General features: G+C 46.5%; 53 protein-coding genes, 1 tRNA gene, 1 rRNA gene and 1 pseudogene (1 of these 56 running past the window's edge). 37 read left to right on the top strand and 19 right to left on the bottom strand.

Going from position 1 to position 57,671, the window contains the following annotated elements; translation table 11 throughout:
• Positions 1–286: the 5' portion of a 2,3-bisphosphoglycerate-independent phosphoglycerate mutase gene (gene gpmM, locus ACTS60_RS02830; protein ID WP_440887048.1), read on the bottom strand. 1,247 nt of this gene lie to the left of the window's left edge; only the first 286 of its 1,533 coding nucleotides appear in the window; its start codon is at positions 284–286; its stop codon lies off the left edge, out of view.
• Between the two features lie 486 nt (positions 287–772).
• On the opposite strand from gpmM, the gene ACTS60_RS02825 reads away from it, so the two are divergent.
• The 5 genes from ACTS60_RS02825 to ACTS60_RS02805 all read left to right on the top strand — a co-directional run bounded on the left by ACTS60_RS02825 (position 773) and on the right by ACTS60_RS02805 (position 5,192).
• Complete coding sequence (locus ACTS60_RS02825; protein WP_010444044.1) at positions 773–1,207, top strand: rhodanese-like domain-containing protein; 435 nt, start codon at positions 773–775, stop codon at positions 1,205–1,207.
• A 181-nt stretch (positions 1,208–1,388) separates the two neighbouring features.
• Positions 1,389–1,859 (top strand): protein-export chaperone SecB, encoded by a 471-nt coding sequence (gene secB / locus ACTS60_RS02820; protein ID WP_010444047.1) that lies wholly within the window; start codon positions 1,389–1,391, stop codon positions 1,857–1,859.
• A gap of 203 nt (positions 1,860–2,062) precedes the next feature.
• Positions 2,063–3,100: an NAD(P)H-dependent glycerol-3-phosphate dehydrogenase gene (gene gpsA / locus ACTS60_RS02815; RefSeq protein WP_440887047.1), complete on the top strand. Its 1,038-nt coding sequence runs from the start codon at positions 2,063–2,065 to the stop codon at positions 3,098–3,100.
• A gap of 92 nt (positions 3,101–3,192) precedes the next feature.
• Positions 3,193–4,014 carry a serine O-acetyltransferase gene (cysE, locus tag ACTS60_RS02810; RefSeq protein ID WP_038884095.1) on the top strand — a complete coding sequence of 274 codons (822 nt, stop codon included), beginning with the start codon at positions 3,193–3,195 and terminating at the stop codon, positions 4,012–4,014.
• Between the two features lie 29 nt (positions 4,015–4,043).
• Positions 4,044–5,192, top strand: a complete 1,149-nt coding sequence (locus tag ACTS60_RS02805) for a murein hydrolase activator EnvC family protein (protein WP_440887046.1) — start codon at positions 4,044–4,046, stop codon at positions 5,190–5,192.
• An 88-nt stretch (positions 5,193–5,280) separates the two neighbouring features.
• Here ACTS60_RS02805 and ACTS60_RS02800 read toward each other — a convergent pair whose 3' ends face one another.
• The 4 genes from ACTS60_RS02800 to epmA form a co-directional block, all read right to left on the bottom strand.
• On the bottom strand, positions 5,281–6,237 hold the full coding sequence (locus ACTS60_RS02800) for a DHH family phosphoesterase (protein ID WP_440887045.1): 957 nt from the start codon (positions 6,235–6,237) through the stop codon (positions 5,281–5,283).
• Between the two features lie 186 nt (positions 6,238–6,423).
• Positions 6,424–7,059 carry a TetR/AcrR family transcriptional regulator gene (locus ACTS60_RS02795; protein ID WP_440887044.1) on the bottom strand — a complete coding sequence of 212 codons (636 nt, stop codon included), beginning with the start codon at positions 7,057–7,059 and terminating at the stop codon, positions 6,424–6,426.
• Between the two features lie 21 nt (positions 7,060–7,080).
• Positions 7,081–7,455, bottom strand: coding sequence for a VanZ family protein (locus ACTS60_RS02790; protein WP_440887043.1), 375 nt, complete (start codon positions 7,453–7,455; stop codon positions 7,081–7,083).
• Between the two features lie 8 nt (positions 7,456–7,463).
• Positions 7,464–8,435, bottom strand: a complete 972-nt coding sequence (epmA, locus tag ACTS60_RS02785; RefSeq protein WP_440887042.1) for an elongation factor P--(R)-beta-lysine ligase — start codon at positions 8,433–8,435, stop codon at positions 7,464–7,466.
• 449 nt (positions 8,436–8,884) lie between these two features.
• On the opposite strand from epmA, the gene frdA reads away from it, so the two are divergent.
• Genes frdA through frdD form a run of 4 tightly spaced genes read left to right on the top strand, consistent with a single transcriptional unit; the run spans position 8,885 to position 12,239 of the window.
• A complete protein-coding gene (gene frdA / locus ACTS60_RS02780; RefSeq protein ID WP_440887041.1) occupies positions 8,885–10,705 on the top strand; it encodes a fumarate reductase (quinol) flavoprotein subunit in 1,821 nt (606 codons plus the stop codon).
• On the top strand, positions 10,705–11,463 hold the full coding sequence (locus tag ACTS60_RS02775; RefSeq protein ID WP_010444063.1) for a succinate dehydrogenase/fumarate reductase iron-sulfur subunit: 759 nt from the start codon (positions 10,705–10,707) through the stop codon (positions 11,461–11,463). Before frdA ends, ACTS60_RS02775 begins: the two co-directional genes overlap by 1 nt.
• A gap of 2 nt (positions 11,464–11,465) precedes the next feature.
• Complete coding sequence (frdC, locus tag ACTS60_RS02770) at positions 11,466–11,849, top strand: fumarate reductase subunit FrdC (protein WP_038871007.1); 384 nt, start codon at positions 11,466–11,468, stop codon at positions 11,847–11,849.
• A gap of 12 nt (positions 11,850–11,861) precedes the next feature.
• Positions 11,862–12,239: a fumarate reductase subunit FrdD gene (frdD, locus tag ACTS60_RS02765; RefSeq protein ID WP_440887040.1), complete on the top strand. Its 378-nt coding sequence runs from the start codon at positions 11,862–11,864 to the stop codon at positions 12,237–12,239.
• A gap of 79 nt (positions 12,240–12,318) precedes the next feature.
• On the opposite strand, the gene ACTS60_RS02760 is transcribed toward frdD, so the two are convergent.
• Positions 12,319–13,002, bottom strand: coding sequence for a nitroreductase family protein (locus ACTS60_RS02760; RefSeq protein ID WP_440887039.1), 684 nt, complete (start codon positions 13,000–13,002; stop codon positions 12,319–12,321).
• 200 nt (positions 13,003–13,202) lie between these two features.
• Entirely contained in the window at positions 13,203–13,769 is a 567-nt protein-coding gene (efp, locus tag ACTS60_RS02755) for an elongation factor P (protein ID WP_440887038.1), read from the bottom strand.
• A gap of 32 nt (positions 13,770–13,801) precedes the next feature.
• On the opposite strand from efp, the gene epmB reads away from it, so the two are divergent.
• Entirely contained in the window at positions 13,802–14,824 is a 1,023-nt protein-coding gene (gene epmB, locus ACTS60_RS02750; protein ID WP_440887037.1) for an EF-P beta-lysylation protein EpmB, read from the top strand.
• A gap of 96 nt (positions 14,825–14,920) precedes the next feature.
• Positions 14,921–15,418: an MgtC/SapB family protein gene (locus tag ACTS60_RS02745; RefSeq protein WP_440887036.1), complete on the top strand. Its 498-nt coding sequence runs from the start codon at positions 14,921–14,923 to the stop codon at positions 15,416–15,418.
• 77 nt (positions 15,419–15,495) lie between these two features.
• Here the strand turns inward: ACTS60_RS02745 and ACTS60_RS02740 are convergent, their stop codons facing one another.
• From ACTS60_RS02740 to ACTS60_RS02730, 3 genes are all read right to left on the bottom strand, one after another.
• Complete coding sequence (locus ACTS60_RS02740; protein WP_005425048.1) at positions 15,496–16,059, bottom strand: VC2662 family protein; 564 nt, start codon at positions 16,057–16,059, stop codon at positions 15,496–15,498.
• 476 nt (positions 16,060–16,535) lie between these two features.
• On the bottom strand, positions 16,536–18,182 hold the full coding sequence (gene groL / locus ACTS60_RS02735) for a chaperonin GroEL (protein WP_005425042.1): 1,647 nt from the start codon (positions 18,180–18,182) through the stop codon (positions 16,536–16,538).
• Positions 18,183–18,259: 77 nt separating this feature from the next.
• Entirely contained in the window at positions 18,260–18,550 is a 291-nt protein-coding gene (locus ACTS60_RS02730; RefSeq protein WP_005381516.1) for a co-chaperone GroES, read from the bottom strand.
• Positions 18,551–18,778: 228 nt separating this feature from the next.
• On the opposite strand from ACTS60_RS02730, the gene ACTS60_RS02725 reads away from it, so the two are divergent.
• Complete coding sequence (locus ACTS60_RS02725; protein WP_440887035.1) at positions 18,779–20,158, top strand: MATE family efflux transporter; 1,380 nt, start codon at positions 18,779–18,781, stop codon at positions 20,156–20,158.
• 114 nt (positions 20,159–20,272) lie between these two features.
• On the opposite strand, the gene pfkA is transcribed toward ACTS60_RS02725, so the two are convergent.
• The 3 genes from pfkA to ACTS60_RS02710 form a co-directional block, all read right to left on the bottom strand.
• Complete coding sequence (gene pfkA / locus ACTS60_RS02720; protein ID WP_010444110.1) at positions 20,273–21,235, bottom strand: 6-phosphofructokinase; 963 nt, start codon at positions 21,233–21,235, stop codon at positions 20,273–20,275.
• A 285-nt stretch (positions 21,236–21,520) separates the two neighbouring features.
• Positions 21,521–22,429, bottom strand: coding sequence for a CDF family cation-efflux transporter FieF (gene fieF / locus ACTS60_RS02715; RefSeq protein WP_440887034.1), 909 nt, complete (start codon positions 22,427–22,429; stop codon positions 21,521–21,523).
• A gap of 123 nt (positions 22,430–22,552) precedes the next feature.
• The gene (locus ACTS60_RS02710) at positions 22,553–23,062 is read right to left on the bottom strand and encodes a CpxP family protein (RefSeq protein ID WP_045391460.1); all 510 of its coding nucleotides are present in this window, start codon (positions 23,060–23,062) and stop codon (positions 22,553–22,555) included.
• 191 nt (positions 23,063–23,253) lie between these two features.
• On the opposite strand from ACTS60_RS02710, the gene ACTS60_RS02705 reads away from it, so the two are divergent.
• From ACTS60_RS02705 to trmL, 4 genes are all read left to right on the top strand, one after another.
• Positions 23,254–23,943 carry a response regulator gene (locus ACTS60_RS02705; RefSeq protein WP_440887033.1) on the top strand — a complete coding sequence of 230 codons (690 nt, stop codon included), beginning with the start codon at positions 23,254–23,256 and terminating at the stop codon, positions 23,941–23,943.
• Positions 23,943–25,346: an envelope stress sensor histidine kinase CpxA gene (cpxA, locus tag ACTS60_RS02700; RefSeq protein WP_440887032.1), complete on the top strand. Its 1,404-nt coding sequence runs from the start codon at positions 23,943–23,945 to the stop codon at positions 25,344–25,346. The genes ACTS60_RS02705 and cpxA overlap by 1 nt, the downstream gene beginning before the upstream one ends.
• A 72-nt stretch (positions 25,347–25,418) precedes the next feature.
• Positions 25,419–26,027: a superoxide dismutase gene (locus ACTS60_RS02695; RefSeq protein WP_440887031.1), complete on the top strand. Its 609-nt coding sequence runs from the start codon at positions 25,419–25,421 to the stop codon at positions 26,025–26,027.
• A gap of 130 nt (positions 26,028–26,157) precedes the next feature.
• Positions 26,158–26,637 (top strand): tRNA (uridine(34)/cytosine(34)/5-carboxymethylaminomethyluridine(34)-2'-O)-methyltransferase TrmL, encoded by a 480-nt coding sequence (gene trmL, locus ACTS60_RS02690; protein WP_440887030.1) that lies wholly within the window; start codon positions 26,158–26,160, stop codon positions 26,635–26,637.
• 65 nt (positions 26,638–26,702) lie between these two features.
• Here the strand turns inward: trmL and ACTS60_RS02685 are convergent, their stop codons facing one another.
• Positions 26,703–27,221: an FxsA family protein gene (locus tag ACTS60_RS02685; protein ID WP_440887029.1), complete on the bottom strand. Its 519-nt coding sequence runs from the start codon at positions 27,219–27,221 to the stop codon at positions 26,703–26,705.
• A 424-nt stretch (positions 27,222–27,645) separates the two neighbouring features.
• Here ACTS60_RS02685 and aspA point away from each other — a divergent pair, with 424 nt between their 5' ends.
• The 10 genes from aspA (at position 27,646) to ACTS60_RS02635 (ending at position 39,261) form a co-directional block, all read left to right on the top strand.
• Positions 27,646–29,097 carry an aspartate ammonia-lyase gene (aspA, locus tag ACTS60_RS02680; protein ID WP_005428778.1) on the top strand — a complete coding sequence of 484 codons (1,452 nt, stop codon included), beginning with the start codon at positions 27,646–27,648 and terminating at the stop codon, positions 29,095–29,097.
• Positions 29,098–29,275: 178 nt separating this feature from the next.
• On the top strand, positions 29,276–30,583 hold the full coding sequence (locus ACTS60_RS02675; RefSeq protein WP_010444131.1) for an anaerobic C4-dicarboxylate transporter: 1,308 nt from the start codon (positions 29,276–29,278) through the stop codon (positions 30,581–30,583).
• Positions 30,584–30,744: 161 nt separating this feature from the next.
• Entirely contained in the window at positions 30,745–32,565 is a 1,821-nt protein-coding gene (locus ACTS60_RS02670) for a protein-disulfide reductase DsbD (RefSeq protein WP_440887028.1), read from the top strand.
• Positions 32,566–32,760: 195 nt separating this feature from the next.
• Positions 32,761–33,396, top strand: coding sequence for a response regulator transcription factor (locus tag ACTS60_RS02665; protein ID WP_440887027.1), 636 nt, complete (start codon positions 32,761–32,763; stop codon positions 33,394–33,396).
• 291 nt (positions 33,397–33,687) lie between these two features.
• Positions 33,688–34,314 (top strand): MarC family protein, encoded by a 627-nt coding sequence (locus ACTS60_RS02660; protein ID WP_005428797.1) that lies wholly within the window; start codon positions 33,688–33,690, stop codon positions 34,312–34,314.
• 200 nt (positions 34,315–34,514) lie between these two features.
• Complete coding sequence (locus ACTS60_RS02655) at positions 34,515–34,778, top strand: DUF4212 domain-containing protein (protein WP_005448273.1); 264 nt, start codon at positions 34,515–34,517, stop codon at positions 34,776–34,778.
• Positions 34,779–34,790: 12 nt separating this feature from the next.
• Positions 34,791–36,518 (top strand): sodium:solute symporter family protein, encoded by a 1,728-nt coding sequence (locus tag ACTS60_RS02650; RefSeq protein WP_010444138.1) that lies wholly within the window; start codon positions 34,791–34,793, stop codon positions 36,516–36,518.
• A 260-nt stretch (positions 36,519–36,778) separates the two neighbouring features.
• Complete coding sequence (locus ACTS60_RS02645) at positions 36,779–37,264, top strand: hypothetical protein (protein WP_440887026.1); 486 nt, start codon at positions 36,779–36,781, stop codon at positions 37,262–37,264.
• A 214-nt stretch (positions 37,265–37,478) separates the two neighbouring features.
• Positions 37,479–37,859, top strand: a complete 381-nt coding sequence (locus ACTS60_RS02640) for a hypothetical protein (RefSeq protein WP_440887025.1) — start codon at positions 37,479–37,481, stop codon at positions 37,857–37,859.
• Positions 37,860–37,875: 16 nt separating this feature from the next.
• Complete coding sequence (locus ACTS60_RS02635; protein ID WP_440887024.1) at positions 37,876–39,261, top strand: class II fumarate hydratase; 1,386 nt, start codon at positions 37,876–37,878, stop codon at positions 39,259–39,261.
• A gap of 57 nt (positions 39,262–39,318) precedes the next feature.
• On the opposite strand, the gene ACTS60_RS02630 is transcribed toward ACTS60_RS02635, so the two are convergent.
• Positions 39,319–42,750 carry a hybrid sensor histidine kinase/response regulator gene (locus ACTS60_RS02630; protein WP_440887023.1) on the bottom strand — a complete coding sequence of 1,144 codons (3,432 nt, stop codon included), beginning with the start codon at positions 42,748–42,750 and terminating at the stop codon, positions 39,319–39,321.
• 135 nt (positions 42,751–42,885) lie between these two features.
• Positions 42,886–44,076, bottom strand: coding sequence for a 3-phenylpropionate MFS transporter (locus ACTS60_RS02625; RefSeq protein ID WP_010444143.1), 1,191 nt, complete (start codon positions 44,074–44,076; stop codon positions 42,886–42,888).
• Between the two features lie 239 nt (positions 44,077–44,315).
• On the opposite strand from ACTS60_RS02625, the gene ACTS60_RS02620 reads away from it, so the two are divergent.
• From ACTS60_RS02620 to ACTS60_RS02570, 11 genes are all read left to right on the top strand, one after another.
• Complete coding sequence (locus ACTS60_RS02620; protein WP_440887022.1) at positions 44,316–46,142, top strand: DUF294 nucleotidyltransferase-like domain-containing protein; 1,827 nt, start codon at positions 44,316–44,318, stop codon at positions 46,140–46,142.
• A 35-nt stretch (positions 46,143–46,177) separates the two neighbouring features.
• Positions 46,178–46,807: a 3'-5' exonuclease gene (locus ACTS60_RS02615; RefSeq protein ID WP_138941630.1), complete on the top strand. Its 630-nt coding sequence runs from the start codon at positions 46,178–46,180 to the stop codon at positions 46,805–46,807.
• Positions 46,808–47,027: 220 nt separating this feature from the next.
• A complete protein-coding gene (gene acs / locus ACTS60_RS02610; protein WP_440887021.1) occupies positions 47,028–48,980 on the top strand; it encodes an acetate--CoA ligase in 1,953 nt (650 codons plus the stop codon).
• A gap of 307 nt (positions 48,981–49,287) precedes the next feature.
• Positions 49,288–49,737, top strand: coding sequence for a type II 3-dehydroquinate dehydratase (aroQ, locus tag ACTS60_RS02605; protein WP_440887020.1), 450 nt, complete (start codon positions 49,288–49,290; stop codon positions 49,735–49,737).
• A gap of 59 nt (positions 49,738–49,796) precedes the next feature.
• The gene (gene accB, locus ACTS60_RS02600) at positions 49,797–50,264 is read left to right on the top strand and encodes an acetyl-CoA carboxylase biotin carboxyl carrier protein (RefSeq protein ID WP_440887019.1); all 468 of its coding nucleotides are present in this window, start codon (positions 49,797–49,799) and stop codon (positions 50,262–50,264) included.
• 14 nt (positions 50,265–50,278) lie between these two features.
• Positions 50,279–51,622: an acetyl-CoA carboxylase biotin carboxylase subunit gene (accC, locus tag ACTS60_RS02595; RefSeq protein WP_440887018.1), complete on the top strand. Its 1,344-nt coding sequence runs from the start codon at positions 50,279–50,281 to the stop codon at positions 51,620–51,622.
• A gap of 130 nt (positions 51,623–51,752) precedes the next feature.
• On the top strand, positions 51,753–52,640 hold the full coding sequence (gene prmA, locus ACTS60_RS02590; protein ID WP_440887017.1) for a 50S ribosomal protein L11 methyltransferase: 888 nt from the start codon (positions 51,753–51,755) through the stop codon (positions 52,638–52,640).
• Between the two features lie 139 nt (positions 52,641–52,779).
• The gene (dusB, locus tag ACTS60_RS02585; RefSeq protein WP_440887016.1) at positions 52,780–53,748 is read left to right on the top strand and encodes a tRNA dihydrouridine synthase DusB; all 969 of its coding nucleotides are present in this window, start codon (positions 52,780–52,782) and stop codon (positions 53,746–53,748) included.
• 23 nt (positions 53,749–53,771) lie between these two features.
• Complete coding sequence (gene fis / locus ACTS60_RS02580) at positions 53,772–54,068, top strand: DNA-binding transcriptional regulator Fis (protein WP_000462885.1); 297 nt, start codon at positions 53,772–53,774, stop codon at positions 54,066–54,068.
• 220 nt (positions 54,069–54,288) lie between these two features.
• Positions 54,289–55,278, top strand: coding sequence for a diguanylate cyclase (locus tag ACTS60_RS02575; RefSeq protein WP_440887015.1), 990 nt, complete (start codon positions 54,289–54,291; stop codon positions 55,276–55,278).
• Positions 55,279–55,624: 346 nt separating this feature from the next.
• Entirely contained in the window at positions 55,625–55,777 is a 153-nt protein-coding gene (locus tag ACTS60_RS02570; protein WP_440887014.1) for a hypothetical protein, read from the top strand.
• A gap of 491 nt (positions 55,778–56,268) precedes the next feature.
• Here the strand turns inward: ACTS60_RS02570 and ACTS60_RS02565 are convergent.
• The 3 genes and pseudogenes from ACTS60_RS02565 to rrf form a co-directional block, all read right to left on the bottom strand.
• Positions 56,269–57,147: pseudogene (locus tag ACTS60_RS02565) on the bottom strand (IS110 family transposase); the annotation flags it as partial.
• 242 nt (positions 57,148–57,389) lie between these two features.
• Positions 57,390–57,466 (bottom strand) — tRNA-Asp (locus ACTS60_RS02560).
• Positions 57,467–57,498: 32 nt separating this feature from the next.
• Positions 57,499–57,615: ribosomal RNA gene (gene rrf / locus ACTS60_RS02555) — 5S ribosomal RNA — on the bottom strand.
• Positions 57,616–57,671: the final 56 nt, after the last annotated feature.

The raw sequence follows: 57,671 nt of genomic DNA, 5'->3' as shown, positions 1-57,671 counted from the left end.
CTGTCTCAGCAAACTCACCGTCAGCGATAGACTTAGTGATACGAGTTAGATCTTGGTATACAACGCGACCTGCACCGATGTTGGTGTGACCAACTTCTGAGTTACCCATTTGGCCATCAGGCAGACCAACGTCCATGCCTGAAGCAGAGATTAGAGTGTTAGGGTTGTTCGCAATCAGTGCATCCATTACTGGTGTTTTAGCATTTGCAATTGCGTTACTTGCTGTGTCTTCACGGTAACCGTAACCGTCAAGGATAACTAGAGCCAATGGCTTCTTAGCAGACATAGTGATGACCTCATCAAATTTAAGTAACTTTCGGCGTAGAGCTTCGCTGCTCCATCTAACCTTGAAACAAAACTAGCGTAATTTTACTACACTTTTTAACCAAAACTGTAGGTTAAGATCAAATAATGTTTGCGATTTATTGTTGCTATCTTACAAGTTAGCAAGCGACCCGACCTCGTCAGCAAACGTGTCCCACAAGCATAGTCACTTTCAAGACGCTTTGTATAACCACCGAAATACTTTGGTGAAAAACTTTTTGTTGTGACCTATTGTGCGCCTTTTCGACCCGAAGTGAAGTCAATTACGCCGATTGAATTGATAGGAGGAAGTGATAATAAGATTGCATGAATGTCACGCTCGAACGGGCTTAGTGGGAGCGCTTAGATCTCAATTATTCGTTAGAAAATTTTAACCCTCTCGCCTAAGACGACTATCCCCGCTATACTCCTGCTTTATTTTTCCGCCAACAGTGCAAGAGCTCAAGACATGCAAGAGTACATTGATTTTTTCCAACAGAACATGATTCTATCTTTGGTTTGGGTAGGTCTTCTTGTCGCATTCATCATGAACATCGTGAAATCAGCGACGGCCGCATACAAAGAAGTAAACGTAAACCAACTGACTCACCTAATGAACCGTGAAAACGGTGTTGTGGTCGATATCCGCTCTAAAGATGAATTCAAACAGGGTCATATCACCGACGCACTTCACATTTTACCGTCAGACATCAAAGCAGGTAACTTCGGTAGCCTTGAAAACCGCAAATCTGACCCAATCATTGTAGTATGCAAAACGGGTCAAACCGCTCAAGAAAGCGCAAACCTACTAGCGAAAGCTGGCTTTGAAAATGTAAGCCTACTGAAAAATGGCCTGATTGCGTGGAGTGAAGCAAACCTCCCCCTAGTACGCGGTAAGAAATAATCTTCAAGCCCTGACAGGTATAAACTGAGTAAATAGAAAGCACTTGAAGCACTAAGTTGTGATGCCTTGCACGTAATACGCGCTTCACCTAGTCATATTAGATTTGCTCAGTTAGTCTCAAGACATATTTACGGGCTTAGAGATATCTAGGCCTAATAAACGATTATTTAAGGATTTAAAAATGGCTGAAGCAGCACCACAAGAAGCACAACAAAACTTCGCAATTCAACGTATCTTCCTAAAAGACGTTTCTTTCGAAGCTCCTAACTCACCAGTTATCTTCCAAAAAGAGTGGAACCCAGACGTTAAACTGGATCTAGACACTCAAAGCCGTGAACTAGGTGAAGGCGTTTACGAAGTAATCCTACGTCTAACAGTAACAGTGAAGAACGAAGAAGAAACAGCATTCCTATGTGAAGTTCAACAAGGTGGTATCTTCACTGCAGACAAGATGGAAGCAGGTCAACTGGCTCATTGCCTAGGTGCATTCTGCCCTAACATTCTATTCCCTTACGCTCGTGAAACTATCTCAAGCCTAGTTGTAAAAGGTACGTTCCCTCAACTGAACCTAGCGCCAGTTAACTTCGATGCGCTATTCATGAACTACCTACAGCAGCAAGCTCAGCAAGGCGAAGGCGAAGCTCAAGCGTAATTTAAGTAGTTCTTGACACACGACGGCAACGTGGTGTGAAACAATGTAAAAGCGAAATCAAAATGCACAACGCGTCCATCAGAAAGATGCATTGTGCATTTTTTGTTTCTGCCTTGTAATTAGGTACGCATAGGCGTCATTTACAGGTGGTAATTACTTGATTTGGTATTATCATTCAGAAAAAACAACGATCAGGCGGTAGCATGACACAAGCAAATACGAACAATGCCTACGGTAAAGACATTGCGATGACAGTAATTGGCGCTGGCTCTTACGGTACATCTCTAGCGATCTCTCTCGCTCGTAACGGTGCAAATGTGATCCTTTGGGGTCATGAGCAAGAGCATATGGCTCGTCTTGAAGCAGACCGCGCTAACCATGAGTTCTTACCAGGTATCGATTTTCCTGAAAGCTTGATTGTTGAGTCCAATCTAGAGAAAGCGGTTCAAGCAAGCCGTGACCTACTCGTTGTTGTGCCAAGTCATGTCTTTGGGATTGTACTAAACAGCCTTAAACCATTCCTACGTGAAGACTCGCGAATCTGCTGGGCAACCAAAGGCCTTGAGCCGGAAACCGGCCGCCTTCTAAAAGAAGTCGCATTTGATGTAATTGGTGAAAACTACTCTCTAGCCGTTTTATCGGGACCTACCTTTGCAAAAGAACTCGCCATGGGTATGCCAACAGCGATCTCAGTGGCTTCTCCCGACGCAGGCTTTGTTGCCGATCTGCAAGAAAAAATCCATTGCAGCAAAACTTTCCGCGTGTACGCAAACAATGATTTTATCGGCATGCAACTTGGCGGCGCGGTGAAAAACGTTATCGCGATTGGCGCAGGCATGTCTGACGGAATTGGCTTTGGTGCCAACGCTCGTACTGCATTGATCACCCGTGGCTTAGCAGAAATGAGTCGCCTTGGCGCGGCGCTTGGCGCTCAACCAGAAACCTTTATGGGCATGGCAGGACTTGGCGATCTAGTCTTAACTTGTACAGATAACCAATCACGCAACCGTCGCTTTGGTTTAGCTCTAGGGCAAGGTAAAGATGTCGACACCGCCCAGAAAGAAATCGGTCAAGTTGTGGAAGGCTACCGTAATACGAAAGAAGTATGGATGCTTTCCCAACGTATGGGTGTTGAGATGCCAATTGTTGACCAAATTTATCAAGTATTGTATCAAGGAAAGGATGCACACCTGGCAGCACAAGATTTACTTGCGCGTGACAAAAAATCAGAAGGAAAGTAGCACTCTAGCTCTCCTTTTTCCTCAGGAGAGGAAAGATACTAAAGTCGTAATAAAACTGTCGGGACAAGGAAGAACCACTCAGGATATTGAGAATGAAGCACTGCGAAAAACAAAAAGTTTGGAATAAGATCGTATCTGAAGCCCGTGAGATGTCAGAACAAGAGCCAATGTTGGCCAGTTTCTACCACGCGACCATCATCAAACATGACAGTTTGTGTGCGGCATTAAGTTACATCTTAGCCAACAAGTTGAACACCGCATCCATGCCAGCAATGGCGGTTCGAGAAGTGGTGGAAGAAGCATTTGCTGCAGACCCAACCATTACTGATGGTGCCGCTTGCGATATCTGTGCAACAGTCAATCGTGATCCAGCAGTCTCTATGTACTCGATGCCACTACTTTATCTTAAAGGTTACCACGCCCTACAAGGTTATCGTGTTGCCAACTGGTTATGGAAGCAAGGGCGTCATGCTCTTGCTACTTACCTACAAAACCAAATTTCTGTTGCCTGCCAGGTTGATATCCATCCTGCAGCACGCATCGGTAGTGGCATCATGCTCGACCACGCAACTGGAATCGTCATCGGTGAAACCGCAGTTGTTGAAAACGACGTATCGATTCTCCAAGACGTAACCTTAGGTGGTACCGGTAAAGAATGCGGTGACCGTCATCCAAAAATTCGCGAAGGCGTTATGATTGGTGCTGGTGCCAAAATTCTCGGCAATATCGAAGTGGGTGAAGGGGCGAAAATCGGTTCTTGTTCTGTTGTGCTGCAGCCCGTACCTCCGCATACGACGGTAGCGGGTGTTCCCGCAAAAATTGTCGGTCGTCCAAAAACGGACAAACCTTCCTTAGACATGGATCAGGGCTTCAATGGTAAATCGCAGAGCTTTATTCATGGAGACGGTATTTAAACACCTCTCGACTTTTTCTCAATGTTAGTGTGGTAGGTCGTAATCAAGTGAAAAAACGTAATTCTGTTGTCACCCGCTCTGCGGTCATTTTAGCTTGCGCATTATCTGCCACATTCTCCAGCTCAACTTTTGCAGTCAGCCAACAAGAACTAAAGGGCGTAAAGAGCGAAATTAATCGCCAACAACAGTCCCTCACATCTCAAGAAAAAAAACTGAACGACTTACAAAAGTCGCTAAAAGATCAAGAGCTTGGCATATCTAAGCTCGAACGAGACATTAAACAAACGAAATCTGAACTCGCACAAGCAGATCAAAATATCAATAAATTAGAAGAGAAAATTGCTCTTCAAGAAGCGCAACGCCAAGCCCAAGAAGAACAACTTAAACAGTTGATTCAAACCTATTATGTGACTGAGCGCGCCAAAGCCAATGGCCACCTTTTGAATGAAGGGATTGAAGAAGACCGCATTAGTCAGTACTTCCAACATCTTGCGAAAGCTCGCTCAGAAGTCATTGATGCGATAAGCAAAATTACAGAAGAGTTGGCACACAATAAAAACCAGCTTGAGCTTGAAAAAGCGCAAATTGAGAGCTTGTTGAAGCAACAATCTCAAAAACGCACTTCATTAGCATCAACGCAATCCAACCGAAAAAAAACGTTGGGGAAAATTCAAAAGAACATCAAAGACGACAAACGTTACTTAGCCGAACTGCAGCGCAACGAAACCCGCTTAAAAGCAGAAATAGCAAAAGCAGCTAAACGTAATGCCGTGCCTATGGACGGTATTGCCAAGCAGCGAGGAAAGCTACCGTGGCCTATCAAAGGGCGTGTATTACACAACTTCGGTACCAAGCAAACTGGCCAAGTAAACTGGAAAGGCATGGTGTTATCGGCCAATTACGGCCAACAAGTGAAAGCGGTCTATTCCGGTACCGTGGTATTTGCCGAATACCTACGTGGTTATGGCTTAGTGGTACTACTTGACCACGGTAAAGGCGACATGACCCTTTACGGCTACAACCAAGCGTTAACTAAGAAGGAAGGCGATAAGGTCACCGCAGGTGAAGTGATTGCCCTTGCGGGGGATACCGGTGGTCAAGACCGCGCCTCACTCTACTTCGAGATTCGCCGCAACAGTGAAGCGCAAAACCCGAAATCTTGGTTAAAGCGTTTATAACTACCGTTCGTCATCGCAGCTTATAAGCAGATAACTAAAAACAAAGGAGCCATTCGGCTCCTTTGTTGTATTCGGATTTAGAAAAACGCTAGGCGTAATACGTCTCTACTGCGTCGATGAAAGCACTGACATCGTCTTTGCTTAGTGCATTGATGCCCGCGGCGGCTTCTCGACCACCGCCCGTTGGAAACTGCCCACACACCGCCACGGCACCTTGCTTGTTATTCAACGGGGCACGAAGAGAAACTGTGTAAGTACCATCGGCATTTTCCGTTAACACCGCATGCGCAGAGTCTGGGTTTTGGTTTGCAAGCCAGTTGCCATAAACACCACTGATTCGGCGTGATGCCGCATTATTTGGCAGTTCGAACAACTTGAGTTTGGTGCTTTCGTGAGTTGCAGGAACCGCCTGCGCCGCATCCATATCTTGCTGATAAGCCGATTGTAATTGGTAGTATGGCGACGCTTTATCTGCAATCGCATCGAATGGTGACACGTACTGCTTCAACGCTCGGTACAAGTCGGCAGGATGAAAGTGGAGGTCATCCACTTTAGAGCCGTAGCCGTTGTAGTTAATCAATGTACCCAGCTCTTTTAACTGCGCTTTTTGCTCTTCACTGAGTCCGGCTTTATCTGCCAGTGCATCTGCTTTAGCAATTAAGTTGTCACCGTACGCAGCAGTAATCGCCCACGTATGGAAACGTCCTTCCAGCAACTGATCGACAATCAAAGCGGTACATATGTTGGCGTCGAGATCGATGTGTGCATCCAAATTACCATGCTGAGGTATCTCTTCCGCTTTGTGGTGATCAGCATAAAACACGTGTGCGCCTTGAGCTAAAGCTTGCTCCAGACCTACCATGTTCTTTTCCATTGAAATGTCCAACACTGTCAGCTCATCGCCTGCTTGCATTTCCACTTTTTCCACTAGCTTGATGTCGCGCTTAACGCCCGTCACCAACTCAGCATCGATGGGATCGGCTAAACGCAATTGCAGTAATGCGATGATGCCGTCAGCATCGCCATTAAAAATGTCGTAATTCATTGAACGGTAAATCCTTTATCGAGAGTCATATCCTAACGGGTGATTTAGGAGTGCATGAATCCTATTGTGCGAAATGAGTACAGCAAGTCAACTCAAGGAGGGTGTTGAAAATGAGAGCTGCGCTCTAAACTCTAGGTATTGCACCATGCTCTCATATTCTTAATTTAAGAAGGAGGGAAAATAGTATTAACTGTGCAGTCGACTCACCGCCTCTTCAAGCAGCAGCAATTGTTCCATACCCTGCTCGGTTGCCACTGGCTTAACCACGTTGAGCATTTGCAGCATGCCTTGTTTCACCATTTGCTCAGTGATTTCGGTCTTTGGAGACATCGCCGATTGATACGCCAACCAACTACATGCGATAAGGTGCAAGGTGCATACCAGTGATTTCAACTGTTCTTGATCGATATTCAGCAGCTTTAACGATACAAACTCTTGCATGATCGCAATCAGGTTGGCTTGCAACTTCTCTTGAACATCCATGTATTCGTCATGCAATTGCTCATCTCGAGAAAGGATCTCTGGCAAATTTGCGTAGAAAAAACGGTACTTCCACATCAAGGTAAAAATCGAGTCGAGATAGCTTTTCAGCATGGTTAGACTTTCTTGAGAGCCTTGGATTGGAGTAAATCGCTCTAATAGTTCCGCAGAATAAAGCGCAAAGATCTCACGTACGATTTCTTGTTTATTGCGAAAATGGTAGTAGAGATTACCTGGGCTAATTTCAATATGATCAGCAATGTGATTGGTCGTGATATTGCGCTCACCATGTTGATTAAACAACTCCAGTGCGGCATAGACGATTTTGTCGCGCGTTTTCATGGTTATCGTATTCCCTCTTCATTAACCTTTCGAGTATAGCGACTTCACTATGGTAGGTCGATAGAGGGCAAAAATACAGCAACATAGCAGACCAGTGAGAATGCCGCTGGCGTTAGCAATCAAGTCATACCAAGAGGGTTGTCTGCCCACATACCCCTGTAGGATTTCAATCACACCGCTAAATAGTAATATACCCATCGCAATGGCCCAACGCTGACGCCACTGCGATACACAAAAACAGCCTAAGAAAGCAAAACCACTGTAGGCCATGGCATGCTGCACCTTATCTAAGTAAGCAATATTGCCCCAATCTTGCAAATCGCCAGAACTCAAAGACAAGTAAGCGATCAATGCTCCAAAACTCAATAGAATAATACGGGCAGCGGCCAGATTCATGGTAGTTCCTATGCGATTGGGAACGGGAAAGCGGTCACTTGGTCGATGTGATCACAACCCAGTGCCAACATGATCAAGCGGTCAACACCTAGAGCCACACCAGCGCAATCTGGCAAGCCAGCTTCTAATGCACCAATCAGATGGTAATCAATAGGTTGTGGCTTCAAGCCCATTTCTAGGCGCTTAGCGTTATCTTGTTCAAATCGCGCTAGTTGCTCTTTCGGGTTGTCCAGCTCGTGGAAACCGTTCGCCAACTCAATGCCTTTGAAATACACCTCGAAGCGATCCGCAACTCGGTTATCTTGCGGATTGATCTTTGCCAGTGCCGCTTGCGATGCAGGGAAGTCATAAACAAATGCCGGTACTTGCTGACCAATCTTGGCTTCCACACCAATGCTGAACAACAATTGCAGCAAAGTATCACGATCTTCTTCAGGCTCAGCAATATCACTCAGCCCTAGTTTAGCCGCAACCACTTTTAGCTCTTGCATTGAGCCTTCTAGTGGGCACACACCTAGCACATCAATAAAGGCTTGCTGGTAAGTCATGCGTTCTGCGGCACTACTTTTCAAAACAAGTTGCAACAGTTCATCCATTTCATCCATCAATGCATGGTGATCAAAGCCAATACGGTACCACTCCAACATGGTGAACTCAGGATTGTGATGACGCCCATTCTCTTCATTCCGAAACGCTTTGTTGATTTGATAAATACAACCACTGCCTGCCGCAAGTAGACGTTTCATATGGAATTCAGGACTGGTCATGAAAAATAACTTACTGCCATCTGCATAACCAGGGCCGACAAATTCAGTCTGAAAGGTATGCAAATGAATATCCGTTACCGTAGCATGGCTCATGGCTGGCGTGTCCACTTCCATCACCTGTCGCTCGGCAAAGAATTGACGAATAGAGGTGATCAACGCAGCACGTTGACGAAGTTGTTCCATAGACGCAGTAGGCTGCCAGTTGGTTTGCATAACAAAACTCTCAGTACATTAATGAGCGGGAAAAATAGCAATTTTGGCATGCTTTGCCTAGTTCATCGAGGGGGGAAATTGCTCAAATGTGATTGAGTAAATACGAATAACAATCGATTAAAATTGAAGCAAGTATTCCACGTCCTACAGTACAGAAAACATTCACAACTAAGCCTATTATCAATGATACTAATGTCGTGCAACAGAAGTGCAACATTGATAGAAATTACGTTTGTATGTCATATGTTTCGTGCCGTGATAGCAGTCACATAACCTAGAATTTCTATGCTCTCGTGTGCATTACTGGAGAAAAAACCCAAATACATCAATTTTTCTGCCACAAGCCTCCCCTACACTAACCCTACTACTTTTGAGGGATAGCCCAAAAGCCCTTCCCTCACACCCACAATAACAAGCGGATTTCCGCAATCACACACTGGAGGATAACTGTGCAAATTATCACCACAGATATCGCAGTCATCGGCGCAGGCGGCGCTGGTCTTCGTACTGCTATTGCAGCGGCTGAAGCAAACCCGGACTTAGAAGTAGCACTTATTTCTAAAGTTTACCCAATGCGCTCCCATACGGTTGCTGCAGAAGGTGGCTCAGCAGCAGTTATCAAGGATGAAGATAGTCTAGACAATCACTTCAACGATACCGTTGGCGGTGGTGACTGGCTATGTGAACAGGACGTTGTTGAATACTTTGTAGAGAACGCGACTCGCGAAATGATCCAAATGGAGCAATGGGGTTGCCCATGGAGTCGTAAAGAGAACGGTGAAGTCAACGTACGCCGCTTTGGTGGTATGAAGGTTGAACGTACTTGGTTCGCTGCAGATAAAACTGGCTTCCACATGCTTCACACGCTATTCCAGACGTCGATGAAGTACGACAACATCAAACGCTTTGATGAGTACTTTGTTGTCGATTTGCTTGTTGATGAAGGTGAAGTACAAGGTCTGATTGCAATCCACATGTCTGAAGGTGAACTAGTTACGATTAAAGCGAAGTCTGTCGTACTAGCAACAGGTGGCGCAGGTCGCGTTTACCACTGTAACACCAACGGCGGTATCGTAACGGGCGACGGTATGGCGATGGCTTACCGCCACGGCGTTCCTCTACGTGATATGGAATTCGTTCAGTACCACCCAACAGGTCTTCCTGGTACGGGTATCTTGATGACCGAAGGTTGTCGTGGTGAAGGCGGTATCATCGTTAACAAAGACGGCTACCGTTACCTACAAGATTACGGCATGGGCCCAGAGACTCCTGTGGGCGAGCCGAAAAACAAATACATGGAACTTGGTCCTCGTGACAAAGTTTCTCAAGCGTTCTGGCACGAACAACAGAAAGGCAACACCATCAAGCACCCTCTAGGTGACGTGGTGCATCTAGATCTTCGCCACCTGGGTGAAGAGTATCTACAAGAGCGTCTGCCATTCATCTGTGAACTAGCAAAAGCTTACGTGAACGTTGACCCAGCAAAAGAGCCAATTCCAATTCGTCCAACCGTTCACTACACCATGGGTGGTATTGAGACTAACGGCGAATGTGAAACTCGCATTAAAGGTCTGTTCGCAGTGGGCGAATGTGCGTCTGTTGGTCTTCATGGCGCAAACCGCCTAGGTTCTAACTCATTGGCTGAGTTCGTAGTATTCGGTCGCGTTGCGGGTGAACAAGCCGTGAAACGTGCTGCCGAATTCAAAGGCTGGAACGAAGAATCTATCGCGGCTCAAGTGAAAGCGGTTGAAGCACGTATCGAAGCACTGATGAACCAAGAAGGCGAAGAAAACTGGGCAGATATCCGTACTGAAATGGGTCACACCATGGAAGCGGGTTGTGGTATCTACCGCCAAGAAGATTTGATGCAAGCAACGATTGATAAGATCACTGAACTTAAAGCTCGTTACAAACAGATCAGCATCAAAGATAAAGGCAAAGTGTTCAACACTGACCTTCTATACGCTATCGAAGTGGGTTACGGCCTAGAAGTAGCAGAAGCGATGGTTCACTCAGCAATCCTACGTAAAGAATCTCGTGGTGCGCACCAACGTCTAGACGACGGTTGCACTGAGCGTGACGATGAGAACTTCCTGAAACACTCACTCGCTTTCTTCCAAGAAGATGCAGCACCAAGCATCGACTACAGCAACGTGAAGATCACTAAATCTCAGCCAAAAGCACGTCTATACGGTGAAGCGGCAGAGAAAGCAGCAGCAGCAGAAAAAGCCGCTGAAGCAGAAGCGAAGAGCGCAGAGGAGCAAGCATAATGTCAGCAAACCGCATTCAAAAAGTAGACATTCTGCGTTACGACCCTGAGAAGGACGCGGAGCCATACAAACAAACATTCGAAGTTCCTTTTGATGAAACCATGTCTGTGCTTGATGCACTTGGTTACATCAAAGATCACCTAGATAAAGATCTGTCTTACCGCTGGTCTTGTCGTATGGCGATCTGTGGTTCTTGCGGCATCATGGTAAACAACGTGCCTAAACTAGCTTGTAAGAGCTTCCTACGTGATTACCCAAATGGCGTGACTATCGAGCCACTGGCAAACTTCCCAATCGAGAAAGATTTGATCGTCGACATGACACCGTTCATCGAGCGTCTAGAAGCCATCAAGCCTTACATCATTGGTAACGACCGCAAACCAGAAGACGGCACTAACCTACAAACGCCAGAGCAAATGGCGAAGTACAAGCAATTTGCTGGCTGTATCAACTGTGGCCTTTGCTACGCGGCATGTCCTCAGTTTGGTTTGAACCCTGAGTTCATCGGCCCTGCAGCACTGACTCTGGCACACCGCTACAACCTAGACAGCCGTGACAATGGTAAAGCTGAGCGTATGAAGCTGATCAACGGCGAAAACGGCGCTTGGGGCTGTACTTTTGTAGGCTACTGTTCTGAAGTTTGTCCGAAAAGCGTGGATCCTGCAGCGGCAGTAAACCAAGGCAAAGTGGAGTCTTCTATGGACTTCGTGATTGCGATGTTGAAACCTGATGGTTCACCAAAGAAAGTGGAGGCATAAGGATGAGCAACCGTAAACCTTACGTTCGTGAAATAAAACGCACATGGTGGAAGAACCATCCTTTCTACCGCTTCTACATGGTACGTGAAGCAACGGTGCTTCCTCTGATCCTATTCACTATCTTCCTGACTTTTGGTCTGGGTTCATTAGTGAAAGGCCCAGAAGCTTGGCAAGGTTGGTTGGAGTTCATGGCAAACCCTATCGTAGTCGCAATTAACATCGTTGCGCTACTTGGCAGCCTATTCCACGCACAAACCTTCTTCAGCATGATGCCACAAGTAATGCCTATTCGCCTGAAAGGCAAACCAGTGGATAAGAAAATCATCGTTCTGACTCAGTGGGCGGCAGTAGCGTTCATCTCACTGATCGTTCTCATCGTGGTGTAAGGAGCTTTAGTAATGAAACCGAATTATAGCGTTAACACAGCACCAAAGCGTTCTGATGAACCAATCTGGTGGGGTCTATTTGGTGCCGGCGGTACTTGGTTTGCAATGATCACACCAATCACAGTACTGGTACTGGGTATCTTGGTACCACTAGGCGTGATTGATGCAGAAGCAATGAGTTACGAGCGTGTATCTACATTCGCAACCAGCATCATCGGCGCACTGTTCATCATCGGTACACTAGCATTGCCAATGTGGCATGCAATGCACCGTCTACATCACGGCATGCACGACCTTAAATTCCACACTGGTGTGGTAGGTAAAATCGCATGTTACGCGTTTGCAGGTCTTATCTCTGCACTAGCAGTTGTCTTTATCTTCATGATTTAAGAAACTGACTTAAATGAAAAAAAGCTGGCACCTCGCCAGCTTTTTTATTGCCTGCTATCTCGAACCTTCCCACTAGTTGCTACTCAATAAAGGTGGCGATTTCATCCAGAGATTTCTTGTTCATTGCATGCTCTGGAATCGTTGCATCCTCTTCCGGATAGCCGGTCACAATCAACATATACGGACGATCGACATCGTTGTCTCGCCCACAAATCTTACTCAAGAAACTCATCGGCTTTGGCGTATGAGTCAGCATACCTAAGCCTGCGTTATGCAGTGCTTGAAGTAAAAAGCCCGTGGCAATCCCTACCGACTCATGCACATAGTAATTGGTCTGTTCACCATCGTTATTCACACCACCTTTCTTCTGCGAAAACACCGCAATCAACCATGGCGCTTTTTCTAAATACGGTTTACTGGCATTGGTACCAAGCGGTTTCAGTGCATCTAGCCATTCTTGCCCTGCTCGTCCTTCATAGAAAGAACGTTCTAACTCTTCAGCGGCTTGGCGGATCTGCCCTTTGACATCCGCACTGTTTATCGCAACAAAATGCCAAGGCTGATGGTTGGCACCACTCGGAGCTGTACCAGCAGCTCGAATGCAGTGCTCAATCACTTCTTTCGCCACTGGACGATCAGAGAAGCTACGAATCGAATGACGGCGCTGAAGTTGCTCAAAATTATGTACAGCTCTTGCGGCCATTTCTTGCGGAGAGTATTCAATAAAGTCGGTTAGCGGGTGATGTTGCTCTTGTATCGACATAGTGCTTCCTTGCGCTTATTAGATGTAGCTTCACTATAGCCACAATTCTCACGTTCGCCCTTTTATCTTCATAAAATCAATGTGGTATTGAGATGGTGTGCAAATATTCATCGGCAAATAACAGACAAACTAAGGAAGAATTACAGGTAATAAAAAAGGCCGCCGAAGCGACCTTTTTTATCTGATACGTTTGGGTGAAATTACTTCACACGGCCTACGTATTCACCAGTACGAGTGTCAACTTTGATCACTTCGCCGATTGCGATGAATAGTGGAACACGAACAACAGCGCCAGTTGCTAGTGTAGCTGGTTTACCACCAGTGCCTTGCGTATCACCTTTCAGACCTGGATCGGTATCTGTAACTTCTAGCTCAACGAAGTTTGGTGGAGTAACTGTAATTGGGTTACCGTTCCAAAGCGTGATCATACAAGTGTTGTTTTCTACCAACCACTTAGCGTTTTCGCCAACCGCTTTCACGTCTGCCGCGATCTGCTCGAAAGTTTCGTTGTTCATAAAGTGGTAGAATTCGCCGTCTGAATATAGATAATCTAGATCGATATCCATTACGTCTGCCACTTCACAAGTGTCACCAGACTTGAATGTTTTCTCTAGCACTTTACCAGAAAGAAGTTTACGAATTTTAACGCGGTTGAACGCTTGGCCTTTACCTGGTTTAACGTATTCGTTTTCCAGGATTACACAAGGCTCGTTATCAAGCATTAACTTAAGGCCGCCTTTAAATTCATTGGTGCTAACTGTAGCCATTTTGTCCTCTTACATTCTTAGAGCTAAATTCAATGCCGCACATAATAACCCGAAAAGTCGAATCTGTTGAGCAAAACTGGCTCAAACAGTTAGCGAATGGGATCTCTGATCCTGCAAAACTGCTAGAAATGTTGGAAATTGATCCATCGCCATGGCAAGACGGGTTTGCTGCGCGCAAGCTGTTTGCACAGCGTGTACCGCAAAGTTTTGTCGATAGGATGGAAAAAGGCAATCCTTACGATCCACTTTTACGCCAAGTATTACCTTTGAGTGCTGAGTTTGAGGTACATGACGGTTATTCCAATGACCCATTGGACGAGCAAGATAACGACATCCCCGGGCTATTACATAAATACCACAATCGCGCCTTGATGATCGTGAAAGGTGGCTGCGCGGTCAACTGCCGATATTGCTTCCGTCGCCACTTCCCTTATCAAGAAAATAAAAGTGGTAAACAAGCGTGGAGCAAATGCCTAGAATACATGGCGCAACGACCTGAGTTAAACGAAGTGATCTTCTCCGGCGGCGATCCGCTAATGGCCAAAGACGATGAGATCCACTGGTTACTGGAACACATCGCACAAATCCCGCATATCAAACGTCTGCGTATTCACAGCCGTTTGCCTGTGGTCATTCCCGCTCGCATCACTGACGAGTTGTGCCACCTTCTACGTGCGTCTCACTTACAAATTATTTTGGTCACTCACATCAACCACGCCAACGAAATCAACTCTGAACTTACTGCTCAAATGGCCAAGTTAAAACAAGCTGGTGTGACTTTGCTTAACCAAGGTGTACTGCTGAAAGGCGTGAATGACAGCGTAGACGCGCAAGTTGACCTCAATGAGGCCTTGTTTGATGCGGGTATTTTGCCTTATTACCTGCATGTTTTGGATAAAGTCCAAGGAGCGGCACATTTCTTTGTCTCTGATGAAGAAGCAAAAGAAATCATGCGCGGCGTTATTACTCGGGTTTCTGGCTATCTGGTACCTAAACTGGCCCGAGAAATAGGCGGTCGTCCAAGTAAGACCCCTCTGGATCTGCACTTAGAGTAGCGCGTTGCTCGTATAAGATTTTGTCGTAACAAATAAAAGCTTTTGTTCGATAAGACGGTCTTATCTATGCATACTCCGACAATCTTGGAGGTTAAGATGCAAGCAACTTTTGAACAATTATTCGATCTTGGCCCATTCAGCTGGCCTGCGTTAGCCTGTTGCGCCATCAACGGTTTAATGATCGGTATAGAGCGCCAAACTCGTGGTAAGCCTGTTGGTATCCGAACTGCCATTCTCGTTATCTCTGGTACCTATTTGTTTATGTCGATGGCGGTTTCGTTGTCGCCAAATACCCTCGACCAAGCTCGTGTGCTTGGTCAGATCATTACTGGCGTCGGCTTCTTAGGCGCAGGGGTGATGATGACACAAGACGGAAAAATCCATGGTGTAACATCCGCTGCTGTGATTTGGGTATTAGCTGGGTTAGGTTTGATGATAGGTTTAGGCTATTTAACCCAATCGGTCGTGATTACCGTTTTAGCACTGACTGTATTGCTTGGTGTGGATAGAGCAGAGAACCGTGTCAAAGCTCTGCGCCGTGGCGTACACCAGAAAATGCAGCAACGAAAAACGTCTACGCGTTTAATAAAATAAACCGCTCAATAAAAAAGACCCCAACATTATATTGGGGTCTTTTGCTATCTGGAATTTATCGTGGAAGGTCGCTTAACTTATTTTGCGAAGTTCACGATTGGAAAACACTTGAAGAAGCCGTTGTCCGCACAGTTTAGAAGACCGATTTGAACACCATCGATTTGGTCAGTCATGTTGAAGAAACCTAGCTGGAAGTTAGACTTTTTAGAGATACTTGCCAAGCCGATATCAGCCATTGTGTAACCTTCAGAGTAGTTCACCGCACTCCAGTTTAGACCTTCAACGTTGTTAGTTACGTTTACTGCACCTAGGTTAAGACCTGTAGTTTGGCCTTGGTTCCAGTTGAATAGACCTAGCGAAACACCTTTCATTTCTTGGTTTACTTTAGATGCACCAAAGAAAAGGCCAAAGTTAACACCAGTAGTACGGTCTGTTTCAGACATACCTAGTAGAGAGAAGTCGACACCTTTCACTTCGTTCACTTGACCGTGAAGAACCGCAAGACGAACACCACCAACAGAAGAGTTAGAAGGCGCGTTGGTGTTGTCGATAGTAGAGAACATAACTGGCGTGCTATCAGCAAGAGCAACAGGTGAAGCAATAGCGGCTGCAACAGCCAATGACGTCATAAGCTTTTTCATTTTCATCTCCATGGGGGAATAATCACTTTACAACATAGTGTAATGTACAAATTTTGCTCCATTTTAACTCAATAAATGTTAGCTGGAAGTCATATTTAACTCTCTGACAAATAAAGCAATTAATTCATCATAATTATTTATCTGCATGTTCCCTGACGATATACGCACAATGCCCGCACAATTGCGTGCTTTTACATCAATTTCACCAACTCAATTGCGCAGAACAAATTAAGAAATTCAATGCCATATTTGGAAGCAAAAGCGAAAATTAACCACCTCAAACGCCCGCTTTTTCTCACGCCAATAACAGCAGATACAAAAAAGCCGAGGCATCCGCTTCGGCTTAATAGTTTGGTTTGGTCGGTTGTCTTTAAGCTATAACACCTTAGAGCAAAGAGAAAGCGCGGAGTTTACGCACGTAAATGAGCACTTTCGATGCCGCTATAAGGGGTTAAAGCGACAAGACAAGCAGCAAATTACATCATGCCGCCCATACCACCCATACCGCCCATACCACCCATGTCTGGCATACCAGCGCCATCTTTCTGTGGTAGGTCAGTCACCATAGCTTCAGTTGTGATCATTAGACCTGCTACTGATGCTGCGAATTGTAGTGCGCTACGAGTTACTTTAGTTGGATCTAGGATACCCATCTCTAGCATGTCACCGTATTCGCCTGTTGCTGCGTTGTAGCCATAAGAACCTTCACCCGCTTTCACGTTGTTCGCTACTACTGACTCTTCGTCACCTGCATTCTTTGTGATTTGACGGATGGGCGCTTCCATTGCACGTAGTGCAACGCGGATACCAACGTTTTGCTCTTCGTTGTCACCTTCTAGGTCAACAATCTTAGATGCCGCACGGATTAGTGCTACACCACCACCAGCAACAACGCCTTCTTCAACCGCTGCGCGAGTCGCGTGTAGCGCGTCTTCTACGCGGTCTTTCTTCTCTTTCATCTCAACTTCAGTTGCTGCACCAACTTTGATTACTGCAACACCGCCTGCTAGCTTAGCAACGCGCTCTTGTAGTTTCTCTTTGTCGTAGTCTGAAGTTGCATCTTCGATTTGCTGACGGATTTGAGCAACACGACCTTGGATCATTGCTTCTTCACCCATGCCATCGATGATGGTTGTGTTTTCTTTTGTGATTGCAACGCGCTTCGCTTGACCTAGGTCTTCTAGTGCTACTTTTTCTAGCTCTAGACCAACTTCTTCAGAAATCACGATACCGCCCGTTAGGATAGCGATGTCTTGTAGCATTGCTTTACGACGGTCACCGAAACCAGGCGCTTTCACAGCAGCAACTTTCACGATGCCGCGCATGTTGTTCACAACAAGTGTTGCTAGTGCTTCACCTTCTACGTCTTCAGCGATGATCAGTAGTGGGCGAGATGCTTTTGCTACTGCTTCTAGTGCTGGAAGAAGTTCACGGATGTTCGATACTTTCTTATCGATCAGAAGGATGAATGGGTTTTCTAGCTCAACGCTGCCTGCTTCTTGGTTGTTGATGAAGTAAGGAGATAGGTAACCGCGGTCGAACTGCATACCTTCTACTACGTCTAGCTCGTCTTGTAGCGCTTGACCTTCTTCAACAGTGATAACACCGTCGCGACCAACTTTTTCCATTGCTTCAGCAATGATGTTACCTACGCTTGAGTCAGAGTTCGCAGAGATAGTACCAACCTGTGCGATAGCTTTGGTGTCGTTACACTCAACAGATAGCTCTTTTAGTTGCTCAACCGCTGCGATTACCGCTTTGTCGATACCGCGCTTAAGATCCATTGGGTTCATACCCGCTGCTACTGCTTTTAGACCTTCGTTTACGATTGCTTGCGCTAGTACAGTTGCTGTTGTTGTACCGTCACCCGCTGCGTCGTTTGCTTTAGACGCAACTTCTTTAACCATTTGTGCGCCCATGTTCTGGAACTTGTCTTCCAGCTCAATTTCACGCGCTACTGATACACCATCTTTAGTGATTGTTGGTGCACCAAAAGATTTGTCTAGAACTACGTTACGACCTTTAGGACCCAGTGTTACTTTTACTGCGTCCGCTAGAACGTTTACACCTTCTAGCATTTTAACTCGTGCGTCATTACCAAATTTAACGTCTTTAGCAGCCATCTTTAGTTTCCTTTTCTAAATTCTTAAATTTTGATTAGCATTTGAATCTGAGCAAAAAAATTACTCAATGATTGCTATTACTCAACGATCGCCATGATGTCGTTTTCAGACATTACTAGCACTTCTTTACCGTCGATTTTTTCAGTCTTAGTGCCGTAGCCTTCAGCGAAGATAACGGTATCACCAACTTTAACGTCCAATGGCAGCACTGTGCCGTTTTCTAGGATGCGGCCTTTACCTACAGCTAGAACAACACCACGTGTTGATTTTTCCGCAGCAGAACCAGTTAGAACGATGCCACCCGCTGACTTTGATTCAACTTCTTTACGTTCTACGATAACTCGGTCATGTAATGGACGAATGTTCATCGGTCGTCTCTCCTGAAAGTTTCCATGTTTATTTGATAATTGCCCGCGTAGGGCACGTGATCACTATATAAGGGGCAAACCCAACGATCCCAAGGGGTAGACGTGATTTTTTTGTGACTTAGTTAAAATAACCAGCAGCCAGGCAACGGTTTGCGCGCGAAATGCTCACTCGCCGAGGCAACGGCTTTCTTGTATCCTTGCTCTTCCCTCACCAGATAGACGTCAAAAATGCTGGAAAAGAACAAGCCGGACAATCAGGCCCAAGACAAACATGGTTTGTTGACCGCGCCCATTCCCGACACATTACGCAAAATGACCATCCCGATGACCATGGGTATGATCGCGATTTTGATGTTTAACTTAGTCGATACCTTTTTCATTTCGCTGTTGGGAACAGAGGCCCTAGCGGCAATCAGTTATACCTTCCCAGTGACCTTTGCGGTGAACTGCATCACCATGGGCATTGGTATGGGGCTATCGACCAATATCGGCCGTTTACTTGGCCAAGGGCAGTCTTCCCAAGCCGCACGTTTCACCAGCCATGGCTTACTGCTTGCTGTAGGTCTGGTGACTATCGCTTCGACATTGGGCTTCTTTACTATTGAGCCTTTATTTAGCTTCCTAGGCGCCAAAGAAGACTCCATACCACTGATTGAGCAGTATATGCAGGTCTGGTATCTGACCATTCCTCTATTGGTTATTCCCATGGCGGGCAACAGTGCCATTCGCGCAACTGGCGATACTAAAACCCCCGCCAAGATCATGATGCTCGCAGGGCTTATCAACGGCATTCTCGATCCTCTGCTGATCTTTGGTTACGGCCCTTTCCCTGAGCTTGGTATTCAAGGAGCAGCAATCGCCAGTGCACTGAGTTGGTTAGGTGCATTGATTGGCTCTTTCTATGTATTGATCAAACGCGAAAAGCTGCTTGCTGCACCACAGTGGCAGTGCATCAAACAAGATTGGCAACAAACGCTAAAAATCGGCACCCCCGCAGCACTGTCCAATGCGATGACGCCACTATCTGGTGCGATTCTGATGATGCTGCTATCTAACCACGGTACCGCAGCGGTGGCGGCTTATGGCGCAGCACAGCGTATTGAGTCGATTTTGATTTTGGTGTTGATGTCACTGACCTCTGCACTCACCCCATTTATGGCGCAAAACTTTGGGGCGAATAACCCTGCACGAGCATTCGCAGGCTGGTTCTTGAGTATGCGCTTTGCTGTGGTGTTCCAAGGTTTTATCTTCTTGATGATGGTACCTCTTAGCATTCCTCTTGCCGCTTTATTCTCTCAAGAAGCGGCAGTAAAAGATTTGCTGTGGCATTACCTCTTAGTGGTGCCATTTAGTTACGGCTTCCAAGGTATTGTGATGATGTTGGTGAGTGGCTATAACGCAATGCACAAACCACTGCGCGCTTTCCAATGGAGCTTTATGCGCTTATTTGTTTTCACTCTGCCCGCTGCGTGGATTGGCAGTCAGCTGTACAGCATCGAAGGGTTATTTATTGGCATTGCGCTGGGTAACACATTAGGTGGATTGCTAGGCTATCTCTTTGCCCTACGCGAGCGTCGCCTGACGTTAGCAGAGCACTCGAGCTCTTAATTCCACATAAAGCCTTGTCTCTATCTCAGACAAACTTCAGCTCAAACAAGTTTCAGATAATAAAAAACCGCGGATAACCGCGGTTTTTTTAGATTTTGACTTTATCAAGCAAACTTAGAATAGCTCTTCAGCAACTTGGTATAGGTCGTTGCGTACAGGACGCTTCATGTTCTCGATAGCATCGATGATGTCGTGGTGAACCAGTTGCTCTTTCACGATACCAACACAACGACCGCCGTGGCCTTCCATTAGTAGGTGAACAGCATAGTTACCCATGCGAGATGCAAGAACACGGTCGAATGCAGTTGGACGACCACCACGTTGGATGTGACCAAGAACCGTTGCACGAGTTTCACGACCAGTCGCCGCTTCGATCTCTTTCGCTAGTTCGTTCGCATCCATCATCAGCTCAGTTAGTGCGATGATTGCGTGCTTCTTACCTTTAGAGATTCCGTCTTGGATGTTACCAATCAGCTTCTCTTTATCTAGGCCAGTTTCCGGTGTGATGATGTACTCACAGCCACCTGCGATTGCAGACATCAGAGTCAGGTCACCACAGTGACGACCCATGATTTCTACGATAGAAATACGCTGGTGAGAAGAAGACGTGTCACGTAGACGGTCGATAGCATCGATAACTGTGTTTAGTGCTGTTAGGTAACCGATTGTGTAATCTGTACCTGCGATGTCGTTATCGATTGTGCCCGGTAGACCGATACATGGGTAGCCCATTTCAGTCAGTTTCTTAGCACCCATGTAAGAACCGTCACCACCGATAACAACTAGTGCATCGATACCGTGCTTTTTAAGGTTCTCAATCGCTTGTTCGCGTACTGCCACTTCCTTGAATTCAGGGAAACGTGCAGAGCCTAAGAATGTACCACCCTTGTTGATCACATCAGAAACGCTAGAACGATCTAGCTTTTCAATGCGGTCTTCGTATAGACCTAGGTAGCCATCGTAAACACCGTAAACTTCCAATCCCTCAGATAGTGCTGTACGAACTACGCCGCGTACTGCAGCGTTCATACCAGGTGCGTCACCGCCACTTGTTAAAACACCGATCTTCTTAATCATGCTCACCCTCGATCTTTGGCAATCAATTTATTTAATTTTCTTCTAGGCCCCTTGTTACCAAGCAACCTGCATAATCCAGAACTGTGTGTTATGTTACATTTCCTCTACAGGAATACCAATGAAAACACACTTTTTTATGTAACTTTTCTACTTATGTAAGAGTATTACAGTTTATCTTTGTAACTTCGTTGATTCACATCAGGATCACTATTCTTAATAAGTAGTGATGGAAAGATAGTCAATAAGTGCTTGTTTGTCGTCAAACTTAGCCCGATTTTTCGACCGTTACCAATCTTGCGCTTTTTGTTCTTTCTCTGGCCCAAACATTACCGACAATGGATCTTGGTGGATCAATACATCCGCTTCAGGAAACAGTTTCAGCAAATTATCTTCAACTTTATCAGCAATGTGGTGGGCTTCAATCAGGCGTAAGTTATCATCCAGTTCTAAGTGCAATTGAATAAATCGCGTTGGACCAGACATACGTGTACGTAACTGATGTACCCCTAAAACGCCTTCCACCTTCAAGCATTCTTGACGAATTTGCTCTAGCTCTTCATCAGGCAGTTTTCTATCCAGTAAGGTCTGAATCGCCTCGCTAACCATCTTGAAGGCGCTGTATAAAATAAAGATACCAATACCAACCGCAAATACTGCATCGGCTTGGGTGACACCAAAGTAACTCAAACCTAATGCCACCATAATGGCACCGTTCATGTATAAGTCAGTTTGGTAGTGCAGAGAATCTGCTGCAATCGCCTGACTGCCAGTAACGCGTACCACGTGCTTTTGGAACATCACAAGCCCAAAGGTCACCACCATGGCAAATAAAGAAACATAGACACCTAACTCTGGTGCATTCAGTTCATGCGGGCGGAAGAAGCGTTCAATACCATTCAGAATCAAGAACACTGCTGAACCCGAGATAAACATCGCCTGTGCCAGCGCAGCTAAAGATTCAGCTTTACCGTGACCAAAAGTATGTTCTCTATCCGCTGGTTGAAGCGAGTAACGCACCACAATAAGGTTGACCACCGATGCGGCGATATCCAACATCGAGTCAATTAAAGAGGCAAGTAAACTGACCGACCCCGTCACCCACCAAGTGATGACTTTGACAATCAAAAGAAGTGTCGCGACGATAGTGGCCGTCCAAGCAGCCGTCGTGACTAAGCGTGCATATTGCTGTTTCATAATCAAAGAGTTAACTCATACCGTATTTTGAGTATACCTTGAGAATCATGTAATGAGTATGAAATCACCAAGATCAAAAAGAGGTAGCACTCTGGCTACCTCTTTCATTTAATCTATCAGCAATTAGCTTTCGTGATGCTTTTTCATGCGTTTTTGCATCTTCTCACCACACTCTTGTTGGCGCTCTTTCTGTAGCTCAACGTATTTTGTTTTTTGCTCAGGAGTCAGAACACTCAGCATTTGATGTTTCTTCTCTAGCATCTTAACGCGACGCTCAGTCTGCTTCTCAACCATCTCTTTTGCTAGATCGTTTGCCGCAGCTTCATCGAAGTTATCAGCCAGTAGTAGTGCTTGTACTTTGTCGTGGTGAGCTTGACGCTCTGCCATGCGAGCTTCGTGACCGTCAGCAAATTTTGCTTTCATTTCTGCTTTGTTTGCTTCACGCATTTCTTTTAATTGGTCTTTTTGTGCATCCGTCAGGTCTAGTTGACGCATGATGCCACGGTCCATACCCATGCCGCACTCACCGCGATGACCTTTGTGATCTTTACCGCCAAATGCGAATGCACTCGCTGTACCTAGAGTTAGAGGTAGAACAACAGCCGCTAGTACTAATTTCTTTGCAGTTTTCATAATACGATTCCTTACACAGGTTAGTGATTCTTCTGAGCTGTTCTCACAGCGCTTGAGTGTAGAATACGACCTGCTAGGTAAAGCGACGTATAGAGACCGTAAAGAATCGTAAAGAGTGATTTTTACACTCATTGTTGCTCATCATTACCATGTAATATTAAAGCGACCACGAATGATAAATAGGTACTCAAATGGCAAACATTCTTTTGATTGATGACGATACCGAGCTAACCAGCCTACTTAAGGAAGTGCTGAGCTTCGAAGGTTTTAATGTCAGCGAAGCCAACGATGGAGAAGCAGGACTCGCCGCTGTTCATGATGAAATCGACCTTATCTTACTCGATGTCATGATGCCAAAACTCAATGGAATGGAAACCTTAAAGCGCCTGCGTGAAAACTGGGAAACGCCTGTGCTAATGCTGACGGCTAAAGGCGAAGAAATCGATCGCGTGATCGGCCTTGAACTGGGTGCGGATGATTACCTGCCAAAACCATTTAGCGACCGCGAACTACTGGCACGTATCCGCGCGATTTTACGCCGTACCAGCAGTACTCAAAAAAACGGTAAAAACGGCGACTGCATTGAGTATCAAGAAATCAAACTCTACCCAGGTAAACAAGAAGCCTATTGTGAAGAGGTTCTGCTGGATTTAACCACCACAGAATTTGCCTTGCTGACTCACTTTGTACAGAACCCAGGACAAGTACTCACTAAAGAAACCCTGAGTCTTGACGTACTTGGCAAGCGCCTCGCGGCCTTTGATCGCGCGATCGATATGCACGTGTCCAATCTACGTAAAAAACTGCCAGATCAAAGCAACGGTAAGCCACGCATTAAAACCCTACGTGGGCGCGGCTACATGTTGATTGAGGAGGATTAATGCGAGCACCACGCTTCAAACTGCCGAAGATAAACAGCTTGTATGGACGCATCTTTGCCATCTTTTGGTTCACGATGTTTTTGGTTTTGATGGCTGTGCTGTCATTACCTCACCTGGATCCACGTAAAGCGCGCGATATTCCCAAAGAGCATTATCAACGCATGCTTGAAATACGTGATGGTGTTGAAAAAAAGTACCGTGACCAAGACAACCTCGGCAAAATCCTGTTTAGCCTTGAAGGTCAACGACGCAGTAGGCACGATCCACGTCCAAGGATCTTCTTTTCAGACCACGAAGGGAATGTACTGAGTACTTCGAATCACAAAGATTTCAAACTGCGTGCACTGCAAAACTTTGTCACCAGTATCGAAGATCAATCACAGCCAAAACAAAAATTGTATGGCCGCTACATGATTGCGGGCCCTGTGCCGATCAAAATCGCCAATTCAGACCTACTGATGTATGTCGGTTTTAAGTGGAACGAGCCGCCACCGATCATGCTGCGTCTGTTTGACCACCCACTGCAATTGCTTCTCGCCGTCATGTTGGTGAGTACACCGTTATTGCTATGGCTAGCCTGGGCATTGAGCCAACCAGCTCGACGCTTGGAAACCGCAGCACAGCGAGTTGCCAAAGGTGAGTTTGTTATTGACCCAAATCTGGAAAAAGGCACCACCGAATTTCGCCAAGCAGGTACCAGTTTCAATCAAATGGTCGAGGCAGTGAATCAGATGATTTCTGGTCAACAGCGCTTGCTCTCGGATATTTCTCACGAACTGCGATCACCACTCACTCGTCTGCGTATGGCAAGTGCGCTAGCAACTCGTAAGCAAGGTGAAAGCCCTGAGCTAACTCGTATTGATACCGAAGCCCAGCGCTTAGAGCAGATGATTGCCGAACTGCTTGAGCTATCACGTATGCAAGTGAACAGTCACATGACACGTGAGACTCAGCCAATTGCTAGCTTATGGGAAGAGATCATCAAAGACGCGCAGTTCGAAGCCGAACAGATGGGTAAAAGCCTCAGCTACTCTGCCTTACCTGATCGCAGTATCTCGGGTAACCCTAAATTGTTGATGAGCGCAGTAGAGAACATCATCCGCAATGCGATTTACTACGGTAAAGACGAAGTGAAGATCGACATTCAGGATTCATTCGATACCCTCAGCATTGTGGTCGATGACAATGGTGAAGGCGTGCCAGACGAAGAACTGGAAGCAATTTTCCGCCCGTTCTATCGGGTATCGACCGCGCGCGATCGCCATTCGGGAGGCACTGGCTTAGGCTTAACCATTACCGAAAGTGCTATCCGCCAGCACAGTGGCGTAATTATCGCGAGTCGCAGTCCGCTCGGTGGTTTACGAGTCACCATCACCCTGCCATTGATCAGCGCGGGTAAATAACCCCACAAAGATCAAGATTGATAATGATTTTTATTAGCATTAAAGTAAATCCTCCATAAAGGAGGATTTACAATGTCGCACATTTTCCCAGAGCTTCCGTACGAATACGATGCGTTAGAACCGTATATCGATGCGAAAACCATGGAAGTTCACTACAGCAAACATCATAAAACTTATTACGATAAATTTATGGCTGCCGCAACAGGCAGCGCTCTCGAGACCCAAAGCCTCGATGACATCTTCGCTTGCATCTCTCAACACAGCCCAGCAATTCGCAACAACGGTGGCGGCTATTACAACCACATCATTTACTGGAACTGCATGTCACCAGATGGTGGCGGTGAACCTCAAGGTGCCCTAGCACAAGCCATCAACGACAAGTTTGGCAGCCTCGAGACATTCAAAGACGAGTTCGCACAAGCAGCTATCAATACTTTTGGCTCTGGCTTCGCTTGGCTAATCGTAAAGGATGGGGAGATTCACATTACCTCCACCAGCAACCAAGACAACCCATTAATGGACGTTGCTGCACAACAAGGTGAGCCTATCCTAGCACTTGATGTATGGGAGCACGCTTACTACATCAGCTACCAAAACCGTCGCCCTGAATACATCGACGCATGGTGGAATGTAGTGAACTGGCGCGCGGTAGAAGAAAACTATGCTCGCGCCCTGAGTTAATCGGTCTCAATTAGGGCGACATGCTGAAGCGGTTACTCTCATCTATACCTAGTCATAGTGTTGAATCTCGCTTCTCATGGTGACTTGGGTATATACTGCTCGCCTGTTTTGACCAATCTAATTCAATACCATGTTTGATATCGCTCTATACGAACCAGAAATCGCGCCGAACACCGGCAACATCATTCGCCTGTGTGCTAACTGTGGTGCGAATCTCCACCTGATTGAACCGCTAGGTTTTGATCTTGAAGAGAAGAAAGTCCGCCGCGCAGGTTTGGATTACCACGATTTGGCTCGCGTAACGCGTCATAAAGATTATCAAGCATTCTTGGAATACTTAGAGAAAGAGAAGCAAGGCAACTTCCGCCTGTTTGCTTGTACCACTAAGACCACAGGCCATCACGTTGACCCGCAATACCAAGAAGGTGACGTATTGATGTTTGGTCCAGAAACTCGCGGCTTACCAGCAGAAGTGATTGAAAGCCTACCAATGGAGCAACGTATCCGTATTCCAATGATGCCGGATGCACGTAGCCTGAACCTATCAAACGCGGTCGCTATCATTGCGTTTGAAGCATGGCGTCAGATGGGTTTTGAAGGTGCACTCTAAACACACCATATTTCAGATATAAAAAGGGCGCTTGATGCGCCCTTTTGTTTTTCTTACTGAGTTAATCAGCTGAGCTTGTTACGATCATCGTCGTCTTTACGCTCGTACTCACCTTCGAAGGTGTTGCCGTTATCCGATTGAGAATCAAATGGGTCACGACGGAACGGGTCTTGCTCAAATGGACCTTGGTTTGAGTAATTGGCATGGAAGCCGCCACCATTCATGGTCTTCACCACCATCTTACTCATTAAGTATTTTGCAATCGCTGCTCGTGGTGCTGGCAACAACACTAACATACCTAATGCGTCTGTCATGAAGCCCGGCGTTAATAGCAGCACACCAGCAACCGCCAGCATCACGCCTTCAAAAATCTGTTGAGCCGGAAGCTCACCTTGCTCTAAGCGACCTTGTACCGACATCAGCGTTTGAATGCCTTGGCTACGCACCAAAGACGCGCCAACAAAAGCAGTAATTAACACTAAAGCAATCGTAGGCCAGAGACCTAAAAAGCCTCCCACCTGAATAAATAGACCGATTTCGATGATCGGGACGAAAATAAACGCCAATAATAAGATAGGAAACACATGCCCTCCTTTGTTGTTTGCAGTGTAAAGGGAAAATACTGCTAAGCTCAAACGAATCGTTGTAAAAAAGCGTGTTAATACTCAAGAGAATGCACTGTACAAAATCACCGCAATGTACAAAGCGGCATATACAAAAAAGTGCATCTGAATAGTGCTAATTTCGAACTCTTAAAAACCAACTTTGTCCAGCAAATTAGCCTACCTATAAAGGGTTATTAATAACTCGTTCATACTTTGCAAAATATTGACGCATCAAAAGCGAAAAAGGTGATCTAGTTACTATTTTTATGCGCTAGGTACAGTATTATGTGCCACATAAGTCAGGATGGATTTTCCAGCCAAAAATTCTGATGAATGGATTCTAGATTGCAGAAATGGCTAATAAATAACTTTATTATCAGAATTATCATCTAAGGATCCTGTTATGGCTACTCTATCTGATGCTCCAAAAACAGCAAACCAAGCCACTCGTATTGAAGAAGATCTATTAGGTCAACGTCATGTTCCTGCTGATGCTTACTACGGCATCCACACCCTTCGCGCTATCGAAAACTTCAACATTTCAAGCACTACCATCTCTGACGTACCGGAGTTTGTACGCGGTATGGTAATGACGAAGAAAGCTGCTGCATTAGCAAACAAAGAGCTAGGCGCTATTCCAAAAGACGTTGCTAACTACATCCTAGAAGCGTGTGATTTGATCCTTGAAACAGGTAAGTGCATGGATCAGTTCCCTTCAGACGTATTCCAAGGCGGTGCGGGCACGTCAGTGAACATGAACACTAACGAAGTTATCGCGAACGTTGCACTTGAACTGATGGGCAAGGAAAAAGGCCAATATGAGTTCATCAACCCGAACGATCACGTTAACAAGAGCCAATCAACAAACTGTGCGTACCCAACGGGCTTCCGTATCGCGGTTTACAACAGCGTTCATCAGTTGATGGAAGCGATCGAATACCTAAAAGGTGCATTCGAGCTTAAAGCACAAGAATTCAAAGATGTGTTGAAGATGGGTCGTACTCAGCTTCAAGACGCAGTTCCTATGACTGTAGGTCAAGAGTTCCACGCATGGGCAGTAACGTTAAACGAAGAAATTCGTGCACTAGACTACACATCTAAGCTACTACTAGAAATCAACCTAGGTGCAACGGCAATCGGTACTGGTCTAAACGCACCTACTGGTTACCAAGCACTAGCAGTAAAACACCTAGCAGAAGTAACTGGTGTTGAAGTTGTTGCAGCTGAAGACTTAATCGAAGCAACCTCTGACTGTGGCGCGTACGTAATGACGCACGGTGCACTAAAACGTCTAGCAGTGAAACTATCGAAGATCTGTAACGACCTTCGTCTACTTTCTTCTGGTCCACGTGCAGGTCTAAACGAACTGAACCTACCAGAAATGCAAGCAGGCTCTTCAATCATGCCAGCCAAAGTAAACCCAGTTATCCCAGAAGTAGTAAACCAAGTTTGCTTCAAAGTTCTAGGTAACGACAACACGGTTTCTTTCGCAGCAGAAGGCGGTCAGCTACAACTTAACGTAATGGAACCAGTTATCGCGCAAAGCGTATTTGAGTCTATCTCTCTACTACACAACGCGTGTGTGAACCTACGTGATAAATGTATCGATGGCATTACTGTGAACAAAGAAGTTTGTGAGAACTACGTTTACAACTCTATCGGTATCGTAACTTACCTAAACCCATACATCGGTCACCATGAGGGCGATATTGTTGGTAAGATCTGTGCTGAAACAGGTAAGAGTGTACGTGATGTGGTTCTAGAACGCGGTTTATTAACTGCTGAAGAGCTAGATGACATCTTATCAGTTGAAAACTTCATGCATCCGACTTATAAAGCGAAACGCTACGAGTAATCGCATGTTTAAGGGGTCCCAAACGGGGCCCTTTTTTAGGCTTTTATACGGTTAACCACTCTTTTTTTAAGCTTTTTATTACCGTAAGCCAAGCAGGTTCTGATTCTCTGAACATTTACTCCTGTTCCTGAGTGTTCAAAAAATCAGAATCAATAAAAAACTACAAAGAGGTATCAATATGGTAATGGTCGAACTATTCGTGGTTCTGCTCTTCATTTATTTGGGGGCTAGAATTGGCGGTATCGGCATTGGTTTTGCTGGTGGTGCCGGGGTAATTGCGTTGTCGCTAATCCTGGGCGTTCCAACAAGCCAAGCTTACATACCTGTCGACGTAATCCTAATCATCATGTCTGTAATCACCGCTATCGCAGCAATGCAGGTTGCGGGTGGTTTGGACTGGATGGTACAGGTTGCGGAAGACTTTTTACGTAAACATCCCGAACGCATCACTTTTTACGCGCCTATCGTGACATTCCTAATGACACTGATGGCGGGGACAGGTCACACCGCGTTCTCTACCCTGCCTGTAATTGCAGAAGTAGCGAAAGGTCAAGGCGTTCGTCCTTCTCGTCCACTTTCTATCGCGGTAGTGGCATCGCAAATCGCTATCACAGCATCACCAATTTCAGCGGCGGTTGTGGCATTCGCGGCAATGCTTCACCCATTCGGCGTAGACTACCTAACACTACTAGCGGTATGTATCCCAACAACCTTCATCGCTTGTATGATCGGTGCCTTCGTAGCTAACTTCATGGGCTGTGAACTAAAAGACGATCCTGAATACCAACATCGTCTAGAGAACGGGCTAATCAAGCTAAGCACAGAATCTAAGCGTGAGATCCTACCAACAGCGAAGAAAGCAACGTTCATCTTCCTTGGCGCGATCGCATTTGTTGTGTGCTACGCAGCGGCAATTTCTGGCTCTGTCGGTCTTATCGAGAACCCAGCGCTAGGTCGTAACGAAGCAATCATGACAGTAATGCTAGCAGCAGCTGCTGCTATCGTAATGAGCTGTAAAATTGATGCTGGTAAAATCCCAGCAGCGGCAACATTCCGTTCTGGTATGACAGCATGTGTGTGTGTACTAGGTGTGGCATGGCTAGGTTCTACGTTCGTTAACGCGCACGTTGATGGCATCAAGGAAGTCGCAGGTGCACTACTGTCTGACTACCCATGGATGCTAGCACTTGTTCTATTCTTCGCTTCAATGCTGCTTTACTCGCAAGGTGCAACGACTGTTGCGCTGATGCCAGCAGCACTAGCAATCGGTGTAGCACCACTTACCGCGGTTGCGTCTTTCGCAGCAGTAAGTGCGCTATTCGTACTACCAACTTACCCAACGCTACTTGCTGCGGTTGAGATGGACGACACGGGCTCGACTCGCATCGGTAAGTACGTATTCAACCACCCGTTCTTCGTACCAGGTGTAGCAACTATCGCTTCAGCGGTAGCACTTGGCTTTGCATTCGGTGGTCTACTGATCTAGTAGAAACAGAGTCTTACTCGGGGAGCTTCGGCTCCCTTTTTTATTGCCTGAGACTCACGTTTTTGCTTAACAAATCTTCACTTCCATGAAACTTATTGGCTAGCCAGCAGGTCTGATTGAGTTACACTAACGGCAATTATCTAAGATGAATTGAACCTTTTATGCGTGCATTACTCTCCGTCTTACTCTTAGGGCTTATTACTTTTTCTGCGCCATCCATGGCCTTATTTGGTAACGACCAAAACAATGCCTTTGGCAGCAGCAACGATTCTTTTGTGCCTGTCGATCAGGCTTTCCCGTTCAACTACTACCAACAAGACGGCAAACTGATGCTCGATTGGCAGGTACGTGATGGCTACTACCTGTATCAAGAACGCTTGTCAGTTGCGGGCGAAAACGTCGCGTTAGGCGACTTACAAATGGAGGAAGGCACACCGCATAAAGATGAGTTCTTTGGTGACGTGCATATCTACACTCAACCACTGTTTGTTAACGTGCCAATGCATAACTGGCAAGACGGCGCTCGCGTCGTGGTGCAATACCAAGGCTGTGCCAAAGCAGGCTTCTGTTACCCACCAGAAACTCGCGTGATTCCTATCAGTGCGTTTACTTCATCGAGCTCAGGTTCAACCACGTCGACGACAGCACCAAAAGCAGAACAAGCAGCAATAGTAACGCCACCAGCGGCGAAATCATCCACGGCAGATACTCCATCATCGGCACCAGTAACACAGCAAGATAGCCTTGCAGCCAACCTAGCAGATAACTGGTGGACGCCACTATTGTTCTTAGCACTTGGTGTGGGCTTAGCATTTACGCCATGTGTACTGCCGATGTACCCAATCCTGACCAGTATCGTGCTTGGTAGTGGCAAACTGAGCCAACGCCGCGCACTAGGCTTGTCGTTTGTTTATGTGCAAGGCATGGCGCTGACTTACACCCTACTCGGTCTTGTGGTGGCGTCTGCGGGCATGCAGTTCCAAGCAGCGATGCAACACCCTTATGTGTTGATTGGTTTGAGTGTGTTATTCGTGGCGCTGGCACTATCTATGTTTGGTGTATATAACCTGCAGTTGCCAAGCAGTGTGCAGACATGGTTAAACAACCTCAGCAACAAACAACAAGGTGGTAGCAGCGCAGGCGTGTTCGCCATGGGCGCGATTTCAGGTTTGGTGTGTTCACCATGTACCACGGCACCTCTGTCTGGCGCGCTACTTTACGTGGCACAAAGTGGTGACTTGCTGACGGGTGGTATCGCGCTTTACGCACTGGCAATGGGTATGGGTATTCCACTGATTCTTGTTGCTGTATTCGGCAACAAACTTCTGCCAAAAGCAGGCGGTTGGATGGATCGCGTTAAGACCCTATTCGGCTTCATTCTGCTGGCTGCGCCTATCTTCTTACTTGAGCGCATCATGCCAGAAATGTGGGCAACGGCATTGTGGTCAGCACTAGGTATCGCGGCTTTTGGTTGGCTATACCACATCAAAAACAGCCTAGAATTTGGCGGCTGGAAACAAAGCGCTGTGGGTATCATTGCCGTACTTGGTCTGTTTGCTTCTGCTCAACCAGCGTTGAATTACTGGTTTGGTGGCAACACCACTACGCAAACTCAACAAGCAACGGTGAGCTTTACTCGCATTGCTAACGTGGCAGAGCTTGAGGCTGCACTTGCTCAAGCGAAGCAAGCTGGCAAACCAGTAATGCTGGATTTCTACGCCGACTGGTGTGTGGCATGTAAAGAGTTTGAGAAGTACACCTTCCACGACCCAAGCGTCGAAGCCAAACTGCAAGACTTCGTTCTTCTGCAAGCAGACGTAACCAAGAACCAAGTGCAAGACATCGAGCTGCTTAAACATATGAATGTACTTGGTTTACCAACGATTGAGTTCTGGGATGCCAATGGCGAACACGTTTCAAACGCTCGTTTAACTGGTTTTATGCAAGCCGAACCTTTCTTAGAGCACATCAACCGATTCTGATTGTGAATCATTCAAACGCCAGTGATTTTTCACTGGCGTTTTTTATTGTCTTAATAAATTCGAGAAACTTGCGTTTATATGCAATTTTTCTAATAAAAGTCGATTTGGTTCAGACTTTTAGTGGATAAACATTGTCCACATTCTTAAAGGTGGACAATAATTCCATTAACGAAATAGTCAAAAGTGTTTAACGTCATGGATTCGACCTACACCATAATCATCGCAGATGATCACCCCCTATTCCGCAATGCCTTGTTCCAATCGGTACACATGGCCGTGAGTGGGGCCAACCTTCTTGAAGCGGATACGCTAGATGCTCTACTCGCGTTGCTGGAAAAAGAAGAAGAGCCAGATTTGGTGTTATTGGACCTAAAGATGCCAGGCGCGAATGGCATGTCGGGGTTGATTCACCTTCGAGCCGAGTACCCAGATATTCCGGTTGTGGTGGTATCAGCCAGTGAAGAGCCAAGCGTGGTCACGCAAGTGAAAAGCCATGGTGCATTCGGCTTTATTCCAAAATCGAGCGACATGCGCGAGCTGGTCAATGCACTCAACCAAGTCCTCAATGGCGACCCATACTTCCCAGAAGGCTTGATCACCAATAACGCAGCTTGTAATGACTTGGCAGAAAAAATTGCCGCTCTTACCCCTCAGCAATACAAAGTGTTGGGCATGCTTTCCGATGGCTTACTCAACAAACAAATCGCTTACGAGCTCAATGTCTCGGAGGCCACCATCAAAGCGCACATGACCGCAATTTTCCGCAAGCTGGGCGTGACGAACCGCACTCAAGCCGTCATCCTACTGCAGCAAATGGAACCCGAGCAGTAATGTGTTAGTAAATATATCTATTTCACATTTATATGACGCAAAAAGAACAACAGACGTTAAAATGATAATGCCAATCACAGTGAGTCAGAGCTTATAAATAGCGTAGGAAAAAGGCTTGAGAACAAGGCGAAAATTTTCGATAAGTAGTTCTCCTACAATCGAAATTTTTAACGCCGTTATCGAGCGTTTTCACAAGCTAGAATAAGCAATTACTGGCTACGATTGGCATAGACTGTTCCACGCAGCCTTTTTCATCCCTCTGTTAAACCGCTAACTCTGGGAGGTCATACTTTGCTAAGTATTCTCGTCACTCAATTCGTTGTACTCTGGGCCGTCATTGACCCGATTGGTTCAGTCCCCGTTTATCTATCACAAACTCAACACCTCACGGCAAAACAGCGTCGTCTCGTCGCGTTAAAAGCGATTGCCATTTCGATGGGTGTGTTACTGTTTTTTCTTATTGCCGGTCAGTTATTACTGGAAGCGATGCAAATCCCATTACCAGCCTTCCAAGCCGCTGGTGGCTTAGTGCTATTGCTGTTTGCACTATCGATGATCTTTGGTGAGAGCAAGCCAGAACAAGAACAAAAACTGGGTGAAGAAGTCAGCCACTCCGATCTTGCTGACTTAGCCGTTTACCCTCTCGCTATTCCCTCAATTGCGTCACCAGGTGCTATGATGGCTATCGTGATGCTCACCGACAACAACCGTTACTCTTTTGTTGATCAGGCGATGACTGCTGGTGTCATGATGGCGGTGTTGCTGGTCACCCTCTTCTTGTTGCTGGGTGCAAACACAATTCAAAAAGTGATTGGAAACGTGGGTGCTGCCATCATCAGCCGCGTGATGGGCCTTATCCTTGCTGCCGTTGCATTGAATAATTTGCTACTTGGTATAAAAGATTTTTATGTTAATTGATAAAACTCTTAGACCTTTGGCTAATTTAACATCAAATTAACATCACACTTTTATTCCTGCTTCCTCTCAAACGCCCTAAAAACGGGCGTTTTTGCTTTTTGGCGTCCCGACTAAAGTTGAAAAGAGTTCTTGCCAACACCTTGCTAATGTACATGTTGAAACATTTTTTTAACAACAATACCAATCGTAAGGAGACGGCAATGGCATTTGAAAGCGAAGAAAGAGCCAAAGCCTACTGGGACAAGAACGTGAAACTCATGATTACCCTAATGGTCATCTGGTTCGTAGTGTCTTTCGGCTGCGGCATTTTATTTGTCGACGTACTTAATCAATTTCAATTAGGTGGATACAAACTAGGATTCTGGTTTGCTCAACAAGGCTCCATCTATGCCTTCCTAGGTATTATTTTCTACTACGCGTGGAAAATGCGCCAAATCGACCGTGAATTCGGCGTAGATGAGTAAGGAGTAACTCAGATGGATTTGAAAACTATTACCTATCTAGTGGTTGGCGCAACGTTCGTCCTCTACATCGGTATTGCGATTTGGGCGCGTGCGGGCTCAACCAAAGAATTCTATGTAGCAGGCGGCGGTGTAAACCCTATCGCTAACGGCATGGCAACCGCAGCAGACTGGATGTCAGCGGCATCGTTCATCTCAATGGCAGGCTTGATTGCCTTCATGGGTTACGGCGGTTCGGTATTCCTAATGGGCTGGACAGGCGGTTACGTACTGCTTGCACTTCTGCTTGCTCCTTACCTACGTAAGTTCGGTAAGTTTACCGTACCGGAGTTCGTGGGCGAGCGCTTCTACTCTAATGCAGCGCGTATCGTTGCGGTTGTGTGTCTTATCATCGCATCGGTGACTTACGTTATCGGTCAGATGAAAGGCGTGGGCGTGGCGTTTGGTCGCTTCCTAGAAGTGGATTACTCAACGGGTCTACTGATCGGTATGTGTATCGTATTCATGTACGCAGTAATGGGCGGCATGAAAGGCATTACCTACACGCAGATTGCTCAATATTGCGTACTCATTTTAGCTTACACTATTCCTGCAATCTTTATCTCTCTGCAACTCACAGGTCACCCACTACCACAGATAGGTCTAGGCAGTACCATTCAAGGTACCGATGTCTATCTGCTCGATAGGCTCGACCAAGTGGTCACCGAGCTCGGATTTAGTGAATACACCACCCAAGTTCGTGGCGACACACTAAACATGTTTGTGTACACCATGTCACTGATGATCGGTACTGCGGGTCTACCACACGTAATCATTCGCTTCTTTACCGTACCTAAGGTTCGTGATGCTCGTACATCAGCCGGTTGGGCACTCGTTTTCATCGCTATCCTTTACACAACAGCACCTGCCGTATCTGCAATGGCGCGTCTAAACCTAATGGATACCGTTAACCCAGCACCAGGTCAGCACCTTGCCTACGATGAGCGTCCTGACTGGTTCAAAAACTGGGAGAAAACAGGTCTACTAGGCTTTGATGATAAGAACGGCGACGGCCTGATTGAGTACACATCAAACCCAGCAACGAATGAGCTGAAAGTTGACCGTGACATCATGGTATTGGCAAACCCAGAGATTGCTAAGCTACCTAACTGGGTTATCGCACTTGTCGCAGCAGGTGGTCTGGCGGCAGCACTATCGACGGCTGCTGGTCTACTACTGGCTATCTCTTCCGCGATATCCCATGACTTAATCAAAGGTGTGATAAATCCGAACATATCCGAGAAGAAAGAGCTACTCGCGAGTCGAATCTCCATGGCGGTCGCCATCGCAGTCGCCGGTTACTTAGGCTTGAATCCACCAGGGTTTGCAGCAGGAACGGTAGCGCTCGCCTTCGGTCTGGCGGCATCCTCCATCTTCCCTGCGTTGATGATGGGTATCTTCAGTAAGAGTATCAACAAAGAAGGCGCAATCGCAGGTATGATTGCAGGTATCAGTATCACGCTATTCTACGTGTTCCAACACAAAGGCATCCTATTTGTGTCTGATTGGACTTACCTACAAAGCTGGGGGCAGAACTGGTTCCTAGGCATCGAGCCAAACGCATTTGGTGCAATTGGTGCGGTATTTAACTTTGTTGTGGCATTCGGTGTATCAAGAGTAACAGCAGAAACACCACAAGAAGTAAAAGACCTCGTCGAGCACGTACGTGTACCAGCAGGCGCTGGCGGTGCGGTAGACCACTAAAATATAACCCAAACCACAAAAGCCCCGCTTGGGGCTTTTTTATTCACTTAACTTATTCTAATAATTAGATATTCCCTGAACCGTAGCAAGGAAGCATACAAATGCCATTGATTATATGTTCAGGGATTACGCGGGAAAAATCGCTTAGAACAAGGCAAAGATTGCAGCAAGCTAGTTGCTCTACCTTCAAAATCTTTAACGAAGTTATTAGCGATTTTGGCCTGTAAAAATGAACAGATAATTAATGGGATTAGTATTTTATGTTCAAAAACAAGCACTTTATTATCGCTCTGTTGATCGCCCCAATTCTGTCTTTGATCGCTTATTTCGGTACTGATATGGCTTTGAGTGAGAAACCTCATGTAGCTAAAGAAGGGGAAAGCTACAAGCTGATCAGCAAATCGAATTGCCGTTACACCAGTGGCTTGTGTGATATGGAGAATGGCGACTTTAAAGTGAAGTTTCGCTCAGAAAAGCTGACTCAAGATAGTCTAGAGTTGTCGTTACATTCAGCTTATCCACTGGAGGGGGTGAAGCTATCAGTGGTGGATAGCCAAGAACAAAACGCGCAGCCAATCGATATGACGCCTACTGATCAAGCCGGACAAAACTGGACTGTTACTTTGCCTAAGCCAGCCTCAGCAGACAGCTGGTTACGTGTTGCGATTCAATCTGAAGGCACGCTTTACTACGGAGAAACGCAAACGGCGTTTGTGAAATACGAAACCCTGTTTACGGACAAATAACTTACCTGCTCCATAAGGCTTGAAGACGCATTTGAGCCGACCTTATCTCGCGAAAGAATACCGAGCTTAATTGTAGGGATTGAGCTCTCCCACTTCAGCCGATACTGAGTCCGAGTATCGGCTTTTTTGTTGTGCTATTCCCTCAAAAAAGCTGTGGTTGCTAATCGATAATTTATTGATAATAATTATCATTATATCACCTATTGAGGTAACTATGGACAGCAGCCAAGCCATCTACAACGCCTTTTTTAAAGCGCAAGACCGATTCCTTCATGTGTATGCGCCAAGCGGCTTCGAACCCGATGTGATTCACGACTACATCCATTGGGCTATGGTGCTGTCATCCATCTACGATCACGATGCAGAGCACGAAAACCTGTTGCTGTGTGAACTATATTTGCGTCAGGTTTACTTCCATCTACTTGATGCCATTCAAAACCCTGCTCGTAGCCGCATCTTCCGCCGAGTTTGCCTCGATTCCATTCACACTCCACTACTTTGTCTCAAACGTTACTACTACCAATTTGAGGATGGCGATGTGAAATTTCTCTCATTACAACAACAATTACGTCTGATACAGACGCCACTCGATTAAACAAAAGGAACCTACCATGACCACGGAATTCCGTATCGAAGCAGACAGCATGGGTGAAGTCAAAGTCCCAGCCAACGCTTTGTATCAAGCTCAAACTCAACGCGCTGTCGATAACTTTGCTTTTAGCAAGCACACCATGCCGACTGGCTTTATCCAAGCACTCGCACACATCAAACAAACCGCTGCGCTCACCAATGCTCAACTTGGCTTGCTAGAAGGTGATATTGCCAATGCCATCGCCGATGCTTCGCAAGCCATCATTGATGGTAAACACCTCAACCAATTCCCTATCGACGTATTCCAAACCGGCTCGGGCACGAGCTCCAACATGAATGCCAACGAAGTCATTGCGACATTGGCGTCTGAGCATCTAGGCGGAACGGTCAATCCAAATGATCACGTCAACATGGGGCAAAGCAGTAACGACGTAGTGCCTACTGCGATTCAAGTCAGCTCTGCGATTGCGATTGAAAAACAGCTTCTGCCAGCACTGTCTCACTTAAGTGAAACTCTAGAAACCAAGCAACAAGTACTGAAAGATGTGGTGAAAACCGGCCGTACGCACCTCATGGATGCGATGCCAATTACCTTCGCCCAAGAGCTTGGCGGCTGGCAGTTCCAAATTGAGCATGCTAAGCAAACCATTGAGCAAACACTGCCAGCAGTGAAAGCATTAGCTCAAGGTGGAACAGCGGTGGGCACAGGGATCAATGCCGATCCGCGCTTTGCTGGGCTCTTTGCGGATAACCTAGCGCAATCAACGCGCATCGAGTTTTCTTCCAGCAAAAACTTTTTCTTCAATCTCAGCAGTCAGGATGCGATCGTCTCCCTATCGGGGCAGCTCAAAACAGCAGCAATTGCGATCATGAAGATCGCCAACGATCTTCGTTGGATGAATTCAGGTCCACTCGCAGGCTTGGGTGAAATCGAACTGCAAGGCTTACAACCGGGCTCTTCGATCATGCCAGGCAAAGTGAACCCAGTGATTCCAGAAGCGGCGGCCATGGCGTCTGCGCAAGTGATTGGTAACGACGCGACCATTACCGTTGCAGGTCAATCGGGGAACTTCCAACTTAACGTGATGTTGCCAGTGATTGCGCACAATCTACTAGAAAGCATTGAGCTGCTGTCAAACAGCGCCGTTGCTTTAGCAGACAAAGCCATCGCGACGTTTGAAGTGCGCAAAGACAACCTTGATGTCGCACTGGCTAAGAACCCGATTCTGGTCACTGCGCTTAACCCTGTGATTGGTTACCTAAAAGCAGCCGAAGTGGCGAAGAAAGCCTATAAACAAGGTCGCGCTATCATCGATGTCGCGGAAGAAGAAACAGATTTAGATCGTGCAACATTAGAAAGATTGCTCGATCCAGCCAAGCTGACTCAAGGCGGCGTTGCGGAATAAGCCACCAACCGATCCCCCCCCTTAAAGCAAAAGACCTCCAAACGGAGGTCTTTTTTTCTAGGCGACTCGATTGAGTACTGAACGTAGTTTCAAGGGTTTCACTGGTTTGGCGATAAAACTAAACCCATTAGCTTTAATCCCTTCCATCATGTCATCGGCTCGGTCAGCACTGATGATCACCCCTTCAAAACTATTGCCAAGACGCAAACGACATTGCTGCAACACTTCCAATCCCGTTCGACCATTGTCTAAACGGTAGTCGGAGAAAATCACATCCGGTAACCAATCGTCTTCGAGCGCTTTCAGACTCCCAACGATGTCAGTCGCAATGCGAATATCGCAACCCCAGCGCGAGAGTAAATTCTCCATCCCAACCAAAATATCCGGCTCGTTATCAACACACAACACGCGAATATGGCTTAAATCGGATTGTGCACTCTTCACTGCTTTGACCGTTGGAATGTGTACCTTCTCTGCTTTATCTAAGGTAATCGAGAACACACTGCCTTTCCCAAACCAAGAGCGCATCGAGATTTCGTGCCCTAGCACTTGAGCAATGCCTTTCGAGATGGCTAAACCTAGCCCCAAACCTTGATCAGAACGAACTTGAGTTCCACGATTAAATTCTTCAAAGATCTCTTGTTGCTTCTCTTCTTCGATACCCATGCCGTTGTCCCACACATCGATACGCACTCGACCTTGTACACGACGCACCCCAAGTGCCACTTTGCCACTCGGGCTATAACGGAACGCATTGGTAAGGAAGTTCTGTACCACGCGGCGCAGCAATTTCGGGTCGGATTTCACCATCAAAGACGATGGGATCATGGTGAACTCAATACCTTGTTGTTTGGCCAGCGCACTAAATTCAGCATTCAAGTTTGCCAACACATCATTGACCGCAAAACCATGCACATTGACGTCCAGCTTGCCCGATTCCAAACGCGAAATATCCAGCAGGTCACCAATCAAATCTTCCGCCGCCCCTAACGCACTCTCAATGTGGGTCGACAGCTTTTGGGTTTCGCTGTCTTTGGCAACTTCCGACAACGAAGAAGCAAACAGGCGAGCGGCGTTCAACGGCTGCATCAAGTCATGGCTCACCGCGGCTAAGAAGCGCGATTTAGACTGCGACTCATGCTCAGAACGCTGCGTCGCAGCCACCAGCTGTTTGTTCAATTGTTCCAACTCACGAGTACGAGCACGAACACGTTCTTCTAGTGTCTCATTGGCATCTTTCAGAGCTTGCTCCGCATCGCGGAACACGGTGATGTCGGTAAAACTCATGACGAAGCCACCACCTGGCATCGGGTTACCTTGCACTTCAATTACGCGACCATCTGGACGCACACGGGAAGAGGTATGTCGCGTGCCTTGCTCAAGGTGATAAACGCGGCGACGAACGTGGTCTTCAGGGTCACCCGGGCCACATAAACCTTGCTCAGCATTATGACGAATGACTTCAGCAATCGGACGCCCGACCTGAATCAACCCCGGCGGAAAGACAAACAACTCAAGGTAACGCTGGTTCCACGCCACAAGCCTTAATTGCTTGTCGACAACAGCGATACCTTGTCCAATATGTTCAATCGCCCCTTGCAGCAAGCCACGGCTGAAATCGTACAACTCTGAAGCTTCATCAACAATGGTCGCCACTTCCTCAAGTTGCATATTTCTACCCTGCAAAGCAGAAGTAAGTACTAACTTGGCAGAGGAAGCACCAAACACACCAGCAAGCACGCGCTCAGTATGTCGAATCAAGGTAGAGGGCGCTTGTTGGTTGGGCAATAGCTCTTCTCGTTGCTGACTCCAATAGGTTTGGAAGGCAGATTTCACTCGCGTGCGTCCGACAAATCGAGAGGCTAGCATCTCTAGCTCACTAACCGTCACGCGGCTTTGGTACAAGCTGATATTTTCACTCTCAGGCAAAGGTGTGCCAACGAATGATGCTGATTGTAAGCGTTCACTTATGCTTGGCCGCGTGGCTAGCGATACGGCGACAAAACATGCTGCATTTGCCACCACGCTGAGGATCATGCCCCAATCAGAAACGGCAATGCCAAAGCCTGCCAATAAATCAGGTGGTGTGATAAGCCAAATTAGTAAGTTATTGGTTGCATCGCCCGCTAGCATGTCGGTTTGGCTCATTAAAGTAATCAACCAAATGGTGAAACCCACCAGCAAACCAACATACACGCCCTTTTTGTTTCCCTGACGCCAGTACATGCCGCCAATCAAAGATGGAGCAAACTGGGTAATCGCTGCAAACGAGAGAAACCCTATTGCGGAGAGTGAGTGAATACTATCTAAAGCCTGATAAAAGCCCCATGCGCCAATCAAAAGAAGCAGAATAAGCCCACGACGTATACGTAACAACAACGTAGAAAAGTGGTGATGATTGCGTTTTGATAACTTCATCCGGCGCAGAATCAGCGGCATCACCAAATCGTTCGATACCATGATTGCTAAGGCAATAGTCGAGACGATAACCATACCACTTGCCGCCGAAGTACCCCCCAGAAATGCCAGCAAGGCAATGTCATTAGCCCCCACCGCCATCGGTACACTTATCACGTAGGTATCGGCAGGGCTGCCACTCAACAGGCTTTGTCCTACCCACGCGATCGGCAAAACAAAGATGCCCATCAGAATCAGATACAGTGGGAATAGCCAACGGGCTACATGTAGGTCTTGCGCGCGTTCATTCTCAACCACCATGGTATGGAACTGACGTGGTAAACAGACAATCGCCAACATGGTCAGAATGGTATGAATCAACAAAGTCGGAATATTTGGCGACTCATAGGTTTCAGCGGCGATATCAGCGAGATGGAAGCTCTCGGTATCCATTGCGAGCCAAACAATAAACACGCCCACCACCAAGAACGCCACCAGCTTGAGCACCGATTCAAACGCAATCGCCATCATCATGCCGCGGTGGTGTTCGGTGTTATCGATATGACGAGTACCAAACAGCATGGTGAAGATCGCCATCGCCCCCACCACAAACCAAGACACACTGTAGTTTTGATAACTGAGATCAGAAGCCAAATCTGGCGCAATGATTTCTAATCCCATGGTGATGCCACGCAGCTGCAAAGCGATATACGGCAGAATACCCGCCACGGCAATTAAGGTAACAGCCACCGCCAAACCTTGCGATTTACCATAGCGGGCAGCAATGAAGTCAGCGATTGAGGTGATGTGCTCACGCTTGGCAATCAGTATAAGCCGAGCGAGAACGCGCCAGCCGATGGTAAACACGATTATCGGCGCAATGTAGATGGGTAAGAAGGACCAAGGATTATTGCTCGCCTGTCCAACCGTACCGTAGAAGGTCCACGACGTACAGTAGACCGCAATCGACAAACTGTAGATCCATGGTCGCCAGCGCGCTAACCATCTCTTTTGTTTGTCACCATACCAAGCGATTAAAAACAGGATTCCCAAATACGCCAAAGAAACGGGAATCACTAGCCATCCTTGCATTCGATATCCTTTCTTGCCTTTCTTGCCGTTTTTAAAGCAAGAGAATAAAAAAACCTCTCCATAAGGGAGAGGTTTCATTTAACACTGCTTTCACAACAGAGACAAAGGTTAGTTTTTAATCTCTGTCACAGAAGCTTAATTCTGTGCTTCAGGTGCATTGGCTGATAGGTCTACCACATTACTTTCATCATTTTGAGGCTCAACTTTGATGAACAACGCAACAAAACCCATCGCAGCCATCAACCAGAAGATACTCGCCCCCCAGTGCTCATAACCCCAGCCACTGATCACCGTCATTAGTGCGATAAACGCACCAAGTGGAATCGCATTGTACAACGCCTGCAATGCCACCATCTTGTTCTCTGCTGAGTTTTGGATGTATTGAATTGCGGCAATGTGTGCCATCGCAAACGTCACGCCGTGAAGCATTTGCACGACCACTAATGCGAATATAGAAGTCGTCGTGGCTGTCATGCCCCAACGCAGCATCACACCACCGGCAGCAATCACAAACAGAGTGCGCAAAGACCAGCCAGCGAATAGACGCTTACTCAACGCAAACACGGCAACTTCAGCTGCTACACCTAAGCTCCACAAGTAACCAATCACATCTTCAGAATGACCTGCAGCTTTCCAGTGAATGGCACTAAAACCATAGTACGCCGCATGACTACCTTGTATTAACGCCACCAGCACAAGAAACTTCACCACAGGTTTATCAGTAAGTAGTGCTGATAGCTTTGGACGTTCAGCATGCTGGTCACCACGGGTCACAGGCATTGGGTTGGTATTACGCATAACAAACAATAGCGAGATGAATACCCCGGCCATTGCCGTATAGAGAATCATATCAGAGCCAAATTCTGCCACTAAATACCCAACCACCGTTGAGCCAGCAATAAAAGCAATAGAGCCCCACAAGCGGGTACGACCGTAATCGAGCATCTTCAAACGCGCATAGTAGTTAGCCATGGCATCAGATAAAGGCACCACAGGACCACAACACAAGTTAAACAAGACAGTGGCGAGTGCCATTAACCAGAAGTTGCCGCCGGTGAAAAAGTGGAAGCCAACAAAAATAAGGGCAGCAAAACTTAACCAGCGTAGCGCTGGCATGATGTGTTCAACCTTATGCAAACGTGGCGTAATGACCATATTCGCCACACAACGTGTAGCTAAACCCAGCCCGACTAACAGGCCGATGTCTGTCGGAGAAACGCCCTGCTCTTTAAACCACAATGACCAAAATGGCAGATACACGCCATACGCAAAAAAGAATCCGAGAAAGTACTGGGAAATCCAGCCATACGGAGAGGGTTTCAACATCACAGATATCCTAAAAACGACAAAACTAAAGACTTCCACCACGTAAACGTTTGGGACGCGGAATTATGGATCGCAATGCGTAATAGAAAAAGGGAAGAATCGGCAACTTACCGTTTCCTCTATGGCACAGGCTCTCGAAATGCAAAATTAGATTGTGACGATTTAGACCAAAGTCGTCTGGCTTCGGCAGGGAAATTTGTCAGACTTAGAATGTGTTCCCACCAAATTTAGGTGCTCTCATGCCTGACAAATTTAATATGCAATCTCCACCGTTCGACCGCCTGACCGACGCACAGCAAAATCGACTGCGCTCATCTCTAGATGTGGCGTATTACCGAACGCGAGATGTCATCTTAGCTTGTGGGCAAGACAACCCTCATCTGCACGTACTGATTAAAGGCGCGGTAGAAGAGCGCTCAAAAGATCAAGACGAAGTGTTTGCTCACTACGCTAACGACGACATGTTTGATGTGCGTTCGTTATTCGAAGGAAGCGTCCGCCATCAGTATGTAGCACTAGAAGATACCCTCTCGTACTTGCTGCCCAAAGAGGTGTTTCTTGAGCTGTATAACGAGAACGGACAGTTCGCCGCCTACTTCGATAACAACTTATCCAAACGCCAAGCCCTCATTGAAGCGGCTCAGCAGCAGCAAAACCTTGCGGAGTTCATTCTGACTAAAGTCGATAGCAGCATCTATCATCCACCAATGCTATTGGCACCTGATATGCCAATTAATCAGGTCACCAAAACACTCAAGGACAATGGCATCGATGCTGCTTTGGTTCAGCTTAGCCAAGAGGACCCGCGCTTAGAACAATGTCCATCGGCGCATCCCTACGCGATAGTGACTCGAACCAATATGCTTCATGCCGTGATGCTTGAAGGCCACCCACTCGATACGCCAGTGACTGAGATTGCTACCTTCCCTGTTTATCACGTGGATGATGGTGACTTCTTGTTTAACGCCATGATCACCATGACACGCAATCGCATGAAACGTCTAATGGTGTGCGAAGGCAATCAAGCGGTCGGTATGTTGGATATGACGCAAATCCTCAGTGCGTTTTCCACTCACTCACACGTACTGACACTCAGTATTGCACGAGCCAGTAGCGTGGAAGAGTTAGCCCTTGCTTCCAATCGACAGCGTCAGTTGGTGGATAGCTTGCTGACCAATGGCATCCGCACTCGCTTCATCATGGAGCTGATATCCGCCGTAAACGAACAAATCATCGAAAAAGCGTTTGAGCTTGTGGTGCCACCAGCACTGCACGATCACTGCTGTTTGATCGTGCTTGGCTCGGAAGGTCGTGGAGAACAAATCCTCAAAACCGATCAAGACAATGCGCTGATCATCCAAGATGGGTTGGAATGGGAACATTGCTCCGAAGTGATGCAAACCCTCACCCACACCTTGCAGCAACAGGGCTATCCACTCTGCCCTGGCAAAGTCATGGTTAACAATCCGAAGTGGGTTCGAACACAACAAGAATGGATTAAAACGCTCGATGGTTGGATTGCTAAAGCGCAGCCTGAACAAATCATGGATTTAGCCATCTTCAGCGACGCTCATGCGGTCGCAGGCAATCGAGAGCTGCTCACGCCTATCGCCGAGCACCTCAGAGACAGCATGGAAGATCGCATGTTGATTCTGTCCGATTTCACTCGCCCTGCTCTGCAATTTTCCGTGCCTCTTACTCTGTTTGGTAACGTAAAAAGTGCTAAAGATGGGCTGGATATAAAGCGCGGCGGCATCTTCCCTATCGTGCATGGCATTCGCACTTTGGCATTGGAATACGCGATTGAAGAGAAGAACACCTTCGAGCGTATCGAAGCACTGAGAAACAAACGCATCTTAGAACCAGAAACCGCAGACAACCTCAACGAAGCGCTGAAGCTGTTCTTCAAGATCCGTTTGAACCAGCAATTGAGTAAGCAGGAAGCACTGAACAATATCGATATCAAACAGTTAGACAGGACAGAACGAGACCTGCTGCGCCACAGCTTACACGTAGTGAAGAAGTTTAAGCAGTTCTTGGGCTTCCATTATCAAATCCGTGATTAGAGTCTTTTAGGCAAATAAGACGAGAGGTAACAGGGATGAATTGGCTACAAAGGAAATACTGGCATTACAAGCTGAAAGGCTCACCTTATCAGCCACTGTTCTGTTCGCCGCAAAAAGGCGAATTTGTCTCTCTCGATTGCGAGACCACCAGCTTGGACCCAAATCGTGCCGAGCTGGTCACCATCGCTGCGACCAAAATCATCGATAATCGCATCATCACCAGTAAACCGTTCGAAGTTCGACTACGCGCCCCGCAATCACTCGATTCAGGTTCAGTGAAAATTCACCATATCCGCCACCAAGATTTGGTGGATGGCATCAGCGAAAAAGAAGCACTCATCAAGCTGCTCGACTTTATCGGCAATCGTCCTTTAGTCGGCTACCACATTCGCTATGACAAAAAGATCCTCGACCTCGCCTGTCTGAGGCATTTAGGTTTTCCACTGCCCAACCCATTAATCGAGGTGAGCCAGATTTATCACGATAAGCTCGAACGTCATTTGCCTAACGCCTACTTCGACTTAAGTCTTGATGCAATTTGTAAGCACCTTGAACTGCCGATTCAAGACAAACACGATGCCCTGCAAGACGCAAAATCCGCCGCTTTAGTGTATGTACGCCTGACCAAAGGCGATTTACCTAACCTGAGCGTACCGTATACCTAATAGGTTTAAGACTCAGCTTTCGATCCACCTCCCACAATCGCTTTTATTTCAGCAATATCACAGCGCATTACTCACTCTCATCCTAAAGTCTAATTGTGGAAATACGCGCTGTGACTGACAGTTATATGCACAGCAACGTTCTTGATGACACATAAACCAAGAGCGAACACAGCCCTACAAAAGACGAAGGTCGAGAATTAAAGGCACAAGGAGAGAAGCCATGAGCGAAGCCCACGTTTATCCGGTAAAAGAAAACATTAAAAACCATACGCATGCGGATAATGACACTTACCTAGCCATGTATCAGCAGTCGGTAAGCGACCCTGAAGGCTTCTGGAGCGAACACGGTAAAGTTGTCGATTGGATTAAGCCATTCACTCAAGTTAAAAACACCTCGTTCGATACTGGTCACGTCGACATTCGCTGGTTCGAAGACGGCACGCTGAACGTATCTGCAAACTGTATTGACCGCCACCTTGCCGAGCGTGGCGATGAAGTCGCGATCATCTGGGAAGGAGATGATCCTGCTGACGACAAAACCCTTACATTCAACGAACTGCACAAAGAAGTGTGTAAGTTCTCTAACGCGCTAAAAGAGCAAGGCGTACACAAAGGCGACGTGGTTTGTCTTTACATGCCAATGGTGCCAGAAGCGGCTATCGCAATGCTGGCATGTACGCGTATTGGTGCGGTTCATACCGTAGTATTTGGTGGTTTCTCACCAGAAGCCTTATCCGGTCGTATCATCGACTCAGATGCGAAAATCGTTATCACCGCTGACGAAGGCGTTCGTGGTGGTCGCGCAGTACCACTGAAGAAAAACGTTGATGAAGCACTGACGAACCCAGAAGTAAAAACCATCGACAAAGTTGTCGTTCTAAAACGCACGGGCGGCGACATTGATTGGCACGAACACCGTGACGTTTGGTGGCACGAAGCAACGGCTGTTGTTTCTGATGTATGCCCACCTGAAGAAATGAAAGCGGAAGACCCTCTATTCATTCTTTACACTTCAGGTTCAACAGGTAAGCCAAAAGGCGTGCTGCACACCACAGGTGGTTACCTAGTGTACGCAACCATGACTTTCAAATACGTGTTCGATTACCAAGAAGGTGAAACGTTCTGGTGTACGGCGGATGTGGGTTGGATTACGGGCCACACTTACCTCATTTACGGTCCACTAGCGAACGGCGCAAAAACCATTCTGTTCGAAGGTGTACCAAACTACCCAAGCACAGCTCGCATGAGTGAAGTGGTTGATAAGCATCAAGTAAACATTCTCTACACTGCGCCAACAGCGATTCGCGCCCTAATGGCGAAAGGCAACGAAGCAGTAGCAGGGACATCTCGCTCAAGCTTGCGTGTAATGGGCTCAGTAGGTGAACCTATCAACCCTGAAGCATGGGAGTGGTACTACAAGACCATTGGTAATGAGAATTCACCTATCGTGGATACTTGGTGGCAAACAGAAACAGGCGGCATCTTGATTGCGCCACTACCAGGTGCAACCGATCTTAAGCCAGGTTCTGCAACTCGCCCATTCTTCGGCGTACAACCTGCGCTCGTGGATAACATGGGTAACATCATCGAAGAAACCGCAGCAGAAGGTAACTTGGTGATCCTTGATTCATGGCCTGGTCAGATGCGTACCGTTTACGGCGACCATGAGCGCTTTGAGCAAACCTACTTCTCGACCTTCAAAGGTATGTACTTCACCAGTGATGGCGCGCGTCGTGACGAAGATGGCTACTACTGGATTACAGGTCGTGTAGATGACGTACTAAACGTCTCAGGTCACCGAATGGGTACCGCAGAGATTGAATCAGCACTGGTTGCACACAATAAGATTGCGGAAGCAGCGATTGTCGGTATTCCTCATGACATCAAAGGTCAGGCAATTTACGCATACGTCACGCTTAATGATGGTGAATTCCCATCAGCAGAGTTGCACAAAGAAGTGAAAGACTGGGTACGTAAAGAGATTGGGCCAATCGCGACACCAGACGTGCTGCACTGGACAGATTCTCTACCGAAAACTCGCTCTGGTAAGATCATGCGCCGCATCCTACGTAAGATTGCAACGGGTGATACCAGCAACCTAGGTGATACTTCGACACTGGCAGATCCAAGTGTTGTAGACAAGCTGATTGCAGAGAAAGCAGAACTGGTATAACACCCTGCCCCTGTTTTAAACACTAGCCCTAAAAGCCACCATTGCATATGGTGGCTTTTTTGTGCGTAAACGCAAAATAAACCACAATAACCACATGGCAATTATGTTGTTTTTGTTAACTTGGTTACAGAAACGACAGGGGGCATTGGGAGATTAGACCAGTAAATTGCTGCTAATTGCTGTGAATTAGCTATAATCTTGGTCGATTTTTTAAAATTTGCTCGGTTTTAACAAAAAAATCGTGCTGAATTATCGTATATTTGGGAATATAAACGTTCCACTCACGATAAAGGAAGATAGCAACATAATGTCTGCAAAGTCACGGATTCTAGTTCTAAACGGACCAAATCTTAATCTATTAGGTCTGCGTGAACCGACACATTACGGTAACAACACCCTAGCACAGATTGTTGACGCATTGACTGAACAAGCTCACAACTCTGGGGTGGAAATTGAACACCTGCAATCGAATCGTGAGTACGAACTGATTGAAGCTATCCATGCAGCTTACGGCAACGTGGACTTCATTATCATTAACCCAGCGGCTTTCACTCATACCAGTATTGCGTTGCGTGATGCGCTGCTTGGCGTGGCCATCCCATTTATCGAAGTGCACCTATCGAACATTCATTCACGTGAATCGTTCCGTCGCCACTCTTACTTGTCGGACAAGGCAGTAGGCGTGATTTGTGGCTTAGGCGCTCAAGGTTATGAATTCGCTCTGTCTGCAGCAATCGCAAAATTGCAGGCAAAGTAAACCAAACACTCTGCAGCCCTTTGGGTTGTCTTAATCACAAGATAAAAGAGAAAGAAAAGATGGATATTCGTAAAATCAAGAAGCTAATCGAGTTAGTTGAAGAGTCTGGCATTGCCGAGCTAGAAATCTCTGAAGGTGAAGAGTCAGTACGCATCAGCCGTAGTGGCCCTGCAGCTGTTCCAGCACCAGTTCATTACGCAGCAGCTCCAGTAGCAGCACCTGCACCAGTGGCAGCAGCTCCAGTAGCAGACGCACCAGCAATGGCAGCAGAAGCACCAGCAGCAGTTCCTGCAGGTCACCAAGTTCTTTCTCCAATGGTTGGTACTTTCTACCGTTCTCCAAGCCCAGACGCAAAATCGTTCATTGAAGTGGGTCAGAGCGTAAATGCTGGCGATACGCTATGTATCGTTGAAGCAATGAAGATGATGAACCAAATCGAAGCGGACAAATCAGGTGTTGTAACTGCAATCCTAGTTGAAGACGGCCAGCCAGTTGAATTCGACCAACCACTCGTTGTAATCGAATAAGCGGGGCATCCCTTATGCTAGATAAAGTAGTCATCGCGAACCGAGGCGAAATTGCACTTCGCATCCTTCGCGCTTGTAAAGAATTAGGCATTAAGACTGTGGCTGTGCACTCAACCGCTGACCGCGATCTTAAGCACGTACTACTAGCGGACGAAACAGTTTGTATTGGTCCTGCTCGTGGTATCGATAGCTACCTGAACATCCCTCGCATCATTTCTGCAGCAGAAGTGACTGGTGCGATTGCGATTCACCCAGGTTACGGCTTCCTATCTGAGAACGCAGACTTTGCTGAACAAGTAGAGCGCAGCGGTTTCATCTTCGTTGGTCCTAAAGCAGACACCATCCGCATGATGGGTGATAAGGTGTCAGCAATCAACGCAATGAAAAAAGCTGGCGTTCCTTGTGTTCCTGGCTCCGACGGTCCACTAGATAACGACGAAGACAAAAACAAAGCTCACGCTAAGCGTATCGGCTACCCGGTAATCATCAAAGCCTCTGGTGGCGGCGGTGGTCGTGGTATGCGTGTTGTACGCTCTGAAGCGGACCTTGTTCAAGCTATCGCTATGACACGTGCAGAAGCAAAAGCGGCGTTCAACAACGACATGGTTTACATGGAGAAATTCCTAGAAAACCCTCGTCACGTTGAAGTACAAGTGATTGCTGACGGCCAAGGCGGCGCTATCCACCTAGGTGAACGTGACTGTTCTATGCAACGTCGTCACCAGAAGGTTGTTGAAGAAGCACCGGCACCAGGTATCACAGAAGAAATGCGTAAGTACATCGGTGAACGTTGTACTCGTGCATGTGTAGAAATCGGTTACCGCGGCGCAGGTACATTTGAATTCCTATACGAGAACGGTGAGTTCTACTTCATCGAAATGAACACTCGTATTCAGGTTGAGCATCCAGTAACAGAAATGGTTACCGGTGTTGACCTAATCAAAGAACAGCTACGCGTAGCAGCAGGTCAGCCACTGTCATTCACTCAGGATGACATCAAGATCCGCGGCCATGCGATTGAGTGTCGTATCAATGCAGAAGACCCAGAGCGTTTCCTACCTTCACCAGGTAAGATCGAACGCTTTCACGCGCCAGGCGGTATGGGCGTTCGTTGGGAATCTCACATTTACACAGGCTACACAGTACCACCTCATTACGATTCAATGATTGGTAAACTGATCACTTACGGTGAGAACCGTGATGTAGCGATTGCACGTATGAAGAACGCTCTAGGCGAGATGATCATTGAAGGCATCAAGACTAACGTTACTCTACAAGAGTCAATCATGAATGATGAGAACTTCCAACACGGTGGTGCAAACATTCACTACCTAGAGAAGAAGCTAGGCCTACAATAAGCCTTCGCTAACCTCATAATAAATGCCCACATCTGTGGGCATTTTTGTTTTGTATAAAGTCTATACTCAAACAAATCGTAGAGTTCTGGTAAACTCTGCGCCACTTCATTCACTTTAAGAGCAAAAACAAATGCCTTGGATTCAAATCAAACTCAACGCGACCAATGAAAACGCTGAGCAAATCGGCGACATGCTAATGGAAGAGACTGGTGCGCTGTCTGTAACATTCCTAGACGCGCAGGATACGCCTGTATTCGAACCTCTACCTGGCGAGACTCGCTTATGGGGCGATACTGACATTCTGGCACTGTACGATGCAGAAGCTGATACAAACTTCATCATCACTCAAATCAAAGCAAGCAACATGCTAGCGGACGATTTTGCTTACAAAGTAGAACAGCTAGAAGACAAAGACTGGGAACGTGAGTGGATGGAAAACTTCCACCCAATGAAATTCGGTGAGCGTCTATGGATTTGCCCAAGCTGGCGTGAAATCCCAGAGCCAGACGCGGTAAACGTAATGCTCGATCCAGGTCTTGCATTCGGTACCGGTACTCACCCAACAACAGCATTGTGTCTTGAGTGGCTAGAGGGTCTGGATCTGTCTGGTAAAACAGTTATCGACTTTGGCTGTGGCTCAGGCATCCTAGCGATAGCTGCGATCAAACTAGGCGCAGAAAAAGTCATCGGGATCGACATCGATCCTCAAGCACTACAAGCATCTCGCGACAACGCTGAACGTAACGGTGTTGCAGACCAACTTGAAGTGTACCTACCTCAAAATCAACCTGAAGGCCTAATCGCAGACGTCGTGGTAGCGAACATTCTTGCAGGTCCTCTACGTGAACTTGCGCCAATCATTAAAGGTCTAGTGAAGCCAAATGGCGACCTTGCGATGTCGGGTGTTTTAGATACTCAAGCTGAAGATGTTGCGAACCATTATCGTGACGAGCTTCACATTGACCCAATCGCTGAGCAAAGTGAGTGGTGTCGTATCTCTGGTCGTAAGCAAGGCTAGACAAGGTTTTCAGGGCTAATTGTCTGAATTTCATACAAATTAACAAAACAATTTGTAAATGCTCAAATATTAGTCTTTTCACGCAGTGAAAAAATGCGTAAAATGCGCGCCCTTGCTGGTACAGAACTGTGATGACGTTTTGAAAATCGGAAACTATCAACTTAAGAACAATCTAATCGTAGCCCCTATGGCTGGTGTAACGGATAGACCGTTTCGCGAGTTGTGTCTTCGCTATGGTGCGGGAATGGCCGTCAGTGAAATGATGTCTGCAAACCCGAAACTATGGGGAACGTCAAAGTCGAAACAGCGCATGGTACATGAAGGCGAATCGGGCATTCGCTCAGTACAGATTGCCGGTTCCGATCCACAGCTTATGGCCGATGCAGCTCAATTCAGTGTTGAAAATGGTGCACAAATCATCGACATCAACATGGGCTGCCCAGCAAAAAAAGTGAATAAGAAGCTGGCGGGTTCAGCACTGCTACAGTACCCAGACATCATCAAAGAGATTTTGACTGCGGTAGTGAACGCGGTAAACGTTCCTGTAACGTTAAAAACCCGCACTGGCTGGGACACAGAAAACAAAAACTGTGTCCAAATCGCTAAATTAGCCGAAGACTGCGGCATCCAAGCTCTCGCTCTGCATGGCAGAACGAAAGCCTGTATGTACAAAGGTGAGGCCGAATACGACAGCATTAAAGCAGTTAAACACGCTATATCCATTCCGGTTATCGCAAACGGTGATATCGATAGCCCGGAGAAAGCGAAGTTTGTACTGGAGTACACCGGTGCTGACGCTTTAATGATTGGACGCCCTGCCCAAGGTCGTCCTTGGATTTTCCAGGAAATCCATCACTATTTGGAAAACGGCACCACAATGGATGAGCTTCCAAGTGAGGAAGTGAAAACCATTATGCTTGGTCATGTAAACGCTCTACATGATTTCTATGGAGAGTTCTTAGGTCCACGTATCGCGCGTAAGCACGTTGGTTGGTACCTAAAAGAGCATGAACACGCAAGTGAGTTTCGCCGTACCTTCAACGCTATCGATGCAGCTGAGCTGCAACTTGAAGCGTTAGAAGGTTATTTTGATAACGTTGCATCATAATTAAGAGAAGAGCTAGACCGAATATGTTCGAACAAAATCTGACTTCAGAAGCATTAACAGTAACTACAGTAACGTCACAAGACCAGATTACTCAAAAGCCTTTACGTGACTCTGTTAAAGCGTCTCTTAAAAACTACCTAGCTCAACTAAACGGCCAGGAAGTAACAGAACTATACGAATTAGTTCTAGCTGAAGTTGAACAGCCACTACTAGATACCATCATGCAGTACACTCGCGGTAACCAAACTCGCGCAGCAACTATGATGGGTATCAACCGCGGTACTCTTCGCAAGAAACTTAAAAAATACGGCATGAACTAATACTAGTTCGTACAGTAATTTTGTAAAAAAGGCTTAGCCAACAACGGCTAAGCCTTTTTTATTGCCTATACGCTAAATATGACTTTCCTTGTCAGCCCTTTGTCACGTTATGAACCTGTCTTAACCAAGTTCGATACATTGAAGTGTGATCAGTATTGATTGTGTACTCAATTTAAACAGATATAATCAAGAGCTTACGTTGGATAAAGGAATTAACTTCATGATTTATAAAGAAAGGGAAGAGTGGCTTTACGCTATTCTAAATACTCTCCCTGATCATGTCTTTATCCTCAATGAACAAGGCTTCTATATAGAAAGCTTTGGCGGCACTTACCATTCAAAGAGCTTCAATGCTGAAAGCTACACCAACCTTAATCTGAGTGATGTCCTTTCATCTAGCAAAGCAGCCGAGTTGATCGGTTATATTGATGATGTAATACGCTCTAACGAGCCTAAAGTCGTCAAATACAGCATTGCCTTACAAGACCATCTATTAATGCCTATAGAAGAGCTAGAGGCATTAGAGAACCCAGAAGAAACCTGGTTTGAAGCAATAATCAAACCTGTCGAAAGTCCTTATCGTGACGAAAATTGGGTGATTTGGTCCGTTCGCGATGTAACGAAAACACACCTGCTTGAAAAACGCCTTAAAACGCTCTCAGAGACCGATGAGCTAACTGGTGTAATGAATCGTCGAGCATTCTTAACCAACCTAGATAAAGCTCTCAGCTCGCATTTAGACCTATCTCAAACCTTCTCATGCGTAATGATCGACATTGATCATTTTAAAGAGATTAATGATCAAGTAGGTCACTTTTCCGGAGATCAAGTGATCCATCACGTAGCAAAGCTCTGCCAGCGTGCAATTCGTGGTACTGATTTTATTGGTCGATTGGGGGGAGAAGAGTTTTCCGTTATCTTAGCCAATACCACTGCGATACAAGCCTATGATGTCGCCGAAAGAATTAGAGACTTGATTCAAAATACGCCATGTAAAATCGATGGTATCGAGATCAGCACAACAGTGAGTGTTGGTGTAGCAGAATATGACGAGCAAGTATCTAGTACTAAAGAGCTCATGATTAACGCTGATAAAGCCATGTATTACTCAAAGCACTCTGGACGCAATCAAGTGACTCTTCATCACTGTTGTATCCCTGATATTAAGCGACAGCACTCAACCAACTTAAGAATCCAAAAGGTTTCTTAACCCCCCTCTTATACCAATTTGGGTAAAAACATGATCTGATTAGCTTTTCTTGGATAATATTACGCTCTAAATCCCCCTCAGCAATCCCAACTAATCCAAGACTATTTAGAAAATTCAAAATTGAAACGATCTTGAAGCTCCTAGGACACATAAGCCATGAAGCTGCTGATGTCTGGTTTCAAGATGAAGCTAAATTTGGCCAGAAAAATACAACCACTCGCCTGAGGGGCATACGAGGAACAATACCGATAGCAGTGAAGCAATAGCGATTTGAGTAGACCTATCTATTTCGCTACTGTCTGCCCAACGAGAGGCGATTGTCGTTCCTTGAGTAAACAAAACCATTATGATTGTGCACCTTTCCCAAATATCAAAGGTGGTGGTGGAGGAAGGTCGATTTGCTGTTGTGATCATGGATGGTGCAGGATGGCACACCGATGATATTGATGAGCCTCTTGATAATGTAACGATCACTAAACGCCCTTCCCTATTCACCTGAGCCGAACCCCATTGAACAAGTATGGAATTGGTTACGCCAATGCTATCTTGCGAACCAAACTTATACGGACTGCGACAACATTGTAGAAAAGGTATGTAGAGCATGGAATCGTTTCTTGGAAAGCACAAAAATGTGCACAAGAGATTGGATTAACCTGATCAGCTAATTTTCCAGATTGATATAAAGACCATTACTTAGAATGTGTAAAATTTAAGTACGAAAATGTATGGTCCGCCCCGTTATTGCAACTACAATTAAGTCATAACGAAGTTGGTTTGCGCTAATGTATTCGGAGTCCTTGTTGGGAGCACTAGCTTCCCAGCTCCACGATGATATCTGCGCCAGATTATCCTTAAAAAGCCCAAAGCGTTTAACGCTATTTTTTGTGTCAGGTACTTAATCTGGTCGATTGACCGTTTTTGTCATCACGTTCATTGACGTTGCAAACTTGGTTATAGCTATACAGCCTTAAAAGCTTGGCGGTGGTACAACACCGCCCAAGCTAGCCTTGAGAGAACTGCTCTTGCTCCATGGATAAACAGAGTTCTGAGATGTTTATTGCCTCGTTTACTCATGCCAAGTAGCTTGGTCTTTCCTCCCGTAGAGAATTGTCTTGGTACAAGTCCTAACCAAGCTGCCATTTCCCGACCATTGGTGAAGTTGCTTGGGGAACTTACATCAACAACACACAACGTCGATGTGAGGTCGCCAACGCCAGGGATAGTTTTCAGCAATTGTGCACTTTCGTTATTGTTAACAACAGCTTGAAGCTTACTGTCTTGAGCTTTGACTCGTTCATTAAGGTATTTGTAGTGCTCGTGGATGGACACTAATTCACCGAGTAAGCTTTCTGGTAAAGACGCTTTTTGCTCTGCTAGCCATTGGAAGAGAGACTTCATCTTTGCATGCCCCTTTGGAAAACTCAGGCCGAACTCAAGCAAGATAGCCCCAATTCGAGACATTGCGGCCGTTCTCTCCTTGATATAACCATCTCTGACACGATGAATCGCTGCGATGACTTGGGCTTCTTCACTTTTTACCGCGACAAACCTCATTGTTGGTCGACCAGCGGCTTCTGCGATTGCTGATGCATCTATGAAATCATTTTTGTTGCCTTTGACATAAGGCTTAACGTACTGGGGAGGAATAAGTCGAACTTGATGGCCGTATTCACCACACTTACGAGCAAGCCAATGAGCACCACCACAAGCTTCGAAAGCAATGGTTGTTGGTTCGGTTTTACAAAGGAAATGTTGGAGTTGGTTTCGATTAAACTTGCGACGTAATACTTCCGCACCTGAACGGTTATGAGCGATAGCGTGGAAACAGTGCTTGCCTAGGTCGATACCTAAAATATGAATAGAAGACATATGGTTCACCTCATTCTGAGAGCCTACTCTAAGCTTAAGGGCTTGAGAGTGGGGCGGACCATATAATTAAAGCCCTAGCATTTCTGCCGGAACGCGTAGTTTAGGGCTTTGTCTGAATAAATGGCGAGTCGGTGGGGACACCTAATGCGAGGTTGCGGGCAACCGGGACTCATTACTTGAAAGGGAAATTATTATGCGTTAAAACGACAAAACCCAGTCCGAAGACTGGGTTTCTAAATAAGTGGCGGAGCGGACGGGACTCGAACCCGCGACCCCCGGCGTGACAGGCCGGTATTCTAACCAACTGAACTACCGCTCCGCACTGGTTAGACATTTAAGTCTAAATTTAAAGCCTGGCGATGTCCTACTCTCACATGGGGAAGCCCCACACTACCATCGGCGCTAATTCGTTTCACTTCTGAGTTCGGAATGGAAATCAGGTGGGTCCAAATCGCTATGGTCGCCAAGCAAATTCTTTAATCTGGAAAGCTGTTTTCAGTTCTTAACACATTCAATGTTCTTAC

It is taken from the genome of Vibrio sp. WZ-1 (assembly GCF_052037695.1).
In the GTDB taxonomy this organism is placed as follows: Bacteria; Pseudomonadota; Gammaproteobacteria; order Enterobacterales; family Vibrionaceae; genus Vibrio.
This window is presented reverse-complemented; position numbering and strand designations above follow the sequence as displayed.

Coding starts and splice junctions, on each gene's coding strand:
- ACTS60_RS02825 (WP_010444044.1), top strand. CDS start 773: ATGCAAGAGTACATTGATTTTTTCCAACAGAACATGATTCTATCTTTG.
- secB (WP_010444047.1), top strand. CDS start 1,389: ATGGCTGAAGCAGCACCACAAGAAGCACAACAAAACTTCGCAATTCAA.
- gpsA (WP_440887047.1), top strand. CDS start 2,063: ATGACACAAGCAAATACGAACAATGCCTACGGTAAAGACATTGCGATG.
- cysE (WP_038884095.1), top strand. CDS start 3,193: ATGAAGCACTGCGAAAAACAAAAAGTTTGGAATAAGATCGTATCTGAA.
- ACTS60_RS02800 (WP_440887045.1), bottom strand. CDS start 6,237: ATGAATTACGACATTTTTAATGGCGATGCTGACGGCATCATCGCATTA.
- ACTS60_RS02795 (WP_440887044.1), bottom strand. CDS start 7,059: ATGAAAACGCGCGACAAAATCGTCTATGCCGCACTGGAGTTGTTTAAT.
- ACTS60_RS02790 (WP_440887043.1), bottom strand. CDS start 7,455: ATGAATCTGGCCGCTGCCCGTATTATTCTATTGAGTTTTGGAGCATTG.
- epmA (WP_440887042.1), bottom strand. CDS start 8,435: ATGCAAACCAACTGGCAGCCTACTGCGTCTATGGAACAACTTCGTCAA.
- ACTS60_RS02775 (WP_010444063.1), top strand. CDS start 10,705: ATGTCAGCAAACCGCATTCAAAAAGTAGACATTCTGCGTTACGACCCT.
- frdC (WP_038871007.1), top strand. CDS start 11,466: ATGAGCAACCGTAAACCTTACGTTCGTGAAATAAAACGCACATGGTGG.
- frdD (WP_440887040.1), top strand. CDS start 11,862: ATGAAACCGAATTATAGCGTTAACACAGCACCAAAGCGTTCTGATGAA.
- ACTS60_RS02760 (WP_440887039.1), bottom strand. CDS start 13,002: ATGTCGATACAAGAGCAACATCACCCGCTAACCGACTTTATTGAATAC.
- efp (WP_440887038.1), bottom strand. CDS start 13,769: ATGGCTACAGTTAGCACCAATGAATTTAAAGGCGGCCTTAAGTTAATG.
- epmB (WP_440887037.1), top strand. CDS start 13,802: ATGCCGCACATAATAACCCGAAAAGTCGAATCTGTTGAGCAAAACTGG.
- ACTS60_RS02745 (WP_440887036.1), top strand. CDS start 14,921: ATGCAAGCAACTTTTGAACAATTATTCGATCTTGGCCCATTCAGCTGG.
- ACTS60_RS02740 (WP_005425048.1), bottom strand. CDS start 16,059: ATGAAAAAGCTTATGACGTCATTGGCTGTTGCAGCCGCTATTGCTTCA.
- groL (WP_005425042.1), bottom strand. CDS start 18,182: ATGGCTGCTAAAGACGTTAAATTTGGTAATGACGCACGAGTTAAAATG.
- ACTS60_RS02730 (WP_005381516.1), bottom strand. CDS start 18,550: ATGAACATTCGTCCATTACATGACCGAGTTATCGTAGAACGTAAAGAA.
- ACTS60_RS02725 (WP_440887035.1), top strand. CDS start 18,779: ATGCTGGAAAAGAACAAGCCGGACAATCAGGCCCAAGACAAACATGGT.
- pfkA (WP_010444110.1), bottom strand. CDS start 21,235: ATGATTAAGAAGATCGGTGTTTTAACAAGTGGCGGTGACGCACCTGGT.
- fieF (WP_440887034.1), bottom strand. CDS start 22,429: ATGAAACAGCAATATGCACGCTTAGTCACGACGGCTGCTTGGACGGCC.
- ACTS60_RS02710 (WP_045391460.1), bottom strand. CDS start 23,062: ATGAAAACTGCAAAGAAATTAGTACTAGCGGCTGTTGTTCTACCTCTA.
- ACTS60_RS02705 (WP_440887033.1), top strand. CDS start 23,254: ATGGCAAACATTCTTTTGATTGATGACGATACCGAGCTAACCAGCCTA.
- cpxA (WP_440887032.1), top strand. CDS start 23,943: ATGCGAGCACCACGCTTCAAACTGCCGAAGATAAACAGCTTGTATGGA.
- ACTS60_RS02695 (WP_440887031.1), top strand. CDS start 25,419: ATGTCGCACATTTTCCCAGAGCTTCCGTACGAATACGATGCGTTAGAA.
- trmL (WP_440887030.1), top strand. CDS start 26,158: ATGTTTGATATCGCTCTATACGAACCAGAAATCGCGCCGAACACCGGC.
- aspA (WP_005428778.1), top strand. CDS start 27,646: ATGGCTACTCTATCTGATGCTCCAAAAACAGCAAACCAAGCCACTCGT.
- ACTS60_RS02675 (WP_010444131.1), top strand. CDS start 29,276: ATGGTAATGGTCGAACTATTCGTGGTTCTGCTCTTCATTTATTTGGGG.
- ACTS60_RS02670 (WP_440887028.1), top strand. CDS start 30,745: ATGCGTGCATTACTCTCCGTCTTACTCTTAGGGCTTATTACTTTTTCT.
- ACTS60_RS02665 (WP_440887027.1), top strand. CDS start 32,761: ATGGATTCGACCTACACCATAATCATCGCAGATGATCACCCCCTATTC.
- ACTS60_RS02655 (WP_005448273.1), top strand. CDS start 34,515: ATGGCATTTGAAAGCGAAGAAAGAGCCAAAGCCTACTGGGACAAGAAC.
- ACTS60_RS02650 (WP_010444138.1), top strand. CDS start 34,791: ATGGATTTGAAAACTATTACCTATCTAGTGGTTGGCGCAACGTTCGTC.
- ACTS60_RS02645 (WP_440887026.1), top strand. CDS start 36,779: ATGTTCAAAAACAAGCACTTTATTATCGCTCTGTTGATCGCCCCAATT.
- ACTS60_RS02640 (WP_440887025.1), top strand. CDS start 37,479: ATGGACAGCAGCCAAGCCATCTACAACGCCTTTTTTAAAGCGCAAGAC.
- ACTS60_RS02635 (WP_440887024.1), top strand. CDS start 37,876: ATGACCACGGAATTCCGTATCGAAGCAGACAGCATGGGTGAAGTCAAA.
- ACTS60_RS02630 (WP_440887023.1), bottom strand. CDS start 42,750: ATGCAAGGATGGCTAGTGATTCCCGTTTCTTTGGCGTATTTGGGAATC.
- ACTS60_RS02625 (WP_010444143.1), bottom strand. CDS start 44,076: ATGTTGAAACCCTCTCCGTATGGCTGGATTTCCCAGTACTTTCTCGGA.
- ACTS60_RS02620 (WP_440887022.1), top strand. CDS start 44,316: ATGCCTGACAAATTTAATATGCAATCTCCACCGTTCGACCGCCTGACC.
- ACTS60_RS02615 (WP_138941630.1), top strand. CDS start 46,178: ATGAATTGGCTACAAAGGAAATACTGGCATTACAAGCTGAAAGGCTCA.
- acs (WP_440887021.1), top strand. CDS start 47,028: ATGAGCGAAGCCCACGTTTATCCGGTAAAAGAAAACATTAAAAACCAT.
- aroQ (WP_440887020.1), top strand. CDS start 49,288: ATGTCTGCAAAGTCACGGATTCTAGTTCTAAACGGACCAAATCTTAAT.
- accB (WP_440887019.1), top strand. CDS start 49,797: ATGGATATTCGTAAAATCAAGAAGCTAATCGAGTTAGTTGAAGAGTCT.
- accC (WP_440887018.1), top strand. CDS start 50,279: ATGCTAGATAAAGTAGTCATCGCGAACCGAGGCGAAATTGCACTTCGC.
- prmA (WP_440887017.1), top strand. CDS start 51,753: ATGCCTTGGATTCAAATCAAACTCAACGCGACCAATGAAAACGCTGAG.
- fis (WP_000462885.1), top strand. CDS start 53,772: ATGTTCGAACAAAATCTGACTTCAGAAGCATTAACAGTAACTACAGTA.
- ACTS60_RS02575 (WP_440887015.1), top strand. CDS start 54,289: ATGATTTATAAAGAAAGGGAAGAGTGGCTTTACGCTATTCTAAATACT.
- ACTS60_RS02570 (WP_440887014.1), top strand. CDS start 55,625: ATGATTGTGCACCTTTCCCAAATATCAAAGGTGGTGGTGGAGGAAGGT.